The 56,798-nt window shown below is 68.9% G+C and carries 53 protein-coding genes, 1 tRNA gene and 1 pseudogene (2 of these 55 running past the window's edge); 12 read left to right on the forward strand and 43 right to left on the reverse strand.

The genetic code is table 11. From position 1 onward, the window contains the following. The 5 genes from BKA10_RS10310 to BKA10_RS10330 all read right to left on the reverse strand — a co-directional run. Positions 1–810, reverse strand: partial view of an aquaporin gene (locus BKA10_RS10310; protein WP_248199326.1) — the 5' portion only. It extends 21 nt beyond the left edge of the window; only the first 810 of its 831 coding nucleotides appear in the window; the start codon lies at positions 808–810; the stop codon falls past the left edge of the window. 64 nt (positions 811–874) lie between these two features. Then, positions 875–1,291: an arsenate reductase ArsC gene (locus BKA10_RS10315; protein ID WP_183499812.1), complete on the reverse strand. Its 417-nt coding sequence runs from the start codon at positions 1,289–1,291 to the stop codon at positions 875–877. 49 nt (positions 1,292–1,340) lie between these two features. After that, positions 1,341–2,243, reverse strand: coding sequence for a metalloregulator ArsR/SmtB family transcription factor (locus BKA10_RS10320; RefSeq protein ID WP_183499813.1), 903 nt, complete (start codon positions 2,241–2,243; stop codon positions 1,341–1,343). Between the two features lie 38 nt (positions 2,244–2,281). Continuing rightward, a complete protein-coding gene (locus BKA10_RS10325; protein WP_183499814.1) occupies positions 2,282–2,791 on the reverse strand; it encodes a GNAT family N-acetyltransferase in 510 nt (169 codons plus the stop codon). After that, a complete protein-coding gene (locus BKA10_RS10330) occupies positions 2,788–4,107 on the reverse strand; it encodes an FAD-dependent oxidoreductase (RefSeq protein ID WP_183499815.1) in 1,320 nt (439 codons plus the stop codon). Before BKA10_RS10330 ends, BKA10_RS10325 begins: the two co-directional genes overlap by 4 nt. An 86-nt stretch (positions 4,108–4,193) precedes the next feature. Here BKA10_RS10330 and BKA10_RS10335 point away from each other — a divergent pair, with 86 nt between their 5' ends. Then, on the forward strand, positions 4,194–4,547 hold the full coding sequence (locus tag BKA10_RS10335) for an ArsR/SmtB family transcription factor (protein WP_183499816.1): 354 nt from the start codon (positions 4,194–4,196) through the stop codon (positions 4,545–4,547). A gap of 354 nt (positions 4,548–4,901) precedes the next feature. Here BKA10_RS10335 and BKA10_RS10340 read toward each other — a convergent pair whose 3' ends face one another. The 15 genes from BKA10_RS10340 to BKA10_RS10410 form a co-directional block, all read right to left on the reverse strand. After that, on the reverse strand, positions 4,902–6,206 hold the full coding sequence (locus BKA10_RS10340) for a nucleotide disphospho-sugar-binding domain-containing protein (RefSeq protein ID WP_183499817.1): 1,305 nt from the start codon (positions 6,204–6,206) through the stop codon (positions 4,902–4,904). A 904-nt stretch (positions 6,207–7,110) separates the two neighbouring features. Next, positions 7,111–8,406, reverse strand: a complete 1,296-nt coding sequence (locus BKA10_RS10345) for an NtaA/DmoA family FMN-dependent monooxygenase (protein WP_183499818.1) — start codon at positions 8,404–8,406, stop codon at positions 7,111–7,113. Between the two features lie 76 nt (positions 8,407–8,482). Continuing rightward, complete coding sequence (locus BKA10_RS10350) at positions 8,483–9,469, reverse strand: LacI family DNA-binding transcriptional regulator (protein WP_183499819.1); 987 nt, start codon at positions 9,467–9,469, stop codon at positions 8,483–8,485. A 100-nt stretch (positions 9,470–9,569) separates the two neighbouring features. Beyond that, entirely contained in the window at positions 9,570–10,850 is a 1,281-nt protein-coding gene (locus tag BKA10_RS10355; RefSeq protein WP_241740260.1) for an ABC transporter substrate-binding protein, read from the reverse strand. Positions 10,851–10,907: 57 nt separating this feature from the next. Next, positions 10,908–11,729 carry an ABC transporter permease subunit gene (locus tag BKA10_RS10360; RefSeq protein ID WP_183499821.1) on the reverse strand — a complete coding sequence of 274 codons (822 nt, stop codon included), beginning with the start codon at positions 11,727–11,729 and terminating at the stop codon, positions 10,908–10,910. Continuing rightward, the gene (locus BKA10_RS10365; protein ID WP_183499822.1) at positions 11,726–12,679 is read right to left on the reverse strand and encodes a carbohydrate ABC transporter permease; all 954 of its coding nucleotides are present in this window, start codon (positions 12,677–12,679) and stop codon (positions 11,726–11,728) included. Before BKA10_RS10365 ends, BKA10_RS10360 begins: the two co-directional genes overlap by 4 nt. A 103-nt stretch (positions 12,680–12,782) precedes the next feature. Further along, positions 12,783–13,832 (reverse strand): D-2-hydroxyacid dehydrogenase, encoded by a 1,050-nt coding sequence (locus tag BKA10_RS10370; RefSeq protein ID WP_183499823.1) that lies wholly within the window; start codon positions 13,830–13,832, stop codon positions 12,783–12,785. A 72-nt stretch (positions 13,833–13,904) separates the two neighbouring features. Continuing rightward, positions 13,905–14,921, reverse strand: a complete 1,017-nt coding sequence (locus BKA10_RS10375; RefSeq protein WP_183499824.1) for a Gfo/Idh/MocA family oxidoreductase — start codon at positions 14,919–14,921, stop codon at positions 13,905–13,907. 40 nt (positions 14,922–14,961) lie between these two features. After that, positions 14,962–16,188, reverse strand: a complete 1,227-nt coding sequence (locus tag BKA10_RS10380) for an MFS transporter (RefSeq protein ID WP_183499825.1) — start codon at positions 16,186–16,188, stop codon at positions 14,962–14,964. Next, positions 16,185–17,105 carry an AEC family transporter gene (locus tag BKA10_RS10385; RefSeq protein ID WP_183499826.1) on the reverse strand — a complete coding sequence of 307 codons (921 nt, stop codon included), beginning with the start codon at positions 17,103–17,105 and terminating at the stop codon, positions 16,185–16,187. Before BKA10_RS10385 ends, BKA10_RS10380 begins: the two co-directional genes overlap by 4 nt. After that, entirely contained in the window at positions 17,102–17,620 is a 519-nt protein-coding gene (locus BKA10_RS10390) for a VOC family protein (protein WP_183499827.1), read from the reverse strand. Before BKA10_RS10390 ends, BKA10_RS10385 begins: the two co-directional genes overlap by 4 nt. Then, on the reverse strand, positions 17,617–18,771 hold the full coding sequence (locus BKA10_RS10395) for a serine hydrolase domain-containing protein (protein ID WP_183499828.1): 1,155 nt from the start codon (positions 18,769–18,771) through the stop codon (positions 17,617–17,619). Before BKA10_RS10395 ends, BKA10_RS10390 begins: the two co-directional genes overlap by 4 nt. Next, positions 18,768–19,769, reverse strand: coding sequence for a sugar phosphate isomerase/epimerase family protein (locus BKA10_RS10400; protein WP_183499829.1), 1,002 nt, complete (start codon positions 19,767–19,769; stop codon positions 18,768–18,770). Before BKA10_RS10400 ends, BKA10_RS10395 begins: the two co-directional genes overlap by 4 nt. Beyond that, complete coding sequence (locus tag BKA10_RS10405) at positions 19,766–20,908, reverse strand: Gfo/Idh/MocA family oxidoreductase (protein ID WP_183499830.1); 1,143 nt, start codon at positions 20,906–20,908, stop codon at positions 19,766–19,768. The genes BKA10_RS10400 and BKA10_RS10405 overlap by 4 nt, the downstream gene beginning before the upstream one ends. A 137-nt stretch (positions 20,909–21,045) precedes the next feature. Next, entirely contained in the window at positions 21,046–21,921 is an 876-nt protein-coding gene (locus BKA10_RS10410; protein WP_183499831.1) for an AraC family transcriptional regulator, read from the reverse strand. An 85-nt stretch (positions 21,922–22,006) separates the two neighbouring features. Between BKA10_RS10410 and BKA10_RS10415 the strand changes: the two genes are divergently transcribed. Together BKA10_RS10415 and BKA10_RS10420 are read left to right on the forward strand one after the other, a co-directional pair. Further along, positions 22,007–22,612 carry a VOC family protein gene (locus BKA10_RS10415; RefSeq protein ID WP_183499832.1) on the forward strand — a complete coding sequence of 202 codons (606 nt, stop codon included), beginning with the start codon at positions 22,007–22,009 and terminating at the stop codon, positions 22,610–22,612. Next, the gene (locus BKA10_RS10420) at positions 22,609–25,416 is read left to right on the forward strand and encodes an FAD-linked oxidase C-terminal domain-containing protein (RefSeq protein WP_183499833.1); all 2,808 of its coding nucleotides are present in this window, start codon (positions 22,609–22,611) and stop codon (positions 25,414–25,416) included. The genes BKA10_RS10415 and BKA10_RS10420 overlap by 4 nt, the downstream gene beginning before the upstream one ends. 33 nt (positions 25,417–25,449) lie before the next feature. Here BKA10_RS10420 and BKA10_RS10425 read toward each other — a convergent pair whose 3' ends face one another. The 11 genes from BKA10_RS10425 to BKA10_RS10475 all read right to left on the reverse strand — a co-directional run bounded on the left by BKA10_RS10425 (position 25,450) and on the right by BKA10_RS10475 (position 36,840). Then, complete coding sequence (locus BKA10_RS10425; RefSeq protein WP_183499834.1) at positions 25,450–25,968, reverse strand: NADPH-dependent FMN reductase; 519 nt, start codon at positions 25,966–25,968, stop codon at positions 25,450–25,452. 73 nt (positions 25,969–26,041) lie between these two features. Continuing rightward, on the reverse strand, positions 26,042–27,313 hold the full coding sequence (locus tag BKA10_RS10430) for an ABC transporter substrate-binding protein (RefSeq protein ID WP_183499835.1): 1,272 nt from the start codon (positions 27,311–27,313) through the stop codon (positions 26,042–26,044). Between the two features lie 56 nt (positions 27,314–27,369). Then, positions 27,370–28,191, reverse strand: a complete 822-nt coding sequence (locus BKA10_RS10435) for a carbohydrate ABC transporter permease (protein WP_183499836.1) — start codon at positions 28,189–28,191, stop codon at positions 27,370–27,372. Between the two features lie 6 nt (positions 28,192–28,197). Then, complete coding sequence (locus BKA10_RS10440; RefSeq protein ID WP_183499837.1) at positions 28,198–29,043, reverse strand: carbohydrate ABC transporter permease; 846 nt, start codon at positions 29,041–29,043, stop codon at positions 28,198–28,200. 216 nt (positions 29,044–29,259) lie between these two features. Beyond that, on the reverse strand, positions 29,260–30,309 hold the full coding sequence (locus BKA10_RS10445) for an NAD(P)-dependent oxidoreductase (RefSeq protein ID WP_248199321.1): 1,050 nt from the start codon (positions 30,307–30,309) through the stop codon (positions 29,260–29,262). 1 nt (position 30,310) lies between these two features. Continuing rightward, a complete protein-coding gene (locus BKA10_RS10450) occupies positions 30,311–31,609 on the reverse strand; it encodes an NtaA/DmoA family FMN-dependent monooxygenase (protein WP_183499839.1) in 1,299 nt (432 codons plus the stop codon). Between the two features lie 110 nt (positions 31,610–31,719). Beyond that, complete coding sequence (locus BKA10_RS10455) at positions 31,720–32,517, reverse strand: triose-phosphate isomerase family protein (protein WP_183499840.1); 798 nt, start codon at positions 32,515–32,517, stop codon at positions 31,720–31,722. Further along, on the reverse strand, positions 32,517–32,987 hold the full coding sequence (locus BKA10_RS10460) for a ribose-5-phosphate isomerase (protein WP_183499841.1): 471 nt from the start codon (positions 32,985–32,987) through the stop codon (positions 32,517–32,519). Before BKA10_RS10460 ends, BKA10_RS10455 begins: the two co-directional genes overlap by 1 nt. Beyond that, positions 32,980–34,710 (reverse strand): dihydroxyacetone kinase family protein, encoded by a 1,731-nt coding sequence (locus BKA10_RS10465; RefSeq protein WP_183499842.1) that lies wholly within the window; start codon positions 34,708–34,710, stop codon positions 32,980–32,982. Before BKA10_RS10465 ends, BKA10_RS10460 begins: the two co-directional genes overlap by 8 nt. A gap of 118 nt (positions 34,711–34,828) precedes the next feature. Beyond that, the gene (locus BKA10_RS10470) at positions 34,829–36,007 is read right to left on the reverse strand and encodes a flavin reductase (protein ID WP_183499843.1); all 1,179 of its coding nucleotides are present in this window, start codon (positions 36,005–36,007) and stop codon (positions 34,829–34,831) included. Positions 36,008–36,132: 125 nt separating this feature from the next. Further along, positions 36,133–36,840: an SDR family oxidoreductase gene (locus BKA10_RS10475; RefSeq protein WP_248199319.1), complete on the reverse strand. Its 708-nt coding sequence runs from the start codon at positions 36,838–36,840 to the stop codon at positions 36,133–36,135. Between the two features lie 291 nt (positions 36,841–37,131). Between BKA10_RS10475 and BKA10_RS10480 the strand changes: the two are divergent. After that, a pseudogene (locus tag BKA10_RS10480) lies at positions 37,132–37,657 on the forward strand (transposase); the annotation flags it as partial. A gap of 268 nt (positions 37,658–37,925) precedes the next feature. Here the strand turns inward: BKA10_RS10480 and BKA10_RS10485 are convergent. Both BKA10_RS10485 and BKA10_RS10490 read right to left on the reverse strand, forming a co-directional pair. Beyond that, positions 37,926–38,016, reverse strand: a tRNA-Ser gene (locus tag BKA10_RS10485). A gap of 80 nt (positions 38,017–38,096) precedes the next feature. Then, positions 38,097–38,954, reverse strand: coding sequence for an LLM class F420-dependent oxidoreductase (locus BKA10_RS10490; protein ID WP_183499844.1), 858 nt, complete (start codon positions 38,952–38,954; stop codon positions 38,097–38,099). An 89-nt stretch (positions 38,955–39,043) separates the two neighbouring features. Here BKA10_RS10490 and BKA10_RS10495 point away from each other — a divergent pair, with 89 nt between their 5' ends. The 4 genes from BKA10_RS10495 to radA all read left to right on the forward strand — a co-directional run bounded on the left by BKA10_RS10495 (position 39,044) and on the right by radA (position 43,847). Continuing rightward, positions 39,044–40,435, forward strand: coding sequence for an MFS transporter (locus BKA10_RS10495; RefSeq protein WP_183499845.1), 1,392 nt, complete (start codon positions 39,044–39,046; stop codon positions 40,433–40,435). 114 nt (positions 40,436–40,549) lie between these two features. Continuing rightward, complete coding sequence (locus tag BKA10_RS10500; protein ID WP_183499846.1) at positions 40,550–41,344, forward strand: SDR family oxidoreductase; 795 nt, start codon at positions 40,550–40,552, stop codon at positions 41,342–41,344. 72 nt (positions 41,345–41,416) lie between these two features. Then, on the forward strand, positions 41,417–42,370 hold the full coding sequence (locus BKA10_RS10505) for an L-lactate dehydrogenase (protein WP_183499847.1): 954 nt from the start codon (positions 41,417–41,419) through the stop codon (positions 42,368–42,370). A 112-nt stretch (positions 42,371–42,482) separates the two neighbouring features. Then, on the forward strand, positions 42,483–43,847 hold the full coding sequence (radA, locus tag BKA10_RS10510; protein WP_183499848.1) for a DNA repair protein RadA: 1,365 nt from the start codon (positions 42,483–42,485) through the stop codon (positions 43,845–43,847). Positions 43,848–43,875: 28 nt separating this feature from the next. Here the strand turns inward: radA and BKA10_RS10515 are convergent, their stop codons facing one another. The 5 genes from BKA10_RS10515 to BKA10_RS10535 all read right to left on the reverse strand — a co-directional run bounded on the left by BKA10_RS10515 (position 43,876) and on the right by BKA10_RS10535 (position 48,815). After that, a complete protein-coding gene (locus tag BKA10_RS10515; RefSeq protein WP_183499849.1) occupies positions 43,876–44,253 on the reverse strand; it encodes a hypothetical protein in 378 nt (125 codons plus the stop codon). Between the two features lie 17 nt (positions 44,254–44,270). After that, on the reverse strand, positions 44,271–44,675 hold the full coding sequence (locus BKA10_RS10520) for a dehydrogenase (RefSeq protein ID WP_183499850.1): 405 nt from the start codon (positions 44,673–44,675) through the stop codon (positions 44,271–44,273). Positions 44,676–44,953: 278 nt separating this feature from the next. Then, entirely contained in the window at positions 44,954–45,658 is a 705-nt protein-coding gene (locus tag BKA10_RS10525) for a hypothetical protein (protein WP_248199316.1), read from the reverse strand. A gap of 45 nt (positions 45,659–45,703) precedes the next feature. Next, positions 45,704–46,222, reverse strand: a complete 519-nt coding sequence (locus BKA10_RS10530; protein WP_183499851.1) for an amino-acid N-acetyltransferase — start codon at positions 46,220–46,222, stop codon at positions 45,704–45,706. A gap of 70 nt (positions 46,223–46,292) precedes the next feature. Next, on the reverse strand, positions 46,293–48,815 hold the full coding sequence (locus BKA10_RS10535; RefSeq protein ID WP_183499852.1) for an ATP-dependent Clp protease ATP-binding subunit: 2,523 nt from the start codon (positions 48,813–48,815) through the stop codon (positions 46,293–46,295). Between the two features lie 185 nt (positions 48,816–49,000). Between BKA10_RS10535 and BKA10_RS10540 the strand changes: the two genes are divergently transcribed. From BKA10_RS10540 to BKA10_RS10550, 3 genes are read left to right on the forward strand one after another with little or no spacing between them, the layout of a single operon-like run. Continuing rightward, positions 49,001–49,681, forward strand: a complete 681-nt coding sequence (locus BKA10_RS10540) for a hypothetical protein (protein ID WP_183499853.1) — start codon at positions 49,001–49,003, stop codon at positions 49,679–49,681. Then, complete coding sequence (locus tag BKA10_RS10545) at positions 49,681–50,442, forward strand: hypothetical protein (protein ID WP_183499854.1); 762 nt, start codon at positions 49,681–49,683, stop codon at positions 50,440–50,442. Before BKA10_RS10540 ends, BKA10_RS10545 begins: the two co-directional genes overlap by 1 nt. Then, entirely contained in the window at positions 50,439–50,669 is a 231-nt protein-coding gene (locus BKA10_RS10550) for a helix-turn-helix domain-containing protein (protein WP_183499855.1), read from the forward strand. Before BKA10_RS10545 ends, BKA10_RS10550 begins: the two co-directional genes overlap by 4 nt. 199 nt (positions 50,670–50,868) lie before the next feature. On the opposite strand, the gene BKA10_RS10555 is transcribed toward BKA10_RS10550, so the two are convergent. From BKA10_RS10555 to BKA10_RS10570, 4 genes are all read right to left on the reverse strand, one after another. After that, a complete protein-coding gene (locus BKA10_RS10555) occupies positions 50,869–51,837 on the reverse strand; it encodes a DUF559 domain-containing protein (protein WP_183499856.1) in 969 nt (322 codons plus the stop codon). 302 nt (positions 51,838–52,139) lie between these two features. Beyond that, entirely contained in the window at positions 52,140–52,820 is a 681-nt protein-coding gene (locus BKA10_RS10560; protein WP_183499857.1) for a hypothetical protein, read from the reverse strand. A gap of 86 nt (positions 52,821–52,906) precedes the next feature. Further along, on the reverse strand, positions 52,907–54,379 hold the full coding sequence (cls, locus tag BKA10_RS10565; RefSeq protein ID WP_183499858.1) for a cardiolipin synthase: 1,473 nt from the start codon (positions 54,377–54,379) through the stop codon (positions 52,907–52,909). Between the two features lie 47 nt (positions 54,380–54,426). Beyond that, entirely contained in the window at positions 54,427–54,618 is a 192-nt protein-coding gene (locus BKA10_RS10570) for a hypothetical protein (protein WP_183499859.1), read from the reverse strand. A gap of 197 nt (positions 54,619–54,815) precedes the next feature. Between BKA10_RS10570 and BKA10_RS10575 the strand changes: the two genes are divergently transcribed. After that, positions 54,816–56,000, forward strand: a complete 1,185-nt coding sequence (locus BKA10_RS10575) for a DUF4192 family protein (protein ID WP_183499860.1) — start codon at positions 54,816–54,818, stop codon at positions 55,998–56,000. Positions 56,001–56,018: 18 nt separating this feature from the next. On the opposite strand, the gene lysS is transcribed toward BKA10_RS10575, so the two are convergent. Further along, positions 56,019–56,798, reverse strand: partial view of a lysine--tRNA ligase gene (gene lysS / locus BKA10_RS10580; RefSeq protein WP_183499861.1) — the 3' portion only. 744 nt of this gene lie beyond the right edge of the window; the window shows 780 of its 1,524 coding nt (coding positions 745–1,524); its start codon lies beyond the right edge, outside the window; the stop codon is at positions 56,019–56,021.

Genomic DNA, 56,798 nt, shown 5'->3' on the forward strand with positions numbered 1-56,798 from the left:
AGCGGATACGGGTGCCACGGCCCTCCGGAACAGCGCAATGCTCAGTCCCCCGCCGATCGCGGCCCCGAGCAACTGTGCACCGATGAAGGGCAGGACGGAGGTGGGTGCGATGCCCGCGAAGGTGTCGGTGAAGATGCGCCCGACGGTGACGGCGGGATTGGCGAACGAGGTCGAGCTGGTGAACCAGTACGCCGCTCCGATGTACGAGCCGACGGCGGCGGCGATGACAGGGATGGTGCGGTTCGCTCTTGAGAGCCCGACGATGAGCAGGATGAGACCGGCGGTGGCGACGGTCTCGGCGAGGAACGTCGCGGGGGTCGCGCGGTCGGTGGTCGAGATGGCGGTCGCTGTGGCGAACATCGCGTTGGCGAGGATCGCCCCGCCGATGCCGCCGGCGAGCTGCACGACGATGTAGACGCCGAGCGCGCTGGGGATGAGTCCGGTGCGATCGCTGCGGCCGAGGGCGAAGTCGACGACGGAGACGACCGGGTTGAAATGCGCTTCGGAGACCGGCGCGAACAGCAGGATGAGCACGCCGAGGCCGAGTGCGGTGGCGATCGAGTTCTCGAGCAGCTGCAGACCGGTGTCGGTCGACAGTCGTTGTGCGGCAATGCCGGAGCCGACGACGATGGTAACGAGTAAGCCAGTGCCGAGAAACTCGGCCAGAGCGCGGCCCCAAAGCGGGGCGTGAGTGACGGGGGCGTCGACGGTCACGGGGCGGTGGCCGCGCGGGTCGGGGTACCGCTTACCGGGGTAGAAGGGGCAGGCATCGCCGCAGCCCATGGTCACGACTGCATCGGCGGCGCGCACGACATCACCGGCCAGGCGATCAGCCCGCGGGATCGCGCAAGACCATCCAGCCCGAGGGCGCTGCTCACGATCCGCCCCCGGCCGGCAGGAGCTCGGTGATGAGGGTCTCGACGCGGGCACGGATGTCGTCTCGGATGCGACGAACAGTCGCGTCGTCCTGGCCCGCCGGGTCGTCCAACTGCCAGTCCTCGTAGCGTTTGCCGGGGAAGATAGGGCAGGCGTCGCCGCAGCCCATCGTGATGACGACGTCGGACTCTTTCACCGCGGCCACGGTGAGCAGCTGCGGGGTGTTCTCGGCGATGTCGACGCCGTCTTCGGCCATCGCCGCGACGGCGACCGGGTTGATCTGGTCCTTCGGCTCAGACCCTGCCGAGAGCACCTCGATGCGGCCGCCGGCGAGCGACTGCAGGTAGCCGGCGGCCATCTGCGAGCGGCCCGCGTTGTGAACGCAGACGAACAGGACGGTGGGCTTGCTGCTCATGGACGGTCTCACCTTCTCTCCACCAAAAGCATAGACCAGGATCTATCGATCATGTGGCTGGCTGCTCGCCGGAATCGGTGAACAGTTGGGAGAGCAGCGCACGCACGCGCTGGTCGATGTCGTCGCGGATGCGGCGAACGGTGTCGAGGGGCTTGTCGACGGGGTCTTCGAGGTCCCAATCGAGATAGCGCCGCCCGGGGTAGACGGGGCACGCGTCGCCGCAGCCCATCGTGATGACCACGTCGGCGGCCCGCACCGCATCGTCGGTGAGCGGTTTGGGAAACTCGCCGCCGACCGAAACGCCGATCTCGTCCAGCGCGGCCACGATCGCGGGACGAACGGCGGTCGCCGGCGCGGATCCGGCGGTGCGGACGACGACGCGGCCGCCGGCGAGCTGACGCAGAATGCCGGCGGCGAGCTGGGACCGGCCGGCGTTCTGGACGCAAACGAACAGCACGGTGGGGATCTTGCCATGGTGGTCAGTGCGCTCGAGGTCGTCGAGCCGGGATGCCGCGAACGCGGCCGTGCGGGAGGCGAGCATGGGTGCGCCGTCGCGCGGGGCGAGGAGGTCGCGGCTGTCGGACACGTAGCGGGCGACGGTCTCACGGTTGAAGGTGCCCCGGTAGCGCGCGGCGAGGTCGTCGATCACCCGGCTCCAGTCCGGGGTCGCGGCGGTCATCGGCGCCGGGCCGAGAAGTGCGTCGACCCGCTCCCGCTGATCGGGATGGATGGAGTACCAGACCCGGCGGCCATCCCGCTCACGAACGACCATGCCCTCTGCATGGAGCGCCGCCATGTGATGACTCACCGTGGGCTGACGCAGCCCGAGCTCGTCGGCGAGCTTGCCCACGAGGGCGCGCGCCCCGGGGGCATTGTGGATGATCTGCAGGATGCGGGCCCGCGTGGGGTCGGCGACCACACTGAGTCCCGGCGTCGCCGCGTGCTGAGCCATAGACGTCAGTCTATGGCTGACGCGCCATCGCGGTCTGGTCAGATTCCGTTCACGCGACTTCGCCGCTCGACCATGATCGTGTCGCGCCATTGGCCGGCGTGCGGCCCCAGCGTGGAACGGGCGATCTGCTCCCGCCTGCCGACCACGCGAAAACCTGCCCGCTCATGCAGGCGAATACTGGCGGTGTTCTCCGGGAAGATGCTCGACTGGATCGTCCAATACCCCTCATCTTCTGCGGCGGCGATGAACCCGTCGAGCAGCAGTCGCCCGACGCCTTTGCCTCCGTGTGCGGGATGCACATAGACGGAGTGCTCGATCACGCCGCTGTAGACCTGCCGCGAGGAGACGGGTGATGCCGCAACCCATCCGAGAACCGTGCTGGAGTCATCGACGGCGACCAACCTGGCAACGTGGAGCTTCCCGGCGTCGAACTGCTCCCAGGCCGGCGTGAGGGTCTCGAATGTCGCCTCGCCACCCGCAATTCCGGCGGCGAAGATCTCCTCGACCTGTGGCCAGTCCGCCGCCGTCATCGGCCGGACCTGCGTCATGAGCAGCAGGAGCTTCCGCCGCCGAGCTCGGTGGAGCACACGCCCGTCGCGGGGAGCGTCAGCTGCACCTGCGTGGCGGAGCGCATGTCACCGTCGAGCCATGCCACGACCGAGCGAACCTGCTCGTACCCCGTGGCCAGCAGGAAGGTGGGGGCACGGCCGTAGGACTTCATGCCGACGATGAAGAATCCGGCATCCGGATGCCGGAGCTCATCGAAACCATGGGGTTCGACCGTTCCGCAGGAATGCAGGTTCGGGTCGATCAAGGGAGCCAGCCGTGTCGGCGCTTCGACGATGTCGTCCAATCCGAGACGAACTTCGCGCAGCATCGCCAGGTTCGGCCGGAAACCGGTCGCGCTGACCACCACATCGGTGTCGTGGGTGACCGCTTCGCCACGGCGGCGGCCGGCGAGGCGGGCGCCGTCCCCGTGGCGGCTCACCTGGAGGATCTCGAACGAGTCGATCTTCTGGACTTCGCGCGTGTCGACGAGCTGGTCGACGCGGGAGCCGAGCCGCGCGCGGTCAGCGAGCTCGTCGTCGCCCGAGGAAGACACCCGGACGGCAGAGGCTTTGCGGATCAGCCAGGTCACCCGCGTGGCCGGATCTGCCTTCGCGAGCTCAGCGAGGGCGATGAGCGTGTTGGCGGCAGAGTGTCCGGCGCCGACCACCGTGGTGTGCTTGCCGGCGAACCGTGCCCGGTCGACACCGAGAACGTCCGGCAGAGCATGCAGCACCAGCCCCTCGACGTCCGCTGCACCGATGGGCTCGAGCCCGGACGAGCTGAGGGGGTTCGGGGTGGCGTACGTGCCGGAGGCATCGATGACCGCTCGGCCGGTCAACTCCTCGAGCTGTCCGTCGGCGGCCTCGAGGCGGACCAAGAATGGGGCGCGCTCGCGACCGGCGGTACGGGTGCGATCCATGCCCTCGCGGGTGACAGCGACAACACGGACGCCGTAACGGATGCGAGGGCCGATGGCGTCGAGCCCGGCGAGTGGTGCCAGATACTCATCGACGAGCTCGTGCCCCGAAGGGGCGCGGCTCTCGTCGGTCGGCGCAGCCCAGCCGGCCTCCTCCAGCAGCCGCCGCGAGGCGGGGTCGAGCAGGTGACGCCACGGCGAGAACAAGCGGGTGTGTCCCCAGAGGCGGATGGAAGCCGCGGGTTCGGTTCCCGCCTCCAGCACGGTGAAGTCGATGCCCCGTTCGACGAGGTTGGCCGCGGCGGCAAGTCCGATCGGGCCCGCACCGATGATGATCACCGGCAGCGTCGCGAGTCGGTCGCTGACTACGGCGCGAGGAGTCAAGTCGAGCAGGGTCATCAAAGCCTCCGGTGAATATCGATGAACGTCGATGACTAGTATCGCTCGCTCTATCGACAACTGTCAATATCTATTATGATCGATATATGATCAGCACCCTCGAGGTCACGGACGTTAGTGCGACAAGCGGGGTGTGCTGTGCGTCGCTGGTGACGGAGCCGATTGAGCAGGCGCACGCCGAGCACCTCGCGGCGACGTTGAAAGCACTTGCCGATCCGGCCCGACTGCGATTGCTGTCCCTCGTCGCGTCCTCCGCCGACCAAGAGGCATGTGTCTGCGACCTGATCGAACCCGTCGGGCTGTCACAGCCCACCGTGTCGCACCACTTGAAGGTGCTCACCGAGGCAGGATTCCTGTCGCGGTCCAAGCGAGGAACGTGGGCCTACTACCGGTTGCGACCAGAGGCTCTCACCGGTGTCGCCGACTTCCTCACCGTCTGAACGTACGAGCCCGCCTCATGTGTTGGCAGGCGCACGCACCCACCAACACCTGCCAGCACTGCCGCGCCGTAGCTCGAGATCGAGATCCCACCACCTACGGTGGGCACCTTGCTCACGGTGAGTGACCTCGCGAGAGCGCCACTGAGGGGCCACACCGTACGTGACACCGGCCCGACACCCGCATTCCCGCTATAGACCCTCTCGCCCGCGTCCGCTTCGATCTGAAGCGTCTGCGGCTTCATCGACCCAGATGCCCACGAGGCGCCCCGATCCGCGCGACGCCCAGATGGGGATGCTGATGAGTGACTGTTCTCGCGGTGCTGCTGAGTCGAACCGAATGCTTCGCAGGCCGTGTCAGTCGCCGGGTCCAGGGGTTGAACCGTACCCGGGTTGAGCGAGTTGCTCGAGTAGCTCGGCTGCCCGGGCGGCTCCGCCGAGCGACCGCAGTTGCACGCCGACGCGTGTTGCGGCGTCCCGGTATGACGGGTCTGTCGTGACGGTGTCGAGTCCGGCCGCGACCTGAGCCGTGGTGGGCGTGCCGGTCTTGAGGTTGACTGCTGCTCCGGTCCACGCGACGCGGGAGGCGATCTCAGGTTTGTCGAGGTCGCCTCCGGCGATCACGAGGGGGATGTCGTGGGCGAGCATCGCGAGCGTCCCACCCCACCCTCCGTTCGTCACGGCTACATCCACCCGAGGAAGGAGTTCGCTGTACGGCAGGAACCCGGCGACCCGCGTGTTGACGGGGACGGGGAACCCCAGGCCATCTTCTCCGGGGACGCCCGTCGTCACCACCACGAGAAGATCGTCACGGTCGGCCAATGCCGCGAGCGTGGGAACGATGAGGTCGGTCGGATCGATGTTCTGTGTCCCCTGCGTGACATGCACGACCCGTCGACCGTCCAGGTCACTCCTCCACCACGCCGGCAGCGCCAGCGACGCCGTCCGCGGCGTCCGGAGCTCGCCCACGAACTGGAGGAAGTCGGGCCTGTCGGTGCGCTCGAAGTCCAGCAGGGGGGATCCGCTCGCGACAATTAGCTGTCGTGAGAAGGTGATCTGCTCCATCGTCAGCCCACGCGGAGGGAGGCCGATGGATTTCTCGGATCTCGCGATCGCCTTCGCAAGCGATCGGGCGAGGAGCGGCGCAATCGCGCGGAGGGTGGCATCCCTCGCCTTGGTGAACGGGTTCGTGCCGGGCCACAAGCCCAGTCCGGAGGGCGGGCCCTGTGTTCCGGCGAGATTGAGCGGGATGATCGAGATCGTCGCCCATGGGCCGCCGTTCTGCGCGGCGTACAGCGCAACGCCGATCGAGACGTCGTCGCCGGCGATCGCATCCCACGGTTCCCTGACCCACTCGTCCCGAAGATCTTCCACCTGCGCGGAAGAGGTGTTGATGAAGACATCTTCGACGTTGATGAGCAGCTGACCAAGACCCTTCTTGCCCAGAAGCCGTGGGAACGTCGCGGCGAGGTCATTCTCATCGAAGTCGGGAGCGTGATGCCACGGCACGAGCCGGGCACCCGACGACTCCACAGGCCCGCGAAACGCCGCGCCCGAATAGATCCGCACGTCATGTCCACGGGCGACGAGCGCAGCCGCAACCGCGCGAATGGGGTTGATGTGCCCCGTGAACGGCATTGCCGAGAGCAGGAAGCGGGCCATGCGACCCAGAATGCCCTGCGGACCACGATCCCGCGACCGAGAGTCGACACAGTGTCAGCGCACACGACTCCCGGACGCGGCCGGCGTTTGATCGAGCAGCGTCCACGCGCATCCGAACAGTTCCGTGCACTGCTTGCAAAGGGATCCCGTCGACCAAGCCGGCGCTCGCGATGGACCCGCTTCCGCGCCATGCACGGATAGGGATCCGCCCGCGCACAGCTACCCGGCTTCCGTACCCGCTCCGCCTGGAGAATTTCCGGCACCTACCGTGGGCGAACTACCCACGGTAAGTCGGGACGCAAAGCGGCGACCGGGCGCACGAGATCCCCGAGATTCCGCGCGTCTCGCGGTTCGTCAGCACCCCGCCGACGCCTCGCGCCTGCGGTTATGGGAAAGAATGGGAACGAGAAGGTCCTCGAAGTGTTCCCACTCCCTTTCCCAGCGCAGATCAGCCCCACAAAAAGCAGGTCTGATCTGGTGAAACGTTGGCGGCAACGGTGGGATTTGAACCCTTACGGGACCGCATCACAGGGACTGCATGGAGTCACAGAACCCCATGAAATCAAGCATCCGAGATCTCAAACGCTGCATCGGATCTCATCCGATTCACCTCGATTGTTCCCGCAGACGTTCCCTCCCCGCCGACGCCTCTCTTCGTTCGTCGCCCATCTCGGGCCTGATGCTTTCGCACGGTGTCGAGACCGTCCTCCGAATGCTCGCGCCGCCGCTATGAGTGCGGCCTCGGCGACATTGCACGCTCCGAGCGACCCAGTCCTCGAACTGAGCGGCGGCACCTTCGGCCTCGTCTCTCACATCGACAGCCCCGCGCGCTCGATACCCGTGCGCTCATCAAACGGTGGATGAAGCAAAGTGCGGGACGCCGGCATCAACGCGGAGGAGTTGCTCAGGCAATACCGAGGGTGTCGCGGAGCGTGGTGCCTGGGTACTCGGTGCGGAAGATCCCTCGCCGCTGAAGTTCGGGCACGAGCTCCCGGCAGATGCGCGTGACGCCCTCGGGCATATATGGCGGGATGATGGTGAACCCGTCGCAGGCTGCGTTTCGGAACCAGTGCTCCATCTCGTCGGCGATCGTCGAGGCCGAGCCGATCAGGAACTGGTGCCCGGTCGCCTTCGCGCGGGTGCGCACCATCTCACGCAGGGTTGGGCGCTCCTCGACGATGATCCGGTGGATGTTCGGGTAGCGGCTCGCGTGGAGGTTCTTGCTCGACTCCGCCTCCTCAAGGGTGAGCAGACGTTCGACGGGAATGGGCGCGTCAGGATCGAGGTCGTCCAGCGGCACATCGAGCAGCAGCAGGCTGAGGTAGGCGATCCCGTCCTCGAGCTCGTAAAGTTCGGCGATCTCGTTCGCGATTTCCTGCGCCTCCGCATCCGTCGATCCGACGATCGGCACGACACCGGGAAGGATCCGCAACGCGGAGCCGTCCCGGCCGAACGTGTCCGCCCGGGCGCGCATGTCGGCCGCGAAACCGACGGCCTCGTCGAACTCGTTCTTCGCGGTGAAGATCACCTCGGCGTTGCGGGCGCCGTAGTCCACGCCCTCGGGCGACTGGCCGGCCTGCACGATCACGGGCCGCCCCTGCGGCGAGCGCGGCACCGTCATCGGACCGGCGACGCGGAAGTACGGACCGACGTGGTCGGCCGGGTGCATTTTCGACGTGTCCGCCCACACGTTCGCCTCACGGTCGACGAGCACGGCGTCGGGCTCCCAGCCGTCCCACAGCGCGACGGCTGCGTCGAGCCAGTCCTGCGCGATCCGGTAGCGCTCGGCCTTGGCCGGGAGCTCGCGCGAGAAGTTCTCCTCGCCCTCCGTCGAGGTCACGATGTTGACCGCCGCCCGGCCGCGGGAGAGGAAGTCGATCTGTGTCAGCATCCGCGCCACGTTGTACGGCTCGGAGAAGGTGGTCGACACGGTGGCGACGAGTCCGATGTGCTCGGTCACCGCCGACAGCGCCCCGAGGGTCGTCAGCGGCTCGATCTGGATGAGGTCCGTGCCGTCGCGGCGGAGCTTGTCTGCCAGGAAGATCGCGTCGAAGCGCGCCGCCTCGACCTCGCGCGCGACCCCCGCGATGTAGTCGAGCGTCATGACGTCCTCGGCACGGCTGCTGGGGCGCCGCCAGCTGTAGTTGAGGCGGCCGAACGGGCTGTAGAAGAGGACCAGGCTCATCGTGTCGCGGGTCATGTGACCAGCTTCACGCACCTCGCGCGGGCGGTCTTGAGCGGACGCGACCGCGACTGGCCATCCCGCGCCACAGCGCTCAGGCGGAATCGCGCACGATCAGCCGCAGCAGATCGAGCGACTCGACCGACACCGGGTCGGACTCGAGCGCCTCGCCGTCGACGACCCGCATCACGCGGTCGACGATCAGCTCGGTATACGCGTCGACGTTGATCTCCACGGTCGTCACGTTCATGCGGGCAATCGGGATGTTGTCGACGCCGATCACGGCGATGTCGTGGCCCGGGCGGAGCCCGCGGGACTGCATCGCCGACATCAGCATGAGCGCCATCTCGTCGTTGTGCGCGCAGATCGCCGTGACGGCGGAGTCGCCGCCGAGCCAGTCGTCCAGCGCGCGATTGGCGCCGTCCACGTCGCCCGGCACGAGCGAGTGCCGCCGGAGGGGAGGGAGGGAGAGTCCGGCGGTCGCCTGCACCGCGCCGGCGTAGCGCTCCTGCGCCACGAGCGCCACGCGCGGATTGTCCACGGCCGCGTAGCCAATGTGACGGTGCCCGCGGGAGTGCAGGTACTCGATCTGGATCGCACCGGCGCGCTCGTGCGGGAAGATCCCGTGCACACCCAGCAGCCGCACCGGGGAGTGCTCGGGGAGGGTCGGAGGCGTGAGGCCTCCCATCGACACCACGAGGTCCGGCGAGATCATGCCCCACAGTTCGGAGATCGAGTGCTGGTCCTCTTCGAACCGGTGGACGACGAGCACGAACCCGCGGGCGGCGAGCGCGCGGTCGAGCTCTTCGATGAGGCGGTCGGCCACGTAGCCGATCGTGTAGTCGCGCACCAGCGCGAGGACGACGTTGCTGCGACCGGTGCGCAGCGAACGTGCCGGCCCGTTCGGGATGTGGCCGAGCCGGTGCGCCGTCTCGAGCACGAGATCGCGGGTCGCCTGCGAGATCGCGCGGCCCGGGACGTCGTTCAGGACGTAGCTGACGGTGGCGCGCGACACGCCCGACGCCTTCGCCACGTCGGCCGTGGTGACGCGTTTGACCGGCGTGGTCTCTGCTGCCGTCATGCTTCCTCCTAGATAGATTCTGGCCCAGCCTGCCCGCTCCGTGCAGGAGCGACCAGCGGGGGCGAAGACGTCGTCTCCACCCCCGCTGTCGGCGGACGGGTCAGCGTGTGTACTCGGAGTCCATTCCCTCGAGCGCCTCCTCAGCGGTGGTGTCACCGGTGAGCATGCCCTGGAGGCCGGAGAACATCGCCTGCTCGATGCGGGCGTTGGGCCAGTACTGGTTCAGGAAGTGCACGGTGCGCTCCTGCTCGATGTAGTCCGTGATGAGCGTCAGTGCGTCGGGACCCGGGTCGATGTCGGGGTTCTGCAGCGCCGCCACGGGGCCCTTCATCGCCTGAACGTAGGCTTGGGCGCCCTCGGTCGATCCCAGGAAGTCGACGAACTCCAGCGCCATCTCCTTGTTCTTCGCGTTGGTGTTCACTCCCGCACCGCCCGAGCTGGCGGCCGCGAGGATGCCGGTCTCGGCGTCGTCCCCGCCCGAGAACGGCGCGAAGGTGATCTGGTCGTCGCCGACCAGGGTGCGCAGGGCCGACAGCTGCAGCGCGCTGGGCATGGTGCCGATCGCCGAGCCGTCGGCGACCATCGCCAGCATGCCGTCATTGTTGACACCGGTCGCGTCGGAGTTGAAGCATCCGGCGTCGATCATCTGCTGGTACTTGTCGAACGCCTCGACGTACCCGGGCTCCTCGGAGAAGCTGGTGTCGCCGGCGGCGATCTGCTCGTCGAAGTCGGGGTTCTCGCCGTACACCGTGGTCGGCGCGATCGAGTAGAGCGCGTTCTGCACGTTGTTCAGGGTCGCGCCGCCGACGGCGTACGCCACCTTGCCGGCATCGATGGCCGCCTCGCAGAACGGGATGACATCGGGCCAGGCTCCCGGCGGGGTCAGACCGGTCTCGTCGAGGGTGGACTGGTTGTACATCGCGCCGAACGCGTTGACCAGGTTGCCCATGAGATAGACGTCGCCGTCGTAGCTGAGCTGGTCCTCGATGAACTGGGGGTAGTCGTCGGCCCACTCGCGGTCGGTCAGCGGCTCGAGGAATCCGCCCGGCGCGATCTGCAGCAGCGCGCCGGGGTTGCCGTCGGCCGGCCAGATGTACATGACGTCGGCGGCACTGCCCGCGGCGAGCTGCGTGCGCAGCGTGGCCTGGTACTGCTCGGTGTCGGCGATCGTGACCACGATCTCGGCGTCCGGGTTCTGCTCCTTGTAGGCCGCCACGACGGCGTCGATGCCGGCCTTCTCCGAGCCCTTCCACGAGATCGTGAGGAGGTTGCTTCCCGCACCGGATACGCCGAGGTCGCTCGATCCGCTGCAACCAGCGAGAACGAGGGCGGCCGCGGCACCGGCCGCAAGGACGGCAGGCATTCTCTTCGAGAGCTTCATCACTGTCGATTACCTTTCATTGCTGTGTGGCGTCCGGGGTTCCGGACGTCCTCGCGCTCAGCCTTTGACGCCGCTGGCCAGCCCCTTGATGAGCGACTTCTGGAGGAAGAAGAATGCGATCAGCACCGGGATCACGCCGATGATGAGCGCGGAGAAGATCACGCCCCACTGGGAGGTGAACTCGCCGACGAAGCTGTAGACAGCGACCGGCACCGTGCGGTTGTTCGTCCCGCTGAGGTAGAGCAGCGGCTGGAGGAAGTCGTTCCAGATGAACAGTCCGTTGAGGATCACGACCGTGCCCGTGACCGGACGCAGCAGCGGGAAGACGACCCGGGTGAACGCCTGGAACCGGTTGGCTCCGTCGATCGAGGCTGCCTCCTCGTAGTCGAGCGGGATCTGCCGCAGGAACTGCACGTAGAGGAACAGCGAGAACGGGACGCGCAGGCCGACGTAGATGATGATGAGCGGCAGGACGCCGCCGAGCAGTCCGAGCTGGCGCATCGTCGAGTACAGCGGGATCAGTCCGAGCTGGAAGGGCAGCAGCAGGCCGATCATGAAAAACGTGAACGCCGCCGCCGACCACCGCGCCGTGATGCGGGCGAGCGGATAGGCCGCGAGCGACGAGATCGCCACGATCAGCAGGACGCTGACGACGGTGACCAGGATGCTGTTGACGATCGCCATCCCGAGGCCGGACGCGTTCCATGCCTCGACGAAGTTGGCGAAGGTGGGGTCTTGGGTGGGCGCGATCGGTGACGACGCGTCCGAGGCCGGGCGGATGGCGATGTTGATCAGGATGTAGATCGGGAACAGGAAGATGAGCCCGGCGATCAGCATCCCGACTTCGCCGGTGCCGGTACGCCACGTGTAGCGGTTCACGCGTTCTTCCCCGATCGGTTGAGCAGGCGGTACTGCACGATGGCCAGCGCGGCGACGAAGAGCGACAGCACCACGGCGATCGCCGCGCTGTAACTGAACTCGCCGTACTGGAAGGCGTTGCGGTAGACGAGCGTCGACAGCGTCTCGGTCGACTGCGCCGGTCCGCCCTGGGTGGTGACCCAGATCTGGTCGAAGGCCATGAGGCCCCGGATCAGCGCGAGCATCAGGTTCACCGTGATGGCCGGCGCGAGCAGCGGGCGGACGACGTACCAGAAGCGCTTAAAGGCTCCTGCCCCGTCGAGCGCGGCCGCCTCGAGCTGCTCCTGGGGAACTCCTTGGAGCCCGGCGAGGTAGATCACCATCGCGTAGCCCGAGAACTGCCAGATCATGATGACCGAGATCGCGCCGAGGGCGAGGTCGGGGTCGCCGAGCCAGTTCTGCGCGAGCTCCCCGAGTCCGATCGCCTCGAGCACCTGATTGATCGGTCCGCTCGGCGTGTAGATGAACTGCCACAGGAAGGCGACGACGACCGACAGCACGACGACCGGCGCGAAGAACACGAGACGGAGGGCGTTGCGGCTCTTGATCCGCGTGTTGAGCGCGAGGGCGAGCGCGAGTCCGATCACGTTCTCGAAGATCGTGACGACGACCGCGAGCGTGAGCGTGTTGACGACGGCGCCGACGGCTGCCTTGTCATTGATCAGCCGGACGTAGTTGTCGAAGCCGACCCAGCTCCAGTCGGGGTTCAGCCCGTTCCAGTCCGTGAAGGAGAACGTGATGCCCTGTACGGAGGGGATGATCACGACGAAGAGGTACGGGATCAGGGCCGGGAGGGCGAACAACCAGATCGTGTTGAAGCGGCGCCCGCGGCGCTGCGCGTTCGCCGAGCCGGCCTCGTCGTAGACGACGCCGTCATGCTCGGTGCGTGGCGCATGAGCGGTGGTGGTCATGGGATTCTCCGGTGATTCCTTGTCCTGGCTATCCACTGTGCGCCCCTGCCTGCGATGGGTGTTGACGTGTGGGGACGCCGTATTGCGCGTGGGGGACGCGTGGTCAGTAGAACTCGACGGTGTTGACGACGTTCCGCAGCGGGAGCCCGTCCAGAAGCCGTGTCGCGTTCTCGGCGAAGAGCTCCGCGATGAGGCGATCCTCTTCGACCGTGATCGCTGCGCCGTGCGGGCTGATGATGACATTGTCCATCGCCCACAGGGGGCTTGTCTGCGGCAACGGCTCCACCTCGAACACATCCAGTGCGGCGAATCCGATCGTGCCGTCGACGAGCGCATCCACGAGCGCGGACTCGTCGACTGTGGAGCCCCGTCCGACGTTCACCAACGTGACGCCGGGCTTCATCGCCGCGAACGCCGCGCGGTCGAACATGTGCTGCGTCAGGTCGGTCCCGGGGAGGGCGAGGACGACGGCGTCGACCGTGCCGAGCACCTCGGCGAGGCGGTCGAGCGTCACGACTTCCGATGCGCCCGGGACCTCGACGATGCGGCGGTGGACGCCGATCACGGTGGCGCCGACCGCGGCGAGCTTCGCCGTCACCGCGCGCCCGATGCTGCCGAGGCCGACGACGGCGATCCGCTGGCGGCTCACCCAGCCGAGCGTCCAGCGCAGCTCCCACTCGTGGCGGCGCTGAGCGCGCTGAAGCCGGTCGAGGTCCTTCGCGCCGGCGAAGACGCCGAGGAGCGCGAACTCCGCGAGCGGGTCCGCGTGGACCCCCGCCGAGGTGGTGAACACGACTCGCTGGAGGACCTCGGGGGACAGCTCCGCCTCTTTGACGTGGGCGCCGCCGCCTGCCCGTGACGTGTGGACCCAGCGCAGCCCGGGGTTGGCCTCGGCGGTCCGCCGGAGCGCGGCAGCACTCTCGTCGGGCAGGCCGTACAGCGCGTCGGCGCTGTCGACGATCGCCTCGAAGGCCGCCTGCTGCGCGGCGGTGCGGACGAAGGCGGGATCGCCCCCGTGGTCGCCGGGGTACCGCGACGGGGGCATGAGGGACTGGTCGCGCACGACCTCGACCCGCGGTTCGATCGTTTCAATGAGCTCGCAGAGCTCTTCGCTGAGAACCGTGGCGGCGGCGACCCGGAGTTGTTTCGACATCGTTTCAAGCCTAAGTACCCGATCCGGACCCGGCTTGCGCTTGTCCGCCAAGCGAAGCGACGTCCGCGCCAGTCAGAACTGCCCGAGGGCTTCCTCGACGATCTCGAGCTGGCGGATGGAGGTCACGAGCGGATGCCGCGGCGACTCGAGCAGACCGTCGGCGACGTGGGCGGCCATCCACGCCGCCTGCCGTGCGAGCGCCGCGTGCCCTTCCAGGCCGGTCGTATCGCGGAACGTGCCGATCAGTTCCCCGTCGCGCCCGTACCAGCCGAGCGGCGCGGGCATCGGAAAACGCCCCTCTACCCGGAGGCTCCCCTCGGTGCCCGCGATGATCGCATGGCTCGGCGTGAACGAAGCCAGGGATGCGCCGACCGTCGCCAGCCCTCCCCCCGCGAGCCTCAGCACGGTCGTGGACTGCGCATCGACGCCGGTCGGTGCGCGCACGCCGGACGCCGTGATGCCGATCGGGTCGCCGCCGAAATGCAGGGCGTGGAAGACGGCGTAGATTCCCATGTCGAGCAGCGCACCGCCGCCCAGCGCAGGATCGAAGAGCCGGTCGCGAGGGTCGAAGGCGAAGCGTCGGCCGATCTCAGCCCCCACCGACACGACCTCTCCGATCGCGCCGGACGCGATGAGCTGGTCGGCGACGTCGACCCACGGGTGGAACCGGGTCCACATCGCTTCCATCGCGAAGACCCCTGCTGCGCGCGCGGCAGCGACGATCTCCCTCGCGTCGGCCACCGAGGCCGCGAGCGGCTTCTCGATGAGCACGGGAACTCCCGCGTCGAGCGCGATGCGGGCCAGCGGCAGGTGGTGCGTGTGCGGCGCGGCGATGTACGCGGCATCCACCTCCCCTCGCGCGACGGCCTGTTCGTACGAGGCGAAGGCGTACGGGATGCCGAACTCGGCCGCGAAGGCCGTCGAGCGCTCGCGCGACCGTGAACCGACCGCCACGATCGTGTGATCCGTGTGGGTGAGGACCGCGCGTGCGAACGATCGGGCGATGCGCCCGGGGGCGAGGATCGCCCAGTTCAGGCGCGGCCCGCCGGTCAGGACGGGGAGGGCGGGTTCTGGCCAGGTCTCGTGCACAGGCCGAGCGTGGCTCGTCGGGCGTTCGGGCGGTTGACCGTCACCGCCGTCCGCTGGGACGTCGGTGCCATTCATCCTCGAGCATGCGATGGCGACGCAGCACGAGCAGCGCCGCGAGCGGGGCGACGAGCCCCACGAGCAGGATCACCAGCGGGATCGTCCAGCCGCCGACGGCGGCGTGCACGGAGCCCACGAGCGGCGGCCCCGCCGCGCCGAGCGCGAATCCGACACCCTGCACGAACGCGCTCAGCGCCACCGTGCCGCGGGCGGTGCGCGTGCGCACCCCGAGGAGGACGAGCACCATCTGCATCATGAACGGCCCGAGGCCCAGCAGCGCGACCCACACGGCCGTGCCGGTCTCGGGCGCGAGCAGCAGGCCGAGATAGCCTGCGGCGAAGCACGCGATCCCTGTCGCCGTGAGCGGGATCTGCCACCGCCGCCGACCGGCGACCAGGACGATGACGATGTTCATAGGCACGCCCATCAGCGCGAAGAGGGCGATGAGCCCTCCCGACGCGCCGAGCGGCACGCCGGCGAGATCGCGCAGCATGCTCGGGAGCCAGATGAAGAGCGTGTAGATCGCGAACGCCCCGTAGCCGAACACGGTCGCCAGCGCCCATGCCAGCGGCGAGTGCCAGACGCGCCCCAGGACGCCCGGCTCCGGTTCCACCTCCTCGAGTCCGGCCGGATCGTCCGCCGAGACCCCGCGGGCCAGCAGCAGCCACGGGAGGACGGCCGCGGCGCAGAGAGCGGCCCAGGTGGCCAGCGACACGCGCCAGCCGAAGGCATCCGCCATCCCCGCCGACATCGCCGCGGCGGCGCCCGTCGCGATCGAGAAGACGAACCCGACGACCGCGGTGAGCACGCTGATGCGCGACGGGAAATAGCGCTTGATGATCGCGGGCAGCAGCACATTGCCGATCCCGACCGCGCCCAGGGTGAGGGCAGTGGCCGCGAGGAGGGTCGCCGCGTCCACGGCGAGTCCGCGCAGCACGTGCCCGACGCCCGTGAGCAGGAGCACGACGATCACCGAGCGCTCGAGCCCGATCCCCCGTGCGAGGAACGGCGCGGCGAACCCGAACACCGCGAAGCAGACGGAGGGCGCGGCACCGATCACGCCGAGTGCACCCTCGTCGACGGGGAAGTCCGCCGCGATCGCGTCCAGCAGCGGCGGGATGGTCGGGATGGCCGTGCGCAGGTTGAGGGCGAACACGACGATGCAGCAGAACGCGAGCGCCGGCGGCCACGGCCGCGCCGCCGGCCTCATGCCATCACCAACGCGAGCACGACCATCACCGGCGCGCAGCCGAGCGTGGTGATCAGCACCGTGTCCCGCGCGAGCGTCACGGCCACCCCGTAGCGGGCGGTGTAGCTGAACACCATCTGCCCCGTGGGCAGCGCCGCGACCAGCACCGCCGCGAACAGGTCGGTGCCCGACATCCCGAATCCCCAGGCCGCCACCGCGTAAGCGATCGCCGGCATCACGACGCACTTGATCGCGGACGCCGTCAGCACCTGCGGGACGGGCGAGCCGGCTCCGAGCGGTCGCGCACCGCGCAGCGAGGCGCCGAAGGCGAGGAGCACGAGTGGGATAGCCGTCGCGGCCACCATGTCCAACGGCGCCATGAGCATCTCGGGGATGCTCCACCCCAGCGCCGCGACGGTGAGTCCCGCGGCCGACGCGAGCACGATCGGGTTGGTCACGAACGCCACGAGGATGCGCCGCAGGGAGGGCGTGCCGCCGGATGCCGCGATCAGCGCAGTCAGGAACGCCGGCGTCACGAGCACCGTCTGCATCAGCAGCACGATCGCGGCATAGTGCACGTCTCCGAGCACGAAGAGCGTCAGCGGCAGGCCGATGTTGTTGTTGTTCGCGAACCCCGACGAGGTCATCCCGACGACGGTGCGCCCGAAACCGTCGCGGAAGGCGAGCGCGCTGACCGCGGCGTAGGTCAGCGCCGCCCCGGCGAACGCCGCCACCGCGCCGAGCATGTGCGGCGACGCGAGGTCGGCGAGGTCGGCACGCGACATCACCGTGAAGAGCAGCGCGGGGGTGGCGGCCGAGAACGCGACGCGGTTGAGCACGCCGGGTCCGTCGCCCGAGAGGACTCCGGTGCGTCGCAGCATCCACCCCAGCGCGATGATCGAGCCGACGACGGCGAGCCCCGTCAGGACGCCGCTCACCTCACGGGCTCGGGCGGCCCCCACAGGCTGTTGCGGCCCGTCGCCGGGTCGACCCACAGGGCGCTGCCGTTGTCGGCGACAGTGGGTCCGGGCAGACGCGACACGTACTCCAGGCGGATGCCGTCGAGGGCCTGCTTCTCGGTGAACCAGAGCAGGATGCGGCCCTCGCCGTCGAAGGCGACGCCGTCGTGCCGGATCCCCTGGGCGGCGAGCTCGCCCATCCTGCCGAGGCAGTCCGCGGTGCCGGGGAACCCGAAGTGATGGATGCCGAGCTCGCTCGGTCCGTGGGTGCCGGCGCCGGTGACCTCCATAAGCTCGATGCGCGGCGGTCCTTCCTTCGAGAAGGAGATGCGGGCGTCGTGGAAGTGCTCCGGACCGGTGTGGTCGGCGTAGCGATCGGTGCGGTAGCGCGCGATCGGGCTGAACGTGTAGCCCGTGGCCGCGCTCCAGCGCTCGATCGCCTCCTCGAGGTTCGGGACGAGAATGCCGATGTGCTCGATGAGCGGTGCGGTCACGACAGGGCCTTTCCGTTGTGCACGAGTGCGTGTCGAATGGTGGCGAGGAGCGTGTCGAATCCGACACCCGCGCCCATGAGCGGGGGAAACATGTCCGTCACGTAGCCGACCGAGATCCCCCACTCGGGATCGGCGAACACGACAGAGCCCCCGGCGCCCTCGTGTCCGAAGGAGCGAGGCCCGAGGAGCGGAAGCTGCGGGAAGGGCAGCTGCACCCCGGATCCGAAGGAGATCGGAATGCCGAGCACCCGGTCGAACCCGATGGCCCGCGGGCTCGTCAGCTCGGCGAGCGCGTCGGTGTCGAGGAGCCGGACGCCCTCGACGGGGCCGAGAGTCGCCGCGAAGATGCGGGCGAGGGAGCGTGCGTCGGAGATCGCCCCGACGGCGGGGAATCCCGCGGTGCGGAACAGCGGGTCGTTGTACACGTCCCGCGTGCGCGCGATCCGGCCGATCTGTCCCGGCGGGATGACCGCCGCGTCGGCGGTGCGCACGACGCGGTCGGTGACGGCGGTGCGCGGTCGCAGGACGGGCCGCACCCGATCGGCGACCGCGTCGGAGATGCCGAACCAGGTGTCGGCGCCGAGCGGGGCCGTGATCTCGTCGCGGATGTGCTCCGCGATCCCGCGACCGGTAGCGCGACGGACGACGCCGTCGATGAGGGTGCCGTACGTGAACGCGTGGTACCCGTGAGCGGTGCCGGGCTGCCAGTACGGCTCCTGCGCGGCGACCGCCGCGTCCTCCGCGCCGGCCGCGAGTGCCTCGAGGGTGAAGGTCGGGTCGACGGCCGGGATCCCGGACTGATGTGCCAGCACCATCCGTGTCGTGAGCCCGACCGTCGACGACTTGCGGAACTCCGGCCAGCAATCGCCGACCGGCGCATCCAGATCGAGTCGCCCGTCGGCGTGCAGTCGCACGACCTGGACGGCCGCGATCGCCTTCGACACCGAGAACACCGACTGCACGGAGTCCTCGGCGTACCCGCCGGAGACGAGATCCACGACTGGTCGGCCGTCGCGGTATATCGCGAGGGCGGCGCCGCCCCCGCCCTGGGCCGCGACGACGCGCGCGAGGATGTCGCGCAACTCGTCGAAGGGCGCGTCGGCGGTGCCGGACGAGCTCACGTGCCAGGGGGCGGGGACGGCGTAGGTCATCCGCGGACTCCGACCGGCTCGAGCTCGCGACGGAAGTACTCGAGCCCCTGCGACAGCTCGCCAACCGGATCGAACGAGTTGTCGATCTCCTCGATCGCCCAGCCGCTCCAGCCGTGCTCGCGGAGGATGGACATCCATTCCCTCCAGTCGACCATGCCGGTGCCGAGGATGCGGAAGTACGTGAGCATCACGTCGTGGCGGGCTTTGGCGTCACCGCGGAGGGTGTGACCGCCGAGCGGTCCGATGCAGTCCTTCCAGTGCATGGTCGGGATCCGGTCGATGTGCCGGCGGAGCACTTCGACGGCGTCGCCGCCGTCGAGCGTGATGTGTCCCGCATCGGGGCAGAGCTGGACGGTGTCGGGGTCGGTGAGCGAGAGCACCGTGGCGATGTCGTCGTTGCGCGAGCAGATCGAGTACGCGTCGGTGTGGATCGCCATCTTGACGCCGAACGTGCGCGTAATCGCGCCGAGCCGGTTCATGTGCTCCGCGTACTGCTCGTGCACCTCACGGGCCACGGGCGCGGTGAAGTCCTCCGGAGTCGCGGAGTCGTCGGGGTCGCCGAGTCCGAACCGGGATCGCGGGACGTTGCCGAACGTGATGGTGTCCGCGCCGAGCTCGACGAGGAACTCGCAGTGTCGCCGGATGTAATCGTCGGCGCGCGGGATCAGCAAGGCGTCGCGCATGGCCTCCCCGACGTAGACGCGCCCGGGTCCGTAGCTCGACGTGAGCACCAGGCCCCGCTCGTCGAGCGCCCGGCGGAAGGCGGCGGCCGAGCCGTACGCGCGCAGCGCACCCTCGAAGCCACCGGGATCGGGCGCGAGTTCGAGTCCCTTGAGGCCCGCATCCCGCACGCCGTCGAGCATCCCGTCGAAGTAGCGCCGCGGGTCGGAGAGCACCTCGGCGTTCCACTCGGCGTGGCGCATCTTCGGCGTCAGCCCCCACCACGCGCTCTCGAAGAACGTGATGATGTTCGCTCCGAAGCGGATGTCGTCGGTCATGACCGCTCCGACCGGGGCACGTCGACCCATTCACCGGTGATCGCCGACTCGGCGACCGCGTCCATCACCTGCTGGATGTGGAGCGCATGGGCGAAGTCCGGGCGCTCGACGTCGTCGCCGTGGACGATCGCGCGGATGAACTTCTGGAACTGGATGGCGGAGATCTCGACGTAGCCGGTGCCGAGGCCCGCCAGGCGCCACCAGCCGTCGGGGTGCTCGGTGTTCGTGTGCACCGTGCGGAACCCGCGGTGATCGGTGGCCTCGTCGACATACGAGACGCGGAACTCCTCGCGGCTGTTCCAGTCGAACTCGACCGCGCCGCGTGAGGCGTCCAGCTCGAAGAAGAGCCGGTTCTTGCGGCCCGAGGAGTAGGAGCTCGCGGCGAACGTGCCGATGGCACCCGAGGCGAACTGGCAGATCCACACACCGCCGTCGTCGATGAGGTCGTCGTCGATGCGCTCGGCGTCGTCGCGCCATCCGGTCTCGGCGCCGGCGCCCTTGGAGCGCAGCAGGGCGTTGACCCGCACGATGTCGCCGAGCAGGTACTCGGCGGCGTCGACAACGTGGGATCCGATGTCGCCGGATGCCCCGGATCCGCCGGTCGCCTTGCGCGCCCGCCAGCGGTTCGGGTCGGTGTTGTAGAACCCGGTCTCCTGGAGATACGTGCCGCGGAACTGCAGGGGGACGCCGAGCTTCCCCTCGTCGAGCAGACGACGGGTGAACGCGATCGCCGGCGTGTGCCGGTAGTTGAAGCCCACCTGGGTGACGACGCCGGCGGCGCGTGCGGCCTCGACCATCCGCTCGGCCTCGGTCGAGATGTTGGTGATCGGCTTCTCGCAGAAGACGTGCTTCCCGGCGGCGAGGGCCGCGAGGGCGATCTCCTCGTGCAGCTGCGGCGGGGTGCAGATGTCGATGATGTCGATGTCGTCTCGTGCGACGACCTCGCGCCAGTCCGTCGCCCATTCGGCCCAGCCGAGGCGCGCCGCGGCGCTCTGCGCGACCGCGGCGTCGTTGTCGACGAGGACCGCACGGCGCACGGTGGCCCCGAGGTCCGCGCCGAGCGGTCCGACCGCGTAGGCGAGGCTGTGCGCCTGTCCCATGAAGCCGCCGCCGATGATGGCGACATTCAGTTCTCTCACTGTCGTTTCTCCGTTTTCTTGCTCGCAGCTCTCACTGTCGCCGGTTCTGGGCGGCCGCTCTTGCCCGGACCGGTCCGCGACTTGCGCGGGCGCGCCGACATCGGCCGGGCATCCCGTGCGGCGCCACTCACGAGGACTCAGGCGGAGCGAGCGCGCTGCCCGGCCGCGACGGACTCGTCGCGCTCGGCGACGGCGCGAGCGCGGTACGCCCTCGGCGAGGCGCCGTAGGTGCTCTTGAAGAGCCGGCTGAAGTGCGCGGCATCCCACAGTCCCCATCGCGAGCCGACGGCACTGACCGGGATATGGAGCGCCGCGAGATCGGCGAGCTCGATCCGGCAGTGCTCGAGCCGGCGGGAGCGGACCCAGCCGCGCACCGTGATGCCCTCGGCCTCGAACATGCGGTGCAGCGTGCGCGTGGACACGTTGGCATGCGCGGCGACGACGTCGGGACCGAGGTCGAGGTCGGCGAGATGCTCCTCGATGAAGTCCTTCGCGAGTTGCATGAGGCGGCCGCGGCCGTGCGGGTCTGCGGTCGCGCCCGCGTCGGAGCAGAGCAGCGCCATCATGCCGACGACGTGGTGCGCGAGCTGCCCGGGGTTGGTGGGGACGTACTCGCGCGACTGGCTGGCCAGCCCGTTCAGGAGGTGGGCGACGATGCTCGCGGTCCCGTCGGAGGTCGACCAGACGGTGGCATCGGCATCCTTCATCCGTCCCGCCTGCGGGCCGAGCGATGCGGCGGGAACCAGGATCGCCAGAACCGACGCGTCCTCCAGGGCCCGGATCTCGACCGGCGCGCTGTTGCCGAGCACCGTGAAGTCGCCGTCGCCGAGGTCGAGCTGCAGCCGGCCCCGCACCTGCGCCGGCCCCGTGCGGGCGAACAGGGCGAGATATGGCCAGCGGTCCGATTCCGTCGCGTCCACGCGGTATGTGCTGCCGCCGGGGATGTGCACGATCCGGAGCTCGTCGATCGAGCGATTCTCCACCGTCGCGGGTCGTTCTGCCGTGAGCGTCATCGCTCCTACCTCCTCGTAGTCCCGAAGCCGTGGTTACACGTGTAATGTCGGGTTTACTCGTGTACGTTACACGTGTCACTCAAGGATGACAAGTAACGGCGAGGTCACGATCCAGGCCGGTCCGAGGCACGTCATCCGCAGGCAAGCGCCCGTCGCGCCGACGCAACTGCGTGTGCCCGCGGCGACCTACCGTGACCATGTGCACACGATCGATCACATCGGCATCCTGGTTCCCGACCTCGAGGCGGCCATCGCCCGATGGGGCGTCGTCCTGCAGTGCGATTTCAGCCCGATCGGCCGCTACCGGTCCGCGCACTACGTCGATTCGGCGGACGGCATCCCCCACCTCCACGACGCCCGCTTCAGCGTCTCGCGGTCGCGCGCGCCGTACATCGAGCTGCTCGAGGCCGTGGGAGAGGGCAGCCACGCCCCCTCGCGTCTCGGAGTGCACCATTTCGCCATCCGGGTGCCGCGCGCCGACGTGGAGGCCGAGCGTCAGGGACTCGGCCTGATCGCGCACTCGCGCGAACCCGACGGCCGCATGCACATCTGCTTCACCGACCCGGCGGCGCTCGACGGGGTGTCGCTCGAGTTCGTCTCGGACTTCCCCGGTCCGATCCTCTCCGATGACGGCAGCCCCGCCTGGCGTGATCCCGGGACCGGCCAAGCGTCGCTGTGGGGTCCTGCGTGAGCGCGCAGACCATCGAGCTCCTCCCCGTCCACGACCTCGTCGGCGAGCTGCGCGGCGCGATCGAGGGGGAGGTATCGGATGCCGCGGGCCGCCGCGCGCTGTACACCACGGATGCCTCCAACTACCGGATCGTGCCCGCGGCGGTCGTCGCTCCGCGGACGACGGCGGATCTGCTCGCCGCCACCGAGATCGCCCGGCGGCACGGCATCCCCCTCACCCTCCGCGGCGCCGGCACGTCGATCGCGGGCAACGCGATCGGCCCGGGAGTGGTCGTCGACACCTCGGTGCACCTGAACCGGATCCTCGACATCGACCCCGCCGCGCGGACGGCCCGCGTCGAGCCCGGCGTCATCATCTCGTCGCTAAACCGGGCCGCCTCGCCGCACGGACTCCGGTTCGGTCCCGACCCGTCGACCCACATGCGGGCGACGATCGGCGGGGTGCTGGGCAACAACGCGTGCGGTGCGCACGGCCTCGCGTACGGCCGGGCGGCGGACAACGTGATCGAGCTCGACGTCGTCGACGGACTCGGGCGCCGGTTCACGGCCGGCGACGGCCTCGACCCCGTGCCGGGACTCGCAAACCTCGTGAGCGCCAACCTCGCCGTCCTGCGCACCGAGTTCGGTACCTTCGGCCGCCAGGTCAGCGGATACTCGCTCGAGCACCTCCTCCCCGAGAACGGAGCCGGTCTCGCCCGCGCGCTCGTGGGCACCGAGGGCACGGTCGTGACCATGCTGGAGGCGACGGTGAAGCTCGTGCCGGCGGCCCCGGCCCCCGCGCTCGTCGTGCTCGGTTACGCCGACATGGCATCGGCGGCCGACGCCGTCCCCGCCCTCCTGCCGTTCCGGCCGCTCGCGATCGAGGGCCTCGACGCCCGGCTGGTCGAGGTCATCCGCCGCCATCGCGGGGCCGGTGCGGTCCCCGACCTCCCCGCGGGCAACGGCTGGCTCCTGGTCGAAGCGGGAGGAGCGGATGCCGCAGAGGCTCTGGAGAACGCCCGCGCGATCGCCGCCGCCGGCGGGACGAGCGCCGTGCGCATCGTGCCAGCCGGCACCGAGGCATCCGCTCTCTGGCGCATTCGCGAGGACGGCGCCGGTCTGGCGGGTCGCACGCCCCAGGGCCGGCAGGCCTGGCCCGGATGGGAGGATGCCGCAGTCCCGCCCGCGCGGCTGGGTGCCTACCTGCGCGAGTTCGAGACGCTCATGCGCACGCACGGGGTCGAGGGGCTGCCGTACGGGCACTTCGGCGACGGCTGCATCCACGTCCGTCTCGACATCCCGCTGGAGGCGGACGGCACGGCGCTGCGCAGCTTCATGCACGACGCCGCCGAGCTCGTCGTGCGGCACGGCGGTTCGCTGTCCGGCGAGCACGGCGACGGTCGCGCGCGCAGCGAGCTGCTCGCGCTCATGTACTCGTCCGAAGCCCTCGAGCTCCAGGCGCGATTCAAGGCCCTCTTCGACCCCGACGCGCTACTCAACCCCGGAGTGATCGTCGACCCGGCGCCGCTCGATGCCGGCCTGCGGCGGCCGGCCGCACGCCCGCTCCCCGCCGCGGGCGGCTTCTCGTTCGCCCACGACGGCGGAGACTTCACGCGGGCTGTGCACCGCTGCGTCGGCGTCGGGAAGTGCCGAGCCGACACGGGCGGGTTCATGTGCCCGTCGTTCCAGGCGTCGAAGGACGAGAACGATGTGACCCGTGGGCGCGCCCGCATGCTCCAGGAGATGGCCAACGGCTCCCTGATCGCAGGCGGCTGGGACTCGGCTGAGGTGCACGACGCGCTCGACCTGTGCCTCAGCTGCAAGGCCTGCTCCCGCGACTGCCCGGCGGGCGTCGACATGGCGCAGTACAAGTCGGAGGTCCTGTACCGCAGCTTCCGTGGACGCCTGCGCCCGGTGTCGCACTACGTGCTCGGGTGGCTGCCGCGGTGGGCGAAGGTGGCGGGCATCGCGCCCCGCCTTGTGAACGCGGTGGCAGGCATCGGTCCGCTCCGTCGCCTCGGGATGCGTCTGGGAGGGATGGACCCGCGACGAGGGATGCCGGCGTTCGCGGCCACGCCGTACCGGTCCCGCAAGCGCCGGTCGCCGCACCGGCCCGCCGCGGGAACGCCGGTCGTGCTGTGGGTCGACAGCTTCAGCGACTCCTTCCATCCCGACGCCGTCGCCGCCACGATCGCCGTGCTCGAGGACGCCGGATACTCGGTGCGCATCCCCGACGAGGACCTCTGCTGCGGCCTGACGTGGATCAGCACCGGACAGCTCGACGGAGCGCGCCGCCGGCTGGCGAAGCTGCTCGACGCACTCGGGCCCTTCGCCGCTGCGGGCACGCCGATCGTCGGGATCGAGCCGTCGTGCACGGCCGTGCTGCGCGGCGATCTGGTCGATCTGTTCCCCGACGACGCCCGGGCGAGCGCGGTCGCGGGCGCGACGCGCACCCTGGCCGAGGCGCTCGAGGCGGCCGCGTGGCAGCCGCCGCGGCGTGACGGCCTCGAGGTGGTCGTGCAGCCCCACTGCCACCAGTACTCGGTGATGGGATTCCAGGCCGATCGCGAACTCCTCGCGCAGGCGGGCGTGCGCGTCACGGAACTCGCGGGATGCTGCGGCCTCGCGGGCAACTTCGGTATGGAGCTGGGGCACTACGAGACCTCCGTCAAGGTCGCCGACCACGCTCTCCTCCCGGCCATCGCGCAGATGGGAGAGGATGCCATCCTCCTCGCGGACGGATTCTCGTGCCGGACGCAGGCGAGCCAGCTCGCCGGGGCATCGGCAGTCACCCTCGCCGAACTGCTCGACCCTCGCCGCGCGTGACGCGGGGAACGGGTGCGCCGTTCCGGATCGGGTCTACGCCAGCGCGGGAGCGAGCCGCGCGATGCGGCGCAGGTTGGCGGTGTACTCCGCGGCGGCGCGCTCGGTCGCCTCGTCCAATTCCGCGAGCTGCCCCATGGGCAGGTGGAAGCCTCTGCCCGGGACGATCGCGCCGAGCTCGGCCAGCAACGGCGCGAGCGTGAACGTGGCGCCCATGGAGTGCGTGAGATCCGCGCCCGTGTGCACGGGGATCGCCGTGACACCCGCCAGCCCGTTCGCCGGATAGCGGTCGAGGAAGCACTTCAGCAGCCCGGTGTACGTCGCCTTGTAAGTCGGCGTCGCGAACACAGCCAGATCGCTGCGGGCGACGGCATCCGTCAGCGCCGCCATCGACTCCGACTGCCACCGGAGGACCTCGTCGAGGTAGTCCGCGAGATCGATCACGTCAAGGGTGCGCACGTCTGCCGGGATCAGCTTCTCGACGAGGGTCTCCGCGATGAGGCGCGTGCGGGACATCGGCTTGGGGTTCCCGACGACGATCGTGACGTTCAGCATCCTCGCTCCTTACTCGATCGTGGAACGACGATGCGGGGACCGACGAGCGGCCCCCGCATCGTCGAGCGCTTCGCTACTTGTCCGCCAGGAACGCGGCCTGCTCGGCGTCGAGCGCGGCGATCACATCCGCGGCGGTGTTCTGACCGAGGTACATCGCCTGGATCGACGACATCTCCACGGAGTCAAGCTTCGGGTCCTCCCAGAACTGGGCGTAGAACCCGACCGTCTCACCGGCCGCCTGCTTGTCGGCGAGCAGCTGGAGGTTGGGGTCTTCGATCGGCTCGTCGACCGGGATCGCCGGGAGCACGCCTGCGAGTCCCGCTGCGAAGGCGGCGCGCTGCTCGGGCTGGCTGAAGAAGTTCACGAAGGCGATCGCGAGCTCCTTGTTCTTCGACGCGGCATTCACCGCAGCACCCTTGTTGTTGTAGAGGAGGATGTTCTCCGTCGCGGGGTGCAGCTCGAAATTGCCGTCCGGCGCCTTTGCGACCCACGCCGTCTTCTGGTTGGTGGGGGCCATCGACCCCAGCGCCTCGCCGGAGACGAAGAGATCGTCCTCCGCGGCCTGGTCGATCGCGACCGCGTCGGAGGGGAAGCATCCCGCCTCGATCATGCGCTGATACTGCTCCATGCCCTCGACCCAGACATCGCTTTCGGCATAAGTGGACGTCCCGTCCGAGATCGGCTCCATCACCTCGGCGATCGTCCGGCCGTCCATGAGGTCGGCGTAGAAGCCGTTGAAGCCCCGCGAGTTGCTGGAGGCCGTCGCCGACCCCTGGGCGTAAGGGATCTTGTCGGCGGCCGTCGCGTCGGCGCAGAACTGGAACAGCTCGTCCACCGTCGACGGCGGAGTCAGGCCGGCCTCCTCGAGCGCGTCCATGTTGTACCACTGCGAGAAGCCGAGCATCGTCGTCGGCATCATGTAGGTCTTGTCGTCGGTCTGCGTGGCGCCCGCGATGCCCTCCGGGATCTCGCTGACGAAGTCCTCGCCGGAGAGATCCTCGAGATATCCGTACTGGGCGAGCTGCTTCTGGGCGACGGCGTTGCCCCACCCCGCCCACACCAGGAAGACATCGGGCGCCGAGCCCGAGCTGAGCTGCGTCGGGAGCGAGGCGAAGTACTGCTCGATACTCGCCTCCACGAGCGTCACCTCGACGCCTGGGTTCTCCTCCTTGAACGCCTCGATGACCGGCTTGAGCGAGGGAGCCTCGGTCGACTGCCAGGCGATCGTGATGGAGCCGCCGGGTTCGGCGTCGGATTCGCCGGCAGGCGTCGTGGAGCAGGCCGTGAGCGTGAGCCCGGCCGCCGCCACGAGAACGGATGCAGCAAGGATTCGCCGTTGAATCATGGGATTGCCTTTCGATGTGGGTGGGAGGTGCGGAGGTGGGCCGAGTCAGGGTTCGATCAGCCCTTGATGCCGCTCGCGAATCCCCGGATCAGGGACTTCTGAACGATGAGGAAGACGATGAGCACGGGAAGCATGCCGATGAGGAGGCAGGCGAACAGCACCGGCCAGTTGGTGAAGGCATCGCCGACGAACGAGTAGATGGCGACCGGAACGGTGCGGTTGGTCGTTCCTCCGAGGTAGAGCAGCGGGAGCATGAAGTCGTTCCACGTGAACAGGGAGTTCAGGATGACCGCGGTCCCCGTCACCGCCGACGACAGCGGGAACACCACGCGGAAGAAGGCCTGCAGCGGTGTCGCGCCGTCCATGGACGCCGACTCCTCGTACTCCTTCGGGATCTGGCGCATGAACTGCACGTAGAGGAACACCGTGAACGGCATCCGGAGACCGAGGTAGATGAGGATGATCGGGAAGATCGAGCCCAGGAGCTCGTTGGCCGCGAAGAACCGGTACAGCGGGATCATCCCGAGCTGGACCGGGAGGAACAGGCCGATCATGAAGAAGTAGAAGGCGACGTTCGACCACCCCTCCGTCATGCGCACGATCCCGTAGGCGGCGAGGGATGACAGCAGTATCAGCAACAGCACCGTGACGGCCGTGATGAGGAAGCTGTTGATGAGGGCGTCCCCGAGGCCCGAGCCGTTCCACGCGGCCACGAAGTTGTCGAGCGTGGGAGTGGTCGTGGGGATGAGTGGCGACGAGATGTCGGTCACCGGGCGGATCGCGATGTTGACGAGGATGTAGATGGGGAACAGCGTGCAGGCGGCGAGCAGGATCATGGCGCCTTCTCGGACGCCCGTCTTCCAGGTGTAGCGGTTCATGTGCGCCTACTTCTTCTTCCGCGTGAGGACGCCGTACTGGAACATGGAGGCGATCGCGACGAGCGCGGACAGGGCCACCGCGATGCTCAGGCTGTATCCGAACTCCTGGAACTGGAACGCGTTGCGGTAGATCAGAGTCGACAGGGAGTTCGTCAGATTTGCCGGTCCCCCCTGGGTCGTGACCCAGATGATGTCGAAGATCATGAGGCCGCGAATCGTCGACAGCACGACGTTGACGGTGATCGACGGGCCGAGAAGCGGCCGGACCACGTACCAGAATCTCCGAGATGCTCCCGCCCCGTCGAGCGACGCCGCCTCGAGCTGCTCGGCGGGCACCTCCTGGAGGTTCGCGAGGTAGATGACCATCGTGTAGCCGGAGAACTGCCACACGGTCATCACCGCGATCGCCCCGAGCGCCGTCTCGGGATTCCCGAGCCAGGACTGCGCGAATGCGCCCAGCCCGACTGCTTCCAGGATCTGATTGAAGGGGCCGTTCTCGAGCAGGATGAATCGCCACAGGAATCCGATCACGACCGTGACGATGATGACCGGTGCGAAGAAGATGAGGCGCAGGACCGCGCGGCTCTTGATCTTGCTGTGGATGCCGAGTGCGAGCCCGAGGCCGATGGCGTTCTCGAGCACCACCGTCGACACCACGAGGAAGACCGTGTTGCCGAATGCCCGCATCGCGTCGGGATCGTCGAGGAATGCGACGTAGTTCTCGGCACCGATGAAGGTCGCGACCGGATCGAGCAGATTCCAGTCGGTGAAGGACAGCCACACCCCCTGCATCGATGGAACGAGGACGAAGAGCGCGTAGGGAATGACTGCTGGCAGGATGAAGAACCACATCCGTGGCGACCGGCGCCGGCGGGTACGCGGTCTCGACTCTCGGATCGGCCCGGAGCGGTCGGGCGTCGGCGTCGCTGATACAAGAGTGTCGGCCAAGGAACTCGCCTTTCTGGGGGCGTGCTTGGTGGGTTGTGAGGAAGCGTAGGATGCGGATGCGGCGCCCTTCTTGTCGTGCCGCGACACATCAATGACGGGCCGCGCCCGACGTCGGGCGGATCAGTAGAACTCGGTGATGTTCACGACGTTCCGCATCGGCTGACCGTCGAGCAGTCGGTTCGCGTTCTCGATGAAGAGGTCGACGATCAAGTCGTCCTCGTGCGCGGTGATCGCCGCGCCGTGCGGACTGACGATCACGTGCGGCATGCCCCACAGCGGTGACGTGGCGGGCAGAGGCTCGACCTCGAACACATCGAGCGCCGCGGATCTCAGTCGTCCTTTGTGGAGCGCGTCGACGAGAGCGACCTCGTCGATCGTGGAGCCGCGGCCGACGTTGATGACGCTCGCGTGCGGCGCGAGCGCGGCAAGCGCGTGACGATCGATGAGGTGGTGTGTGAGTGCCGTCCCGGGGAGGGCGACGACGAGCGAGTCGGCTCGCGCGAGCACCTCGTGGAGCCGCTCGTAGCCGACGGTCTCGTCGAACTGCGGCTGCGCGTGCGGCGAACGCTGCACGCCGATCGTGTGCGCGCCGAGCGCTCGCAGCTTGCGGGCGGCTGCGCAGCCGATGTGCCCGGTCCCGACGACCACGACAGTCGCGCTCTCGACGGTCTTCACCGGCCATCGCTCGATCCACTCGGTGCGTCGCTGCGCGTCCTGAAGAGTGCCGAGTCCGCGCAGCCCCGCCAGCACGCCGAGCACCGAAAAGTCTGCGAGCGACTCGGCATGCACCCCGGCCGCGGTCGTGAAGACGATGCGTTCGAGGGCATCCGGCGGCAGTTCCGCCTCGCGTACCTGGGCTCCTCCACCCGCCCGAGTGGTGTGGACCCACTTCAGCGCGGGATTCGCCTCCACGGTCCGATGGAGTTCGGCGGGATCCTCATCCGGCACGCCGTAAAGGAGCTCCGCCGAGTCGATCATCGCGCGGAACCTCCGCAGCTGATCGGGCGAGCGTTCGTGGGCAGGGTCGCCACCGTGGTCGCCGATGTGCCGTGGCGGGCGGATCAGCGACGCGTCGCGGATGACCTCGACACGCGGGACCCGTCGTTCGATCTCATGGCAGAGCTCCTCGCTGAGCACCTGACCGATGACCGCGCGCGGTTTGCCCGACACGTCAGCGGACCGGAGCGGGCCGGACGAGACCCAGCGTGTCGCGAAGCGTGGTGCCCGGATACTCGGCACGGAAGAGGCCGCGGGCCACGAGCTCCGGGACGAGGTCGTCGCAGATCGCATCGAGACCCTCGGGCATATAGGGCGGGATGATGACGAATCCGTCGCATGCGCGGGCTTCGTACCACGCCTGCATCCGATCGGCTATCGTCGTCGGCGTCCCGACGATGAACTGGTGTCCCTTCGTCTTCGTGCCGGTGCGGACCATCTGCCGCAGCGTGGGGCGTTCATCCACGACGATGCGGTACAGATTCTCGTAGCGGCTCGCCGTCAGCTGCGGCATCTCCTTCGCGAGATCGAGCGGGACCAGTCGCTCGAGCGGGATGGGCTCGTCGAGATCCAGCCCGGCGAGATCCGCGCCGAGCAGGAACTCGCTCAGCTCGATGAGACCGCGGTCGAGGGGATACAGCTCGGCGATCTCCTCGGCGATCTTCTCGGCTTCGTCCTGGGTGCTCGCGATGAGCGGCACGATCCCGGGCAGCACCTTCGGGATGCCATCGGGCCTTCCGCTCCGTTCGGCACGGTCGCGCATGTCGGCGTAGAACTCCTGGGCGAGTTCGAGGCGGTTCTGCGAGGTGAACACGACCTCTGCCCACCGCGCGCCGAAGGCGCGGCCTTCGGGCGACTGACCTGCCTGGACGAGAACCGGCCGCCCTTGAGGCGAACGCGGCATCGGCAGCGGCCCGCGGGTGCGATAGTGCGGACCGTGATGGTCGGCGCGATGCACGCGCGCCGGATCGACCCAGTCGCCGTTGCCGAGGTTGCGGACGACGGCATCGTCGTCCCAGGCGTCCCAGAGCTTCGTCGCCGCCTGCAGGTAGTCCTCCGCGATGGCGTAGCGCTCGGATTTTGGTGGCAGGTCGTGCGAGTAGTTCTCCTCGCCGCTGGCGAGGGTCACGATGTTCCAGCCGGCGCGACCCTTCGAGATGAAGTCGATCGACGCGAGGTAGCGGGCGACGTCGTAGGGCTGGGTGTAGGTCGTCGGGATCGTGCCGACCAGACCCACCCGCTTCGTGAGGGCCCCCAGGGCGGCGATGGTGGTGACGGGCTCGTACATCATGATGTCGCCCGGGTCGTAGAACGGAGTGTCCGACAGGAACATCGCATCGAGCTTCGCGTCCTCGGCACGTTGCGCCGAGTGCAGTGCGAGCTCGATGGACGTGAGCTCCTCGGAGCGGCTCGTCGCACGGCGCCAGCTGTGCGTCATCCGGCCAAGGGGGCTGTGGAAGAGCATCAGGTTCATCATGATTCTCGACGCTATGGGCGGGCATCCCGGTCGGACTTTGATGTGCCCGCCAACTCGGCGCGCATACTATGCACTGCGTGACAATGACCCTGCGTCAGGCGCGGAGATCACGCGTGGACTTCTCCGCTCGACCGCAGCCCCTGCCGCGCCGAGGCGAGAACGGATGCCTCGTCCAGGACTGAGACGAGCGCGTCGGGGTCGTGCGCGAACCGGCCGAGGAAGACGCCGTCGACGCTGGCCCCGAGGCGCGTGAGCAGGCCGGGGCCGGCCGAGCCACCGTAGATGACAACGCTCCCTATGCGTGCGGGATCGGATGCGATCGCGGCGCTGAGACCGGTGGTGACGGTGGTGATGTGGTCGGCGGGTGCGGGGTGGGGGGCGCCGATGGCCCATACCGGCTCGTAGGCGATGATGACGGCGCCGTCGGGGACCCCGGCCAGGCAAGCCTGCAGTTGCGCGACCGTGGTGGTTGCAGAATCCGTCGGGGTTTGCGGTTGAGTTTCACCCACGCATAGGACGGGGGTGGCGCCGTGGCGGAGGGTGGCGGCGGCTTTGGCGGCGATGATCGCGTCGGTCTCGCCGAACAGGCGGCGGCGTTCGGCGTGGCCGATCTCGGCGATGCGGGCGCCGACCTCGACGAGTTCGGCTGCGGCCACCTCACCGGTGTACGGGCCGCACTCGTACGGCGAGACGTCTTGGGCACCGACGAGGACCGGCGTATCGCGGAACGCGTCGAGTGCGGGGCCGATCTGCAGGTAGGTGGGGATGACGAAGAACCGCACCGCGCCCGACATCACACCCGGGTGCTGACGCACCCGGCCGGCGACCCGCGCGCACCAGTCGAGGGCCTCGTGATGCCCGAAGTACATCTTGAGGCTCACGCCGACGGTGACCTGGGCGGACATCAGCAGGATCCGGTGGCCTCGTACTCGCCGATGACGGCGACCTTCTCGGCGGAGGCCGAGGAGGTGTCGAAGCGGTAGGTGAGCCACTCGCGCACCAGGCGGCGGGCGAGCTCGATGCCGACGACGCGCTGGCCCATGGTGAGGATCTGGGCGTCGTTGGAGAGCACCCCGCGCTCGACGGAGAAGGAGTCGTGGGCGGTCACGGCGCGGATGCCGGGGACCTTGTTGGCGGCGATCGCGACGCCCAGTCCGGTGCCGCAGATCAGCAGGGCGCGGTCGGCGTCGCCGGCGGCGACGCGCTCGGCGGCGGCGATGGCGACCTTCGGGTAGGGGGTGCGGCCGTCGGCGTCCACGCCCACGTCGACCACCGAGGCGACGCCGGGGTTGTTCTCGAGGTCCTTCTTGAGGATCTCCTTGTAGTCGAATCCGGCGTCGTCCGCGCCGATCACGATGCGCAGCGGCTCAGCCATGTGCGTGCTCCTTCCGGGTCGCGAGCACGTCGCCCACGGCCGTCACGATGAGGGCGAGCGAGTGCGCGCCCGGGTCGGGGGTCCCCACGCTGTTCTGGCCGTGCGTGCGCGCGCGGCCCATGCGGGGGAGAAGATCTGCCGTCGCCGCTGCGGCGCGGGTCGCGGCATCCGCCGCCGTCCGCCACGCGTCGGCCAGTGCCGCGCCGGAGTCGACGGCGCCGGTGAGCGTCGAGCTGAACGACACGAGTGCGTCGACGAGCGTCTTGTCGCCGACCTCGGCCTTGCCGTAGGCCATGACGCCCTGCGCTCCGGCGGCGACGCCGGCCGCGACCGACGTGGCGTCGGGATCGCCCTCGTCGCCGAGCTTCGCGGCGACCGCGTTGAGGATGACGCCCCACAGCGCTCCCGAGGTGCCGCCAGCCTTGTCGGACCACGCGTCGGCCGCGCGGGCCAGGGTGGTGCGGGCGCCGGCGCCGGCCTCGGCGGCCTTCGCGGCGGCGGCGAGGGCCGCGTGCGAGCCGCGCTGCATGCCGATGCCGTGGTCGCCGTCGCCAGCGATCGCATCCATACGGCCCAGCTCGTCCACGTGGGTGTCGACGGTGTCCGCGATCGTGCGGACCGCGGCGAGCACCGTGGCGGCCGCGGCGCGGGATGCCTCGTCCGCGGCGGGGATCGCCTCCGCGGTCTCCGCGGCGTCGACCGCGGCATCCGTCCGCTCCGCCGGCGCCACCGAGCCGCGACGGTACGCGGGAGTGTCGACGGGGGTGTCCCACAGGTCGGCGAGCTCGTCGTCGAGCCAGAACAGGGTCAGCGACGTGCCCGCCATGTCGAAGCTCGTGCAGTACTCGCCCACGTGCGGGTCGACGACCTCGAGCCCGGCGCCCTCGAGCAGCTGGGCGATTCGCCGGTAGACGACGAACATCTCCTCGTACTTGAGCGAGCCGAGGCCGTTGAGGATCGGCACCACGCGGCCGTCCGCGCCGGCGGGACGCTCGTCGAGCAGACGGGACACGAGCAGTTCGGCGAGTTCGTCGGCGGTCGGGATGCCGGTCTCGTCGATGCCCGGCTCACCGTGGATGCCCAGGCCGATGGCCATGCGACCCTCCGGCACGCTGAACAGCGGGTGATCGGCGCCGGGCAGGGTGCAGCCGGTGAAGGCCACGCCGAACGAGCGCGTGCGCTCGTTCGCGAGCCGGGCGATGCGGGTGACCTCGCCGAGGTCGTACCCGGCCTCGGCGGCGGCCGACGCGATGCGGAACACCGTCAGGTCGCCGGCGATGCCGCGGCGCTTGTGCGCCTCGTCGGGGCTCGCGCTGAAGATGTCGTCGGTGACGGCCACCGTCTCGCACGCGACGCCCTCACCGCGCAGGCGCTCCTGCGCCGCGTCGAAGTTGAGCACGTCGCCGGCGTAGTTGCCGTACGAGAAGAACACGCCGCCGCCGTTTTCCGCGGCCTTCGCGACCGCGTACACCTGCTGCGTCGACGGGGACGCGAACAGGTTGCCCATCGCGGCGCCGTGCGCCAGGCCTTGCCCGACGAGCCCGCCGAACGCGGGGTAGTGGCCCGACCCGCCGCCCACGACGACCGCGACCTGCCCGGCGGGGCTCACGGTGCTGCGCACCACCCCGCCAGTCACCCGCCGGACGTAACGGCCGTTGGCCGCCACGAACCCGTCGATCATCTCGTCCGCGAAGGCGGCAGGGTCGTTCCACAAGCGCGTCATCGTGAAGTCTCCTCGGCACCAGTACTCGGTTCTGCTCTAGGCTCGCCGCCGTGCCGGCGCGACGCGATGATGTGAGCGACACCCTCATGTGCGCAGACGCCTCGGCTTGCGACCCGTGTCACAGGGCCGAGATCGCCTTCGACGCGTCGTCCGCCCCTGCGAGCAGAAGTGCCAGCAGCTCCTCGCGCCGGGCCGTGTCCACGTCCGGTCCGATATCGAGGAGCAGGATCTCGAGCACCACGGCCCCCTCGGCATCGCGCACCGGCGCGACGAGGAGCCGTATGCTCTCGACTGCGAGCCCCGCCTCCGGCTCGTAGTCACCGGCGCGCTGATCGATCAACTCCAATATCCGGCGCTCCACCGACGGGGTGTACACCCCGCCCGAGAACTCCTTGAGAGTCTCGTTCCACTCGACGTGCCACGGGTCGGCCGCAGCCAGAGACCACCCTCGCTCGCGTACGCGATCCAGCATCGCCGAATACACTCCACGCACCGCGTCCGTGCGCGCGTGTGAGAGCCAGCGGTCGGCCAGCGCGTCGTCCTCGGCCACGAACAGCGCGCCCAGTGGCGGTTTGTGCGGCATCCTGCGACCCACATGCGAGGCGAGCGCATCTTGGCCACTGCCGCCGGCGCTGGCGAGGAGCACCAGTTCGTCGGCTATGCGTGCGATCACTTGGATGCCGTGTCCCGCGCGGGCGGCGATGTCTTCGAAAGTGGCGCGCGCGGCCTCGACCGCCCGCAGAGCCGGGATGAGGTCCTTCTCTGTGGGCATCACGAGAGATGACGGGGAGAACCGGCCGTATCCGCCCTGGAAGAAGACGAGAGGAAGTCGGGGGTCGGGGCGGGCCATCTGGACGATCCGGCCCACGACGATGTCATGGTCGCCGCCGTCATGACGCGTCTCCAGATCGCACTCGATCCACGCCACGCACCCGTCGATCACCGGCGTCGCCGCCGCCGTGGAGCGCAGTGGGACGCCGTCGAGCTTGCGCGGATCCTTCGAGGCGAGGCGCCGGCACAGCTGCTCCTGATCGGCGGCAAGCACGCTGATCACGAACCTTGGGGAGTCGTACAGCCGGGCGTATGTGCTCGAGGACTTCTGCGGGAAGTAGGCGACCAGCGGCGGGTCCAGCGAGACCGACACGAAGGAACCCACGACCATCGCGACCGGGTCGCGCTCCGCGTCCAGCGCGGTGACGACCGCCACCCCTGTCGGAAAGTGCCCGAGCACCTCTCGGTACCAGGGCGCGTCCGGCTGCCCGCCTTCGACCGCAGCCCCTTCCGGTCGCTGAACCATCTGGAAGCCCCCTCGTTCGATTCGATGACCACGACCGTACGCGCAACGGGCCGGCGCGCTCATGTCGGAATGCGCCGCCCGCTTGCACTCCCGCGACGTGCGGCGGCAGGAGCGTGTGCTCCGCCCTAACGGATCGCCCGCCACCAGTAGGGTCGCCGACGAGAGAGCGCTGGCGTCAGAGCCCAGTCGCACCGCGGACTCGGTGCCCGACAGCCCAGGACTCGCCGGAGACCGCTCCGCTCAGCGGTGACATCAGGGAACGTGACGAGGTTCGCCACGTCAGCCGGTGTGCGCTGCCCACCGCGGCCCAATCTAATGTCGCCTGAAGGCTCGTCGACGACAATGCCAGGGCTCACGGCGTTTACCTTGACCCCAGACCCCGCGACAGCGTCAGCAAGGTTCTTGGCCGTGACGACGCGCGCGGCGTCCCGGACCGATCCTGTGATGTTGCCGGTCTGGAACGCGTTCTGCCCGCTCACGCCGACGACTCGTCCGTACCCGGCTTCGACCATCGGTGGCAAGATCGCGTTCGCAAGCCGGAGGAAAGACATCGCCTTGTCCTCAACGGCGCGGGCGACCTGGTCCGGGTCGGAGTTGCGCGACTGGTGCAGGGTTCGCGCGCTCTGGGCGGCCGTGACGACGAGGCCGTCAACGCGCCCGTGAAGGCAGCGAATCTCGTTGAGGGCCTTGGTGACCGACTCATCGCTCCGCGCGTCCATCGTCACGCCCTCAGGTGCATGACGCGAAGCGGGGATGACTGTGGCGCCCTCCTGACGAAGAGCGCTCACTACAGCGCTTCCTATGAGGCCGTGACCCCCGACGACGAGGATCACACGGTCGTTCAGTCGAAGGTCCGCGGCCTCACCGTAACGCTTGGGGTCAGTCGGGCGTGAAGGTCCGCGCTCCGCGGATCCTGAGCTGTCCGTGCGATGCGCGGACACCGTCAGCCAAGAGGGCTGAAGCTCGGGAGTGCCGACGTGCGCTCGCATCTTCGAAGCGGTTCGCTGTAAGTCAGCGTCTCTTAGAACGCGGTGAGCACGTGGCGAACGTGCTCCACCTCGGGCGTCGAGGCGATGTGGTCGCCGATGAGCGCGCGCCACTGGTCGAACGCGCCAGAGCCACGGCTGGTCGCGCATGTGCGCCCCCGATCGCGGGAGCGTGGCCTGCGGGATCTGTCGTCGCCGGAGCCCGGGCTATGACACCGGCCCTGGCCGGCGCCGGTGGCGGAGCCTGGATCTGGGCACGATCCAGGCGTTCGTGGAAGCAGACGCGCCGCGAGTGCAGTGCCGGGTCCACGGGGTCGTGGTCGGGGCGGTGCCGTGGGCTCGTCACGACGCCGGTCTCACCCACGTTTTCGATGATCAGGTGGCGTGGCTGGCCACCCGCGCGTCGAAGTCGACGGTGGTCGATCTGATGCGGATCGCGTGGCGCACGGTGGGCTCGATCATCTCTCGGGTCTGGGCTGATGCCGACGATCGCTTCGACGGGCTCCGGCGGATCGGGATCGATGAGATCAGCTACAAGAAGGGCCACAAGTACTTAATGGTCGTCGTCGACCACGACACCCGCCGACTGGTGTGGGCAGCTCCCGGTCGTGACCGGGCGACCGTGGCCGAGTTCTTCGACCTGCTCGGCGAGGACCGTTGCGCGCTCAAACACCGCGACCGGATCCTCGCCGCGATCAAACACAACCTCTCCAACGGGCTGATCGATTCCACCAACACCAAGATCCGCCTCATCACCCGAGCCGCGTTCGGATTCCACTCCGCCGGGCCGCTCATCGCCCTCGCCATGCTCACCCTCGGCCCCCACAGCCAGCCCTCCCCGGCCGGAAATGACCCAGGAATGTCAGGAGCGCCTGATTTGACCTCGAAACGCAGATCAGCGCCACTCGAAAGTGGCGCTGATCAGGCATTTATGGCGGTGACGGTGGGATTTGAACCCACGGTAGGGGGTTACCCTACACAACTTTTCGAGAGTTGCACCTTCGGCCGCTCGGACACGTCACCGCGGAAAAGTGTACGCGACCTCGCCCGCCTGCGCGAATCAGCCTGCGCACACCATGCATTCGACGGGCACGACGCCTCGATCACCCGGCATCCACACCCGCCGCCACACCTCGGATCAGTTCGACAACCCTGGCCGGCTCGTCGATCCCGTGCGAGTACACGTAGGTCGCCGTGAACCCGAGTTCCTGCAGTTCGCGGACCGTCGTGGTGACCGCCGGAACCGCGGATTCCGGGCCGACGCTGATCATCGCGGTCTTCTCGACCTCGGCGTAGTCGCGACCGACGTCGTCGCAGTGCGCCCGCAGCACATCGAGCTTGTGCGCCAGCTGCGGCGAGTACCCCAGGTTGCACGCGTCGGCGTACTGCGCGACCAGCCGCAGGGTCTTCTTCTCGCCGCCGCCGCCGATCAGCAGGTATGGTCTTGTCACGTTCTGCGGCGAGTTCAGGGTGCGCTCGAGCTGCCAGATCGCGCCGTCGTACGGCTCCTCCGAGTCCGACCACATCTGCAGGCAGATCTGGAGCTGCTCTTCCAGCTGACGGAACCGCTCCGCGACCGGCGGAAACTCGAAGCCGAGTCCCCGGCATTCCTCGTCGTTCCACGCCACCCCGATGCCGAGCCCGACACGACCACCCGAGAGCACATTGAGCGTCGAGATCTGCTTGGCCAGCAGCGACGGATGGCGGTAGATCGCCCCCGTCACGAGCGTGTGCAGCAGCGCCTTCTCGGTGTGCGCGGCGATGAAGCCGAGCGTCGCATACGCCTCGAGCATCTCGTGCTCGACCGGCCCGAGCCCGGGCAGCTGCCAGAAGTGGTCCATGACCGTGATGCGCTGGATGCCGGCGGCCTCGGCGTTGCGCACGTGCGCAGCCAATGCGGGTCCGAGCTGGGCGGCACCGGTCTGCCAGGTGAAGTCCGCGATGTGCAGTCCGAATTCCATACCCGCGATGCTCGCATGATCGCCGTCCGCGGTAAACCCATCGAAGCCCCACCGCCCGCAGGTCGCCGCGCGGGTCTAGCGTGGCGAGCATGGCAGCGCAGATGACGCCGAACCAGCGACTGGTGGTCACCATCGCCGTGCTCGCCTCGTTCATCGCGTTCCTCGACGGCACGGTGGTCACCGTCGCGCTGCCTGCCATCAGCGAAGAGCTCGGCGGCGGCCTGATCACCCAGCAGTGGGTCGTCGACAGCTACCTGATCACCCTCAGCGCCCTCATCCTTGTCGCCGGTTCTGTCAGCGACGCCTACGGCCGTATCTTCGTCATGCGCATCGGCCTCATCGGCTTCGGCATCGCCTCGCTCGTGATCGCGGTGGCTCCCACCGCCCTCATCCTCATCATCGCCCGCGGGGCGCAGGGTGCCGCCGGCGCGTTCCTCGTCCCGAGCTCACTCGCCCTCATCACCTCGACGATGCGCGGTCCCCTTCAGGCGCGCGCGATCGGCTTGTGGACGGCCTGGACCACCAGCGCGATGGTCATCGGCCCCCTGCTGGGCGGCTTGTTCGTCGACCTGCTCTCCTGGCGATGGGTGTTCGTGGTCAACGTGGTGCCGATCGCCCTCACGCTGTGGCTGCTCACCCGGCTCACCACCCGCGACACGCCCCGCGCCGACCGGCACATCGACTGGCTCGCCGCGACACTCTGCACGCTCGGCCTGGGCCTCACCGTCTTCGCGCTCATCGAGCAGCCTCGGCTCGGCTGGGCGCACCCGGCGATCTGGGGGCCCGCGATCACCGGCATCCTGATGTTCGCCGCCTTCCTCCTCCGCCAGCGCACGGCACGCTCACCGATCCTGCCGCTGGACATGTTCCGCGTCCGCAACTTCGGTGTGGGCAACATCGCCACGCTCTTCATCTATGCGGCCCTTTCGCTCAACGGATTCGTGGTCGTGGTCTACCTGCAGCAGGGCGCCGGCCTGCCCGCCACCCTCGCCGGCCTCGCGAGCCTCCCCGCAACCATCATCATGATCGCGCTCAGCTCGTCGGTCGGCACGCTCGCCGGCCGATGGGGACCGCGCCTGTTCATGACGGTGGGGCCGCTGATCATGGGCGCCGGTTCACTCCTGCTGCTCGCGGTGAGCGCCGACTTCAACTACTGGTGGCAGGTGCTGCCGGGCATGATCGTGTTCGGCCTCGGGCTCGTCATCACCGTGGCTCCCCTGACCGCGGCAATCCTCGGAGCGGTCGAGTCCGAGCGATCCGGCATCGCCTCCGCCGTCAACAACGCCATCGCCCGTGTCGCCGGACTGCTCGTCATCGCCGTCCTCGCCTTCATCACGGGCGGCGCCCTCGATCTCGCCGGATTCCACCGCGCCGTGGTCGTCACCTCGGCCCTCGTCGTCGTCGGCGGGCTCGTGTCGTGGGTCGGGATCAGGAACCGGATGCCGGAGCCCGGCGACCCGGCATCCATCGACTCGCACTGAGCGAAGCTGCCCCTGCACTTCTGCCCCGGCGAGGAGTAGAGTATGTGGTAGGACCACATAAGGTTCGCGAAGCGCGGCGGTCCACGAGACAAGCCGCAGAATGGAGAGGCAACCATGGCTCGTACCTACGTCATCACCGGCTCGGCGTCCGGCATCGGGGCCGCCACCGCGCAGATCCTGCGCGACCGCGGCGACCGAGTGATCGGCATCGACCTGAAGGACGCCGACATCGAGGCCGACCTCTCGCTCCCGCAGGGCCGCGCCGACGCCGCCGCGCGGGCGATCGAACTGTCCGGCGGGACGATCGACGCGGTCATCGCCTCTGCCGGCATCTCGGCGCCGATCGCCAAGACCATCTCGGTCAACTACTTCGGCGTGACCGAGCTGCTGACCGCGCTGTCGCCGGCACTGGCAGCCTCCGACTCACCGCGCGCCGTCGCGGTCTCCTCGATGGCGTCGCTCCAACCCAACTCGCCCGAACTGGTCGAGGCGGCGCTCGCCGGCGACGAAGACAAGGCCCTCGAGATCGCCCACCGGCTCGCCGATCAGGGTCCCGAGGTCGGCTACGCGATCTACCCGTCGTCGAAGCGCGCGCTGGCACGGTGGGTGCGCCGGGCCTCGATCAGCCCGGAGTGGGCCGGCGCCGGCATCCCGCTCAACGCGGTCGCCCCGGGTATCGTCGTGACCCCGATGACCGCCGACCTGCTCGCCACGCCCGAGGGCACGAAGATGGTGGATGCCGCGGTGCCGATGCCCCTGAACGGACACCAGCCGCCGGAGTCCATCGCGCACATGCTCGTCTGGCTGACCTCGCCCGAGAACACGCACGTGGCCGGACAGGTCATCTACAACGACGGCGGAGCGGACGCCACGCTGCGCGGCGACGACATCTGGTCGTGGAACGACTGATCCGCGCTGGGTGGGGGATGCCGGGGCCCGCGCGTCTGGACCCCGGCATCCACCCCCTGCCAGACTGACGTCATGGCCGTCATCGAGAACTCGAAAGTCACCGTCGTCGGAGCCGGAAGCGTCGGCTCGAGCACCGCGTACGCCGCACTGATCCGCGGCTCCGCGCGTCACGTCGCCCTGTACGACATCGCGACCGAGAAGGCCGAGGCCGAAGTCCTCGACCTCGCCCACGGCACGCAGTTCACCGGAACGAGCGACATCATCGGCGGCAGCGATATCTCGGTCGTCGAGGGCTCACACGTCGTGGTGATCACCGCCGGCGCGAAGCAGAAGCCCGGTCAGACGCGCATCGAGCTGGCCGGCGTGAACGCCGGGATCATGAAGTCGATGATGCCGCAGCTGCTCGAGGTCGCACCGAACGCGGTGTACGTCATCGTCACCAACCCGTGCGATGTGCTGACCGCGCTCGCGCTCGAGCAGACCGGGCTGCCGCCCGAGCGACTGTTCGCGTCCGGCACCGTGCTGGACACCTCGCGCCTGCGCTGGAAGCTCGCCGAGCGCGCCGGCGTGTCGACCTCGAACGTGCACGCGTACATCGCCGGCGAGCACGGCGACACCGAGTTCGCGCTGTGGTCGAAGGCGACCATCGGCACGGTGCCGATCCTCGACTGGGTCACCCCCCGCGGCGACAAGATGAGTGTCGAAGAGCTCGACCAGATCGCGATCGACGTGCGCGACGCCGCCTACAAGGTCATCCAGGGCAAGGGCGCGACCAACTACGCGATCGGCCTGTCGAGTGCCCGCATCATCGAGGCGATCCTGGGCGACGAGCACGCGGTCATGCCGGTCTCGCCGGTGCTCCAGGACTTCCAGGGCGTCAGCGGCATGGCACTGTCGGTGCCGTGCATCGTGAGCGCCACCGGCGCGGAGCCGATCCGCGAGACGACGTTCTCGCCGCAGGAACTCGAGCTGTTCCACCACTCCGCCGCCGAGCTGCACAAAGTCGCCGACTCGCTGCGCGGCTGACCGGCCGCGAGTTGCGCAAGTCCGCCGACCAGCCGCACCCCTGACGGGGCGCGGCACCCCGGGCTGTGGATGCCGGGCCTCGCTGTCGGCGGCGCGGACTAGCCTGGTGACCATGGCCACCCGACGACCGCAGACCGCACCGTACCGGTGCACCGAGTGCGGCTGGACGGCCATGAAATGGGTCGGCCGCTGCGGCGAATGCCAGCAGTGGGGGACGGTCGTCGAGGCCGCCGAACAGACCGGCATCGCCAGTCGCAGCGTGACGCCGATCGCGCCCGGGGCAGGGCGCGCGGCGCGGCCGATCACCACCATCGACACCGCCGAGACACCGCGTCGCACGACCGGCGTCGGCGAGTTCGATCGCGTACTGGGCGGCGGCATCGTCCCGGGTGCCGCGATCCTGCTGTCGGGCGAGCCCGGGGTCGGCAAGTCCACACTGCTGCTCGAGGTCGCCGCGCAGAGCGCCCGCGCCGGGCGCCGCGTGCTGTACGCAAGCGCCGAAGAATCCCTCGGCCAGGTGCGACTGCGCGCCGAACGCACCGGCGCCCTCCACGACGAGCTGTATCTGGCCAGCGAGACCGACCTCGCGACGATTCTCGGGCACGTCGACCAGACGATGCCCGAGCTGCTCATCGTCGACTCCGTCCAGACGGTGTCATCGGCCCTGTCCGACGGCACGGCCGGGCATCCGAGCCAGGTGCGCGAAGTGGCATCCACTCTCATCCGGGTCGCGAAAGACCGGGGACTGCCCGTCATCATCGTCGGCCACGTCACCAAGGACGGCTCGATCGCGGGCCCCCGCATCCTCGAGCATCTCGTCGACGTCGTCTGCCACTTCGAGGGCGATCGGCAGACATCGCTGAGGTTCGTGCGGGCGTTGAAGAACCGGTTCGGCGCGACCGACGAGGTCGGCTGCTTCGACATGACCGGCGACGGCATCACCGAGGTCCCCGATCCCAGCGCCCTGTTCCTCGGGCACGGCTCGCGGTCGCCCGGCACCTGCGTCACCATCGCCCTCGAAGGCCGTCGCGCGATGCCCGTCGAAGTGCAGGCGCTCACTCTGCCCGCGAGCGGCGGCAACCCGCGCCGCATCGTCAGCGGCGTCGACAGCGCCCGCGTCGCGATGGTGCTCGCGGTGCTCGAGAAGCGTGCACAGGTGAAAGTGTCCGACCAGGACGTGTACGTCTCCACCGTCGGCGGTGTGCGGCTGACCGAACCGGCCGCCGACCTGGCCATCGCGCTCGCCGTCGCCAGCGCCGTCAGGGATCGCCACAACCCGCCGCAGCTGGCCGCGATCGGCGAGCTCAGCCTGTCCGGCGAGATCCGCGCGGTCGTGCAGCACACCCAGCGCCGCGCCGAAGCCGCCCGGCTCGGCTACCGTGCGGTGATCGACACCTCGTCGCGAAACCTCGGCGATGCGCTGCGCGACGTCATGGGGCACCACCGTCCCGACGCCGATGAACTGCCGGAGTTCTGAGCTCCGGCATCCACCCCTCATCACCGGCTCAATACGGCGAGACGAAGAACAGCGCGTCGGGCTCAAGGCCGCACCCCGCCGGGATCGTTCCCCCGTCAGGGAGGTAGCCTCCGCCGAGTGAGATGCTGTCGCCGTCGGCGTACTCCGTCCCGCGCCAGATCAGCACTCCATCGCGCACTTCGGCATCACCCTCGGGGAACACCGGCACGTTGCGCATCCCCTGTGATCTCACCCAGACGCACCGGTCGCTGATGATGAGCGTGCCTTCCAGCAGCGCATCCATCCCCGCCTCAGGCCGAGGATAGGTCGCGAGCGCGCTCGACCCGGAACCCGTGGGCGCCGCACACCCCGCGAGGAGGGCCGCGAGCAGCACCACCGTGGCGAGCGGCGCCATACGTCTGCGCATGCCGCCCACACTAGTCGTCAGGCGTCGAGCGCGGCGATCAGATCGGCGGGGGTGGCCTGCATCGGGTGCGGGCCGGCGATGTCGAGGAACACGGTGGTGATCTCGGCCTCGTGGGTGCCGAGGAAGGCGCGGAGCCACCCGGGCGACTGCAGGGCGACCGTCGGCGGGAGCGCCTCGGGCTGGTGGGTCGCGTCACTGAACAGCAGCAGAGCGACGTCGCCCGTCTTCGGGTCGCGGTACGTCCACACCTCGCCACCGTCGCGCGGGTTGTCGCGCTGGCCGGGGCGCATCATCGGCACCACCGTCGGACCGTGCCGCAGCGCGAAGGCGACCGCGGCCATGTCCTGCGTCTGGAGGGCGTCGCCCAGCTGCGGATTGCGGAACTCGGGCGGATCCTTCTTGCTGCGTTTCTTGCCGGCCATGCATCCAGCCTACGAGCAGCAACAGAAGGGGCCCTCTCGGTCCCCCCATTGGGGACTGGGGAAATCGAGAGGGCCCATTGCTCACCGCTGGCGGGGGATCCGACGCCGGGTCTCTGGGGAAGGCCCGGCAGCCGCTGCTGGGGACAACGGGGGTCGCCGGCGGGAGCTGATTCCAGGGTACGCACACCGAATGGAAAGCGTGTCCCCCGAAAGGGGGACAATTCATGAGAATGTTCTCAGGATGCCGGTGATTCCGCGGGAAATCGAGCTTTTCACCCTCAGTTCAGCTGAAACATGCGCGAATCGGCGGCCTCGATGCCGCCGATCGACACCGAGAGGTGGAACCATCCGCCCGGAGCGCGCTGACGCTGTCCGTCGCACGTGTCCACCGACGACCGGGTCCGGTCCCACTCCAGCGGGGCGGCGCTGGCGACGGTCTGCCCGGCCTCGATCTGCACGACCTGGTCGCTCGATTCGGTCTGGCAGTCGGTCGACCGCCACCAGGTGTCGCTGCCGCTGGTGATCTCGAACTTCTGCGTCGCGGTGCCCACGTTCATGATGCACGCCTCGGGACCGTCGTTGGTCAGCGAGATCGACAGCTGCGGCTTCTGGTCGCCACCGTACGATGCCTGATCGGTCATCGCCATCACCGTGATGTCGCTCGTCGTGCACGGCGGCACGGGCGCAGCGGTATCGGTTCCCGACGGTTCGGGTGAGGGGGTGGATGCCGGGGACTCGGCGGTCTCGCCGGTCGGCGTGGCATCCCCAGCGGGTGTCATCGCCGGTGAGGGGTTCGCCTGACCGGTCTCGACGGCCGCATCCGTCGACGCCGGAGCAGCCTGGACGTCGGCCAGGGCGCGCCAGGGCTGCCAGACGATCACCGCGACGATCCCGCCGATCACGATGAGCAGCAGGAGCAGCACCATCAGCCGCCGGCGTCGATAGACGGCCGGGGAATGGCGGCGGGGCGGGGTCGTGCTCACCCGTTCAGGGTAAGCCGCGGCATCCATTCGGCCGGGTCGGCACGCCTAGAGCTGCTTGAGCATTCGGGTGTTCCCCAGGGTGTTGGGCTTCACGTGCGCCAGATCGAGGAACTCGGCTACGCCCTCGTCGGGGCTGCGCAACAGCTGCGAGTACGTGTCCGGGTCGACGACCTGCTCACCGATAGGCGCGAATCCGCGACGGGTGAAGAACTCACGCTCGAACGTGAGGCAGAACAGGCGCGTCAGGCCCAGTTCCTGCGCCTTCTGCTCGAGCTCGGCGACCAGCGCGCCGCCGACGCCGCGGTGCAGCCAGTCGTCGGTGACGATGAGGGTGCGGATCTCGCCGAGGTCCTCCCACATCACGTGCAGGGCGCCGCAGCCGATGAGCTGCCCGTCGCGCTCGGCGACGACGAACTCCTGAACCGCCTCGAAGAGGGTCACCAGCTCCTTGCCCAGCAGGATCCGGCGTTGCACGTACGGCTCAAGCATGTCGCGGATGCCGCGCACGTCGGCGGTGCGGGCCCGACGGACCGAGAACGCCGCCGGGTCGTGGGGTGCTGTCACTCCCCCACTCTAGAACGACTCAGGGGCGGGGATGCCGTGGCATCCCCGCCCCTGAGTCCAGAGATGAGTCTCAGGCACCCGCGACGATGTCGGGGGTGGCCTCGATCGCCGGTGCGGTCGAGACGCCGACGGCGACTTTCTCGCCCCGCGGACCGTGCTCGAAGACGAACTTGTCGTTCACGGCATCCACCTTCACATGATCGCCGGGGTTGAGCTCGCCGTGCAGGATGCGCTCGGAGAGCTGGTCTTCCACCTCACGCTGCATGGCGCGGCGCAGCGGCCGGGCGCCCAGCGTCGGATCGAAGCCGATCTCGATGAGCTTGTCCTTGGCGGCGTCGCTGAGCTCGACGGTCATGTCGCGGTCGAGCAGACGCTCGGACAGCCGCTTCGTGAAGAGGCCGACGATCTGGCGCAGCTCGTCCTTGTTCAGCTGCGGGAAGACGATGACGTCGTCCACGCGGTTGAGGAACTCGGGCTTGAAATGCCGCTTGAGCTCTTCGTCGACCTTGCCCTTCATCCGCTCGTAGCTGGTCTGCGCATTGCCCTCGACCTGGAACCCGACCGGGCCGCCGGCGATCGCCGACGAGCCGAGGTTGGTCGTCATGATGATGACGGTGTTCTTGAAGTCGATCACGCGGCCCTGACCGTCGGTCAGGCGACCCTCTTCGAGGATCTGCAGCAGCGAGTTGAAGATGTCGGGGTGGGCCTTCTCGATCTCGTCGAACAGGACGACCGAGAACGGCTTGCGGCGCACCTTCTCGGTGAGCTGACCGCCCTCTTCGAACCCGACGAACCCGGGAGGGGCACCGAACAGACGCGAGACGGTGTGCTTCTCGCCGAACTCCGACATGTCGAGCGCGATCAGCGCGCCCTCGTCGTCGAAGAGGAACTCGGCGAGCGCCTTGGCCAGCTCGGTCTTTCCGACGCCGGTGGGGCCGGCGAAGATGAACGAGCCCGACGGGCGCTTGGGGTCCTTGAGCCCTGCGCGCTGACGGCGGATCGTGCGGCTCAGTGCGGCAATGGCCTCTTCCTGGCCGACGACGCGCTGGTGCAGCGCCTTCTCCATGAAGACGAGACGGCTGGTCTCCTCCTCGGTGAGCTTGAACACCGGGATGCCGGTCGCCTGGGCGAGGACCTCGGCGATCAGGCCCTCGTCGACGACGGCGTGGGTGGCCACGTCGCCCGAACGCCACTGCTTCTCGAGGCGCAGCCGCTCGGCGAGCAGGCTCTTCTCCTCGTCGCGCAGGGCGGCGGCCTTCTCGAAGTCCTGCTCCTCGCTGGCGAACTCCTTGTCCTCGCGGACCTTGGCGATCTTCTCGTCGAACTCGCGCAGCTCGGGCGGCGACGACAGGATCGACAGGCGCAGGCGGGCGCCGGCCTCATCGATCAGGTCGATGGCCTTGTCGGGCAGGAAGCGGTCGGACACGTAGCGGTCGGCGAGGTTCGCCGCGGCGACGATGGCGCCGTCGGTGATCTGCACCTTGTGGTGCGCCTCGTAGCGGTCGCGCAGACCCTTCAGGATGTTGATCGCGTGGGGGAGGCTGGGCTCTGCCACCTGGATCGGCTGGAAGCGACGCTCCAGCGCGGCATCCTTCTCGAAGTGCTTGCGGTACTCGTCGAGGGTCGTGGCACCGATCGTCTGCAGCTCGCCGCGGGCCAGCAGCGGCTTGAGAATGGATGCCGCGTCGATCGCGCCTTCGGCCGCACCGGCACCGACGAGGGTGTGGATCTCGTCGATGAACACGATGATGTCGCCGCGGGTGCGGATCTCCTTGGTGACCTTCTTCAGGCGCTCTTCGAAGTCGCCTCGGTAGCGGGAGCCGGCGATGAGCGAGCCGAGGTCGAGCGAGTAGACCTGCTTGTCCTTGAGCGTCTCGGGGACCTCGCCCTTGACGATGGCCTGCGCGAGACCCTCGACGACGGCGGTCTTGCCGACGCCGGGTTCGCCGATCAGGACCGGGTTGTTCTTGGAGCGGCGCGAGAGGATCTGCATGACCCGCTCGATCTCCTTCTCACGGCCGATCACCGGGTCGAGCTTGTTGTCGCGCGCGGCCTGGGTGAGGTTGCGGCCGAACTGGTCGAGCACCGCCGAGCCGCCCTGGGCCGGCTGGTTCTGTTCGCCCGCGCCGGCGGCGACGCCTGCGGGCTCCTTGCCCTGGTAGCCGCTGAGCAGCTGGATGACCTGCTGGCGCACCTTGTTCAGGTCGGCGCCGAGCTTGACGAGCACCTGTGCGGCGACGCCCTCGCCCTCGCGGATGAGGCCGAGCAGGATGTGCTCGGTGCCGATGTAGTTGTGACCCAGCTGCAGCGCTTCGCGCAGGCTCAGCTCGAGCACCTTCTTGGCGCGCGGGGTGAACGGGATGTGGCCGGTCGGCTGCTGCTGACCCTGGCCGATGATGTCCTGCACCTGCTCGCGCACGGCATCCAGCGAGATGCCGAGGCTCTCGAGGGCCTTGGCGGCGACACCCTCGCCCTCATGGATCAGGCCCAGAAGGATGTGCTCGGTGCCGATGTAGTTGTGGTTGAGCATCTTCGCCTCTTCTTGGGCGAGCACAACCACGCGACGGGCGCGGTCCGTGAATCTCTCGAACATCTTCTGACTCCTTCGGGCGCCGACTACTGGCGCTTACGAAAGACGATAACCACCAGCGGAACCCGGTATGCCCGTGTTCGCCGTCGGCGCACCGCTTCGCCCCCGCCATCGAGATACGCCTTGACACGGCATCCACTCAGACCATATCGTTTGTCGATACCAACGATTATCGATAAGGAGGCGACATGTCCCGTACCGCTGTCCGCGCCGGCCGATCCACGGCGCTCATCGCTGCACTGGTGGTGGGAGCGGCGCTGCTCGCCGCCGCGATCATCGGTGCGATCCCGACGGTGTCGGGCTACTTCCTCGACTATTGGAACGGCCGCGCCGACCTGATGACCGGGCACGTCCCCCAGATCCCGGTTCACGGCGAAGTGCCGGCCGAACCGGACGACGCGAATTACTCCGGGGTGCTGATCTCGAGCACTGAGGCGCTCACCGGCCCGCGCATGTTGCAGGCGATCGCCGCCGTCCTGGGCATTCTCGTCGTCATCACCGGCAGTCTTCTCGCGGTGCTGCTGGCGGTCCGGATGCTGCGGGGGCACAGTTTCACGAGGCTGTTCAGCTGGGGGCTCGGCGCGCTGGGCGCGCTGGTCATGATCGCCGCGGCCGTCGCACCGCAGCTCAACGCCCTCGCCGTCGACATTGCCGTGCAGGAGCTCGGATACCGCATCTACGACCCCGCGGTCGATGTCACGATGACCGCCGACGGCGTCGAGTCCGTGATCCTCTCGCTGTGGGACCTCGAGTGGATCCTCGACCGCGTCGACCTCACGGGATTCCTCCTCGGGGTGATCATCGCGCTCCTCGGCCTCCTTGTCGCCGACGGCACGCGCCTGCAGCGCGACACGGAAGGACTGGTGTGATGGCACTCCCCGGCTGGTTCCTGGTCGCATCGCTCGCGGTGGTGGCGCTGATCGCCGTGATGATCGGCGTGTTCGGGGTTGCGAGTGCGCGCACCAAGAACTCCGATGACCCGTCGCCGGTGGTGAAGGTCACCCTGGTGGTAGCAGCGTTCTGGGCCGCGATCAGCGTCCTCGCCGCGATCGTCTCCGTCCTGAACGTCCTGCTGAACGAGAGTGTGACCATCACCGTCCCGGTACAGGAGTTCTGGCCCCAGCTGCCCGCCGGCACCGAGGTCGACGGCACGACGGCGACGCTCGACGGCGGCGGGTTCACCTCGGCGGAGCTGGTCGCGACCGGACTGAGCACGGGTGCCCGGGTCTGCTGGGCGATCGGGCAGGGGCTGGGCCTGCTCGTACCCGGCGCGGTCGCCGCAATGATCGCCGTCACGTGCTTCCAGCTGCTCGCCGGCCGCGCGTTCGCGCCGGTCGTCGCCCGGACCTCGATGGTCACCGCCGTCGTCGTCGCCGTCGGCGGCATCGCCGCGCAGCTGCTCAGCGACATCGGCGGCAGCATGGCGGCATCCGAGGTCCTCGGACACACCGGCGGCAGCTACGAAGAAGTCGCCGGCATCGAGGACGTGTTCGACGCCTGGCTGCCGCAACCGACCTTCGTCCTCGAGCTCCCCTTCTGGCCCATCGCGGCCGGTCTCGCATTCGCCGCGCTGGCGGCGGTGTTCCGTTACGGCTCACGCCTGCAGCGCGACACCGAGGGGCTCGTATGAGCCCCGCCGACGAGGATGAGATCACCGGCATCCATTGCCGGCTCGACGAGCTGCTCGCCGAACGCGGGATGACCCTCACCCGCTTGTCCGAGATCGTCGGGGTCTCGGTGGTGAACCTGTCGATCCTGAAGAACGACCGCGCCCGGGCGATCCGCTACTCGACCCTGTCGGCGATCTGCCGCGCCCTGGACTGCGAGGTCGGCGACCTGCTCGTGCACGCCGTCTGAGCCCGGTGTTCGGGCTCGCCGGCCCATTCGACAGTGGCTCCGGCACAGTCCCGGGGCCGAACACTGTGCGCAAGCGACTGCTCAACCGAGAGACCGAACCCGGGCGCGTATTCAACAGTCGCTCCGGCACAGTCCCGGGGCCGAACACTGTGCGCAAGCGACTGCTCAACCGAGACGGCGCCATACCCGTTGCCGTCCGTTACCGGGCCGTCCGCGCCGCGACCGCCGCACGGACGCGAGCGACCACCGTCGCGGGTGCGCGGTAGAGCTGCGCCTTCGTCACGCGGATCACGATCCATCCCATCGCGACGAGCGCCTCGTGCCGCGCAATGTCCTTTGCCCACTGGGCAGGGTCGGTGAGATGCTGCTCGCCCTCGTACTCGACGGCGATCTTGAGGTCTTCGTATGCGAGATCGACCACGGCGACGAGATTGCCCGCCCCGTCGAACACCGACACGTTCAGCCCGGGCTCGAACAGCCCGGCGGCGACGAGGGTGAGGCGGCACCGTGTCTCACCGGGCGATGCGCTGCGGGTGCGGACCAGGTCCGCGGCGCTGCGCAGCCGTCGCACGCCCGCTCGTCGTGCGACAGCTGACTCGCGCAGTTCCGCGATCGTTGCGAGCGGCTCGCGGTCGGTGCGGAAGATGCGCTCGCGCACCACAGCATCGCCTAGAGCGACCAACTCGATGTCCGACACGAGAATGGATGCCATCGTCGCCCACGTCGAGACCGCATCAGTCACCCGGAGCCCACCCACATCGGTCACCGTCACGAGGTGCGACTGCATCTGATGTCCGATGATCCCTCGGCGCCGCGGATGCCGGTGCGGAGCCAGAACGCCGACGTCAAGCCTGCGACTCGCGTCCGCGAGGAGCGCGAGCGGGACACGAAGCTCCCATGCCGCCGCGGCGACGACGTTCATGAAGAACTGACGGCTGGGCATGATGTGTGCGTACGTCCGTGCGCGGTGGAGGAGGCGCTTGCGCAGTCGTTCATACCGGTGATCGGCGGGCGCGATCGGCGCCGCCGCGTCGGCGCGCACGCGGAGCCCACGGTGGCTTGCGACGAGATCGGACGCCCGCAGCCGCGATCGTGCGACACCGGCATCCTTCGCCTCGGCACTGGAAAAGACGTCCCCGAGGGATGCCGGGAGCTCATTTCGCTGCATCGCTCCACCCTGGCGAGTTCGGCGTCGCATCAACCCGTGGACGACCAGTTCTGTGGACAGTTCACTCACTCACCTGCGTGGGGAGGAAGCTGTCATCCCGGGACCTCCCCCGGGCCACTCAGCCGGTGAGCGCAGCGCACGCTCAGCAGTCACTCCGGCACAGTCCGGGCGGCCGATACTGTGCACAAGCGACTGCTCAACCCGCGCCGCGGTTCGCGTCCTCCGCTCAGCAGTCGCTCCGGCACAGTCCGGGCGGCCGACACTGTGCACAAGCGACTGCTCAACCCGCGCCGCGGCCCGGATCAACCGACGAGCGGGATGGTCACCGGGTCGGTGAAGTCCGAACCGCCGGACAGCGTCACGGTCGCAGCCTCGTCGGCGTTGAACGCCGAGGCCAGAGTGACGCGCGGGGCCATGTCCATCGTGCAGACCTGATCGGATGCCGGGGTCTCGAACACCACGAGCGTGGTCTCGCCGTCGAACTCGGCCGAGGCCACGACCGGCGCACACGACGACGACCCCCAGGTCAGGATGGCGATCACGTCGTCGTCGATGGCCGCCGCCGACGGCGTGTAGGGCTCGACGGTGCCGCCGTCGTACGCGTCGAGGTCGGTCTCGCCCCAGCCATCGACTTCGTATGTCACACGGATGTCGAGCTCCTGGGCGATGTCGATGCTCTCGGGCACGCCGACCGGTGTCACGCGCAGCGCCAGGTCAGCCGTGCATGCATCTGTCTCGGGGTCCTCCAGCGCCACGTCGAGGCCGCCATCGACGCCGACGGTCACGTCCGTCGCGACCGGCACGCAGGTCGAACTGCCCCAGGTGACGAGGGCGATCATGCGCCCGCCGTCGAGCCACGCGGCATCCACATCCACCTCACCCGCGAGCACTCCGGCGGGAGCGGCGTTCGTCGCGCATCCGGTCAGCGCGAGCGCGAAGGCGACCAGGGCGGCACTGGCAAGGGCGATGCGGCGTCTCGTCATGGCGGGTTCCTTTCCGACGGGGTGGATGCCGCGGCATCCACCCTCAGAGTGTCAGTCAGAGCACATTCGTCTCACAAGCCCATCGCCTACTGCAGCGCCGACGTGAGCCGGGCGAGGTTGTCGAGCACGGTGGAGCGGAGGGGCTGCTTCATCCACTCCTCGAGCGTGAGTTCACGCGAGTCGGCGCGGTACTTGTCTTCGACCTCCCGCAGCTGGTCGACGAACTCCCCACCGCGCACGAGCATCGACATCTCGAGGTTCAGGCCGAACGAGCGCATGTCCATGTTGCTCGAGCCGATGACGGCGGTCTCCTCGTCGATCGACATCGACTTGGAGTGCAGGATGAGCGGGCGCTTGTACAGCCAGATCCGCACGCCGGCGCGCAGCAGCGCCTCGTAGTAGCTGCGCTGCGCGTGGTAGACCATCGCCTGGTCGCCCTCTTCCGACACGAACAGCTCGACGTTGAGCCCGCGCTGGCACGCGGACTGGATCGCCGTGAGCAGGCCCTCCTCGGGGACGAAGTAGGGGCTCACGATACAGACCCGCCGCTCGGCTGCGAACAGCAGCGCCATGAACAGCTTGAGGTTGTTCTGGAACTCGAAACCCGGCCCGGACGGCACGATCTGGCAGTCCAGGTCACCGGTTCCGGGCGAGACGGCGAACATGTCGAACTCGTCGGTGAGCGTCTCGTCGGTCTCGCTGTACCAGTCCGAGAGGAAGACGGCGTTGATGGATGCCACGACGGGGCCATCCACGCGGGCCATCAGATCGACCCAGTGCAGCCCCCGCTTGATGTTCTTGCGCAGGTTGTACGTCGAGTCGGTCACGTTCTGCGATCCCATGAACGCGACCTTGCCGTCGACGACGAGGAGCTTGCGGTGGTTGCGCAGATCGGGGCGCTGGAATCTGCCCTTGAACGGCTGGAGCGGCAGCATGAGATGCCACTGGGCACCCATGGCATCCAGTCTCCGCACGGTCTGCTTGTAGAACGGCTTGCCCCGGTTGGCCCAGTGATCCAGCAGGACTCGCACCCTCACGCCGCGTGCGGTGGCCTCTTCGAGCGCCCGGAAGAAGTCGTCGGTGGTGGCGTCGGTCTGCAGGATGTAGAACTCGACGTGCACGTAATGCTCGGCGCCGCGGATCGCCTCGGTCATCGCGGCGATGCTGTCTTCGTACCCCGGGATCAGCTGTGCACCGTTGTCGCCCGACAGCGGGAGGGCGCCGAGGTTGCGGTTGAGGATGACTGCGGCGGTGAACCATGACGGCGCGTTCGGGCGCAGCGATCCGAAGTCGAGGTTGGCGTCCGAGTCGCGGATGTACGCGTTGATGCGCTCCTGTTTCTTGCGGCGCTTGCGCGGCAGGCGCGGGTTTCCGATGAGCAGGAACAGCAGGATGCCGATGATCGGAATGAAGTAGATCGCGAGGAGCCACGCCATCGCCGCGGTGGGGCGCCGGTTGCGCGGGATGATGATCACCGACAGGACGCGGATCGTGAGATCGAAGATGAGCACGACGACCGCCCACCAGGTCCACGTCAGATCGACGGTGATGCTGAGCACGGGCCCTCCTCGCTGTGCGGTTTTGCCCAGCGTAGCGAGCGCCGAGGTCAGTCCGCGTTCTGGGAGCCTCCGGCGGGGGCCATTCCGCGCTTCGCGCGCTCCTCGGCCTCGATCTTCGAGTACACGCGACGCTCGGTGCGATCCATCCGCAGGATGCCGCGCAGGACGAAGATGAACAGCCCCAGGACCACGACGGTCGGCAGCAGCGACCAGACGACGGCGACCCAGTACTCATCCATGTGTCCATCGTACGTGGCACGCCTCCTCCCCAGGCGCCGCGGATGGTCGGACCACGCGGAGTTCTCCACAGTCCGAGGGTGTTTCGAGGACTCACAGCCTCCTCCCCAGGCAGGCTGTTCCCGCGGGTCGCGAGGCGTTCGCCACATCCGGGGCTTTGGCCGCGCTGCGGGGGTTGCCGAGCGAGCACGCTCGACTCATGTCAACAATCGTCACCGTCGCCGACGCGGCGCAGTTCCTGTCCCTGGTCCCCCGCCTGCTCGGCTACACGCCGTCCCGCAGCATCGTGCTGGTGCCGATGGCCGACGGCCGCAGCGCCGGCGCGATGCGCGTCGACCTGCCACCGGGCGATGATCCGGGCACGGTCGATCCCGTCGCCTCGACGATCGTCGGCATGATGTGCCGGATCGCCGCCGTCGACGCGTTCGTCGTCATCGTGTATACGGATGCCGGTGTCTCCACGGATGGCGGCGCATTGCCCCACGCGGCCCTGGTCGAGGCGCTGAGCCGCTGCGCCGAAGCGAGTGGCATTCGAGTCGTGGATGCGCTGACCGTCGGCGCCGACGGCTGGGGCTCGCACCTCGATGCGGGGTCTTCCGATCTCGGTTCGGGCCCGCAGGTCCGGCCGCTCGACGAGCTTCTCACCACGACCGCTCCGCCGGTGCGGGGCGATCAGGCTTCGGGCGCGGAGCTGCCGCCGTCCTCCGCCGCCCTGCGAGAGGCGGTGTCCACCGCACTGCGGTCGCTGCGCGCCTCGCTCGAACTGATCTGCGGCGTGCCCGCAACCGACGATGCCGAGGGATACGACGGGGACGACCAAGCCGCTGCGGATGAACCGGACAAGCGCGACCGGCGGATCGATCCGCAGGCACTCGCGGCGGCCTGCGAGCTGGACGATCTGCCGCGTCTGTACGAGCGTGCGCTGGGGTGGGATGCCGGCTGGCTGCGCCCTCTCGATGTGGCCCTGCTGGCGTGGTGCCTGGCACGACCCGCGCTGCGGGACGTCGCTCTGGTGCAGTGGAGCGGCGATGTCGTTCGCGGCGAGGATGCCCTCGAGGCGCAGCGCCGGTGGGAGGACGTCGGCGCCGACTACCCGTCCGATTTGGCGTCGGTGCTGTGGGGTGAGGGGCCGCGACCCGATCCGGCGCGGCTCGAACGGGCGCTGGAGCTGTGCCGGCGTGTAGCCACCGCCTCACCGGTCGAGCAGCGGGCGGGAGCACTCGCCGCGTGCGCGTGGGTGTCGTGGGCCCTCGGCCGTTCCACGCACGCCGACCGGTACGCCGCGATGGCACACGAGATCGACGACGAGCACGGACTTGCCGCAATCGTCCGATCGTTCGTGACGGCCGGGCACCTGCCGGACTGGGCGTTCCGTGGCCGGTGAACCGGCCCGGCGCTCCGGCTACTTGACCAGAGGGAAGAGGATCGTCTCGCGGATGCCGAGCCCGGTGATCGCCATCATCAGCCGGTCGATGCCCATGCCCATGCCGCCGGTCGGAGGCATCCCGTGCTCGAGGGCACGCAGGAACTCCTCGTCCAGTCGCATGGCCTCGTCATCGCCGCGATCGGCGAGGGCCGCCTGCTCGGCGAAGCGCTCGCGCTGGATGACCGGGTCGACCAGCTCGGAGTACCCGGTGGCCAGTTCGAAACCGCGGATGTAGAGGTCCCACTTCTCGACGACACCCGGGATGGTCCGGTGCTCGCGGACGAGCGGGCTGGTGTCGAGGGGGAAGTCCATCACGAACGTGGGACGCTCCAGGTTGCCCTTGACGAAATGCTCCCAGAGCTCTTCGACGAGCTTGCCGTGCGTGGCGATTTTCTCGGGCACCCCGACGCCTTCGGCTGCAGCGAGCGCCGTAAGCTCCTCGAACGACGTCTCGGGCGTGATGGCGCGACCGGCGGCATCCGACAGTGATTCGTACATCGAGATGCGGTCCCACTGCCCGCCGAGGTCGTAGACCGTGCCGTCGGCCCAGGTGACTTCAGTGGTGCCGGTGACCGCGACGGCGGCGTTCTGCACGAGCTCCTGAGTGAGGTCGGCGATGCCGTTGTAGTCCGAGTACGCCTGGTAGGCCTCGAGCATCGCGAATTCGGGGCTGTGGGTCGAGTCGGCACCCTCATTGCGGAAGTTGCGGTTGATCTCGAAGACCCGGTCGATGCCGCCGACGACGGCGCGCTTGAG

Origin of the sequence: Microbacterium invictum, from assembly GCF_014197265.1 — a bacterium.
Lineage (GTDB): Bacteria > Actinomycetota > Actinomycetes > Actinomycetales > Microbacteriaceae > Microbacterium > Microbacterium invictum.

Coding starts and splice junctions, on each gene's coding strand:
- BKA10_RS10315 (WP_183499812.1), bottom strand. CDS start 1,291: ATGAGCAGCAAGCCCACCGTCCTGTTCGTCTGCGTTCACAACGCGGGC.
- BKA10_RS10320 (WP_183499813.1), bottom strand. CDS start 2,243: ATGGCTCAGCACGCGGCGACGCCGGGACTCAGTGTGGTCGCCGACCCC.
- BKA10_RS10325 (WP_183499814.1), bottom strand. CDS start 2,791: ATGACGCAGGTCCGGCCGATGACGGCGGCGGACTGGCCACAGGTCGAG.
- BKA10_RS10330 (WP_183499815.1), bottom strand. CDS start 4,107: ATGACCCTGCTCGACTTGACTCCTCGCGCCGTAGTCAGCGACCGACTC.
- BKA10_RS10335 (WP_183499816.1), top strand. CDS start 4,194: ATGATCAGCACCCTCGAGGTCACGGACGTTAGTGCGACAAGCGGGGTG.
- BKA10_RS10340 (WP_183499817.1), bottom strand. CDS start 6,206: ATGGCCCGCTTCCTGCTCTCGGCAATGCCGTTCACGGGGCACATCAAC.
- BKA10_RS10345 (WP_183499818.1), bottom strand. CDS start 8,406: ATGACCCGCGACACGATGAGCCTGGTCCTCTTCTACAGCCCGTTCGGC.
- BKA10_RS10350 (WP_183499819.1), bottom strand. CDS start 9,469: ATGACGGCAGCAGAGACCACGCCGGTCAAACGCGTCACCACGGCCGAC.
- BKA10_RS10355 (WP_241740260.1), bottom strand. CDS start 10,850: ATGAAGCTCTCGAAGAGAATGCCTGCCGTCCTTGCGGCCGGTGCCGCG.
- BKA10_RS10365 (WP_183499822.1), bottom strand. CDS start 12,679: ATGACCACCACCGCTCATGCGCCACGCACCGAGCATGACGGCGTCGTC.
- BKA10_RS10370 (WP_183499823.1), bottom strand. CDS start 13,832: ATGTCGAAACAACTCCGGGTCGCCGCCGCCACGGTTCTCAGCGAAGAG.
- BKA10_RS10380 (WP_183499825.1), bottom strand. CDS start 16,188: ATGAGGCCGGCGGCGCGGCCGTGGCCGCCGGCGCTCGCGTTCTGCTGC.
- BKA10_RS10395 (WP_183499828.1), bottom strand. CDS start 18,771: ATGACCTACGCCGTCCCCGCCCCCTGGCACGTGAGCTCGTCCGGCACC.
- BKA10_RS10400 (WP_183499829.1), bottom strand. CDS start 19,769: ATGACCGACGACATCCGCTTCGGAGCGAACATCATCACGTTCTTCGAG.
- BKA10_RS10410 (WP_183499831.1), bottom strand. CDS start 21,921: ATGACGCTCACGGCAGAACGACCCGCGACGGTGGAGAATCGCTCGATC.
- BKA10_RS10415 (WP_183499832.1), top strand. CDS start 22,007: ATGACAAGTAACGGCGAGGTCACGATCCAGGCCGGTCCGAGGCACGTC.
- BKA10_RS10425 (WP_183499834.1), bottom strand. CDS start 25,968: ATGCTGAACGTCACGATCGTCGTCGGGAACCCCAAGCCGATGTCCCGC.
- BKA10_RS10430 (WP_183499835.1), bottom strand. CDS start 27,313: ATGATTCAACGGCGAATCCTTGCTGCATCCGTTCTCGTGGCGGCGGCC.
- BKA10_RS10435 (WP_183499836.1), bottom strand. CDS start 28,191: ATGAACCGCTACACCTGGAAGACGGGCGTCCGAGAAGGCGCCATGATC.
- BKA10_RS10440 (WP_183499837.1), bottom strand. CDS start 29,043: ATGTGGTTCTTCATCCTGCCAGCAGTCATTCCCTACGCGCTCTTCGTC.
- BKA10_RS10450 (WP_183499839.1), bottom strand. CDS start 31,609: ATGAACCTGATGCTCTTCCACAGCCCCCTTGGCCGGATGACGCACAGC.
- BKA10_RS10455 (WP_183499840.1), bottom strand. CDS start 32,517: ATGTCCGCCCAGGTCACCGTCGGCGTGAGCCTCAAGATGTACTTCGGG.
- BKA10_RS10460 (WP_183499841.1), bottom strand. CDS start 32,987: ATGGCTGAGCCGCTGCGCATCGTGATCGGCGCGGACGACGCCGGATTC.
- BKA10_RS10465 (WP_183499842.1), bottom strand. CDS start 34,710: ATGACGCGCTTGTGGAACGACCCTGCCGCCTTCGCGGACGAGATGATC.
- BKA10_RS10470 (WP_183499843.1), bottom strand. CDS start 36,007: ATGGTTCAGCGACCGGAAGGGGCTGCGGTCGAAGGCGGGCAGCCGGAC.
- BKA10_RS10490 (WP_183499844.1), bottom strand. CDS start 38,954: ATGGAATTCGGACTGCACATCGCGGACTTCACCTGGCAGACCGGTGCC.
- BKA10_RS10495 (WP_183499845.1), top strand. CDS start 39,044: ATGGCAGCGCAGATGACGCCGAACCAGCGACTGGTGGTCACCATCGCC.
- BKA10_RS10500 (WP_183499846.1), top strand. CDS start 40,550: ATGGCTCGTACCTACGTCATCACCGGCTCGGCGTCCGGCATCGGGGCC.
- BKA10_RS10505 (WP_183499847.1), top strand. CDS start 41,417: ATGGCCGTCATCGAGAACTCGAAAGTCACCGTCGTCGGAGCCGGAAGC.
- radA (WP_183499848.1), top strand. CDS start 42,483: ATGGCCACCCGACGACCGCAGACCGCACCGTACCGGTGCACCGAGTGC.
- BKA10_RS10515 (WP_183499849.1), bottom strand. CDS start 44,253: ATGCGCAGACGTATGGCGCCGCTCGCCACGGTGGTGCTGCTCGCGGCC.
- BKA10_RS10520 (WP_183499850.1), bottom strand. CDS start 44,675: ATGGCCGGCAAGAAACGCAGCAAGAAGGATCCGCCCGAGTTCCGCAAT.
- BKA10_RS10535 (WP_183499852.1), bottom strand. CDS start 48,815: ATGTTCGAGAGATTCACGGACCGCGCCCGTCGCGTGGTTGTGCTCGCC.
- BKA10_RS10540 (WP_183499853.1), top strand. CDS start 49,001: ATGTCCCGTACCGCTGTCCGCGCCGGCCGATCCACGGCGCTCATCGCT.
- BKA10_RS10545 (WP_183499854.1), top strand. CDS start 49,681: ATGGCACTCCCCGGCTGGTTCCTGGTCGCATCGCTCGCGGTGGTGGCG.
- BKA10_RS10550 (WP_183499855.1), top strand. CDS start 50,439: ATGAGCCCCGCCGACGAGGATGAGATCACCGGCATCCATTGCCGGCTC.
- BKA10_RS10555 (WP_183499856.1), bottom strand. CDS start 51,837: ATGCAGCGAAATGAGCTCCCGGCATCCCTCGGGGACGTCTTTTCCAGT.
- BKA10_RS10560 (WP_183499857.1), bottom strand. CDS start 52,820: ATGACGAGACGCCGCATCGCCCTTGCCAGTGCCGCCCTGGTCGCCTTC.
- BKA10_RS10570 (WP_183499859.1), bottom strand. CDS start 54,618: ATGGATGAGTACTGGGTCGCCGTCGTCTGGTCGCTGCTGCCGACCGTC.
- BKA10_RS10575 (WP_183499860.1), top strand. CDS start 54,816: ATGTCAACAATCGTCACCGTCGCCGACGCGGCGCAGTTCCTGTCCCTG.